General features: G+C 58.6%; 58 protein-coding genes and 4 pseudogenes (1 of these 62 only partly in view). 28 read left to right on the forward strand and 34 right to left on the reverse strand.

Features of this window, described 5'->3' with window-relative positions; all coding sequences use genetic code 11:
- Positions 1 to 313: 313 nt before the first annotated feature.
- From BSU04_RS27795 to BSU04_RS27845, 11 genes and pseudogenes are all read left to right on the forward strand, one after another.
- Positions 314 to 805: pseudogene (locus tag BSU04_RS27795) on the forward strand (NAD(P)/FAD-dependent oxidoreductase); the annotation flags it as partial.
- Positions 806 to 883: 78 nt separating this feature from the next.
- Positions 884 to 1,702, forward strand: a complete 819-nt coding sequence (locus tag BSU04_RS27800) for an ABC transporter substrate-binding protein (RefSeq protein ID WP_089163586.1) — start codon at positions 884 to 886, stop codon at positions 1,700 to 1,702.
- Positions 1,703 to 1,732: 30 nt separating this feature from the next.
- Positions 1,733 to 2,521 carry an amino acid ABC transporter permease gene (locus BSU04_RS27805; RefSeq protein ID WP_089163587.1) on the forward strand — a complete coding sequence of 263 codons (789 nt, stop codon included), beginning with the start codon at positions 1,733 to 1,735 and terminating at the stop codon, positions 2,519 to 2,521.
- Positions 2,522 to 2,542: 21 nt separating this feature from the next.
- A complete protein-coding gene (locus BSU04_RS27810) occupies positions 2,543 to 3,883 on the forward strand; it encodes an NAD(P)/FAD-dependent oxidoreductase (RefSeq protein ID WP_089163588.1) in 1,341 nt (446 codons plus the stop codon).
- A gap of 15 nt (positions 3,884 to 3,898) precedes the next feature.
- Positions 3,899 to 4,582 carry an SDR family NAD(P)-dependent oxidoreductase gene (locus BSU04_RS27815; RefSeq protein WP_089163589.1) on the forward strand — a complete coding sequence of 228 codons (684 nt, stop codon included), beginning with the start codon at positions 3,899 to 3,901 and terminating at the stop codon, positions 4,580 to 4,582.
- Between the two features lie 119 nt (positions 4,583 to 4,701).
- On the forward strand, positions 4,702 to 5,505 hold the full coding sequence (locus BSU04_RS27820; RefSeq protein WP_089163590.1) for a lipid II flippase Amj family protein: 804 nt from the start codon (positions 4,702 to 4,704) through the stop codon (positions 5,503 to 5,505).
- A gap of 13 nt (positions 5,506 to 5,518) precedes the next feature.
- Positions 5,519 to 6,574, forward strand: coding sequence for a serine hydrolase domain-containing protein (locus BSU04_RS27825; protein ID WP_089163591.1), 1,056 nt, complete (start codon positions 5,519 to 5,521; stop codon positions 6,572 to 6,574).
- A 405-nt stretch (positions 6,575 to 6,979) separates the two neighbouring features.
- Positions 6,980 to 7,384, forward strand: a complete 405-nt coding sequence (locus BSU04_RS27830; RefSeq protein WP_089163592.1) for a GntR family transcriptional regulator — start codon at positions 6,980 to 6,982, stop codon at positions 7,382 to 7,384.
- Positions 7,381 to 8,277, forward strand: coding sequence for an ABC transporter ATP-binding protein (locus BSU04_RS27835; RefSeq protein ID WP_089163593.1), 897 nt, complete (start codon positions 7,381 to 7,383; stop codon positions 8,275 to 8,277). Before BSU04_RS27830 ends, BSU04_RS27835 begins: the two co-directional genes overlap by 4 nt.
- 61 nt (positions 8,278 to 8,338) lie before the next feature.
- Entirely contained in the window at positions 8,339 to 8,692 is a 354-nt protein-coding gene (locus BSU04_RS27840) for a hypothetical protein (protein ID WP_144021373.1), read from the forward strand.
- Positions 8,693 to 8,805: 113 nt separating this feature from the next.
- Entirely contained in the window at positions 8,806 to 9,795 is a 990-nt protein-coding gene (locus BSU04_RS27845; protein ID WP_089163595.1) for a hypothetical protein, read from the forward strand.
- A 482-nt stretch (positions 9,796 to 10,277) separates the two neighbouring features.
- Here BSU04_RS27845 and BSU04_RS27850 read toward each other — a convergent pair whose 3' ends face one another.
- Positions 10,278 to 10,649: a YciI family protein gene (locus BSU04_RS27850; RefSeq protein ID WP_089163596.1), complete on the reverse strand. Its 372-nt coding sequence runs from the start codon at positions 10,647 to 10,649 to the stop codon at positions 10,278 to 10,280.
- 245 nt (positions 10,650 to 10,894) lie between these two features.
- Between BSU04_RS27850 and BSU04_RS27855 the strand changes: the two genes are divergently transcribed.
- Positions 10,895 to 11,332: a GNAT family N-acetyltransferase gene (locus BSU04_RS27855; RefSeq protein WP_089163597.1), complete on the forward strand. Its 438-nt coding sequence runs from the start codon at positions 10,895 to 10,897 to the stop codon at positions 11,330 to 11,332.
- 91 nt (positions 11,333 to 11,423) lie between these two features.
- Positions 11,424 to 11,849: a YunG family protein gene (locus tag BSU04_RS27860; protein WP_089163598.1), complete on the forward strand. Its 426-nt coding sequence runs from the start codon at positions 11,424 to 11,426 to the stop codon at positions 11,847 to 11,849.
- A gap of 204 nt (positions 11,850 to 12,053) precedes the next feature.
- Here the strand turns inward: BSU04_RS27860 and BSU04_RS27865 are convergent.
- Positions 12,054 to 12,978, reverse strand: a pseudogene (locus tag BSU04_RS27865) (sterol desaturase family protein).
- A gap of 744 nt (positions 12,979 to 13,722) precedes the next feature.
- On the opposite strand from BSU04_RS27865, the gene BSU04_RS27870 reads away from it, so the two are divergent.
- On the forward strand, positions 13,723 to 14,283 hold the full coding sequence (locus BSU04_RS27870) for a hypothetical protein (RefSeq protein ID WP_089163599.1): 561 nt from the start codon (positions 13,723 to 13,725) through the stop codon (positions 14,281 to 14,283).
- Positions 14,284 to 14,497: 214 nt separating this feature from the next.
- Here the strand turns inward: BSU04_RS27870 and BSU04_RS27875 are convergent, their stop codons facing one another.
- The 7 genes from BSU04_RS27875 to andAc all read right to left on the reverse strand — a co-directional run bounded on the left by BSU04_RS27875 (position 14,498) and on the right by andAc (position 20,639).
- Complete coding sequence (locus tag BSU04_RS27875) at positions 14,498 to 14,842, reverse strand: hypothetical protein (protein ID WP_144021374.1); 345 nt, start codon at positions 14,840 to 14,842, stop codon at positions 14,498 to 14,500.
- A gap of 315 nt (positions 14,843 to 15,157) precedes the next feature.
- Positions 15,158 to 15,736: a histidine phosphatase family protein gene (locus BSU04_RS27880; protein WP_089163663.1), complete on the reverse strand. Its 579-nt coding sequence runs from the start codon at positions 15,734 to 15,736 to the stop codon at positions 15,158 to 15,160.
- 200 nt (positions 15,737 to 15,936) lie between these two features.
- Positions 15,937 to 17,181 (reverse strand): NAD(P)/FAD-dependent oxidoreductase, encoded by a 1,245-nt coding sequence (locus BSU04_RS27885; RefSeq protein ID WP_089163601.1) that lies wholly within the window; start codon positions 17,179 to 17,181, stop codon positions 15,937 to 15,939.
- A 179-nt stretch (positions 17,182 to 17,360) separates the two neighbouring features.
- On the reverse strand, positions 17,361 to 18,581 hold the full coding sequence (andAa, locus tag BSU04_RS27890) for an anthranilate 1,2-dioxygenase system ferredoxin--NAD(+) reductase (protein WP_089163602.1): 1,221 nt from the start codon (positions 18,579 to 18,581) through the stop codon (positions 17,361 to 17,363).
- Positions 18,571 to 18,894, reverse strand: coding sequence for an anthranilate 1,2-dioxygenase ferredoxin subunit AndAb (gene andAb, locus BSU04_RS27895; RefSeq protein ID WP_089163603.1), 324 nt, complete (start codon positions 18,892 to 18,894; stop codon positions 18,571 to 18,573). Before andAb ends, andAa begins: the two co-directional genes overlap by 11 nt.
- 11 nt (positions 18,895 to 18,905) lie before the next feature.
- Positions 18,906 to 19,379: an anthranilate 1,2-dioxygenase small subunit AndAd gene (gene andAd, locus BSU04_RS27900; RefSeq protein WP_089163604.1), complete on the reverse strand. Its 474-nt coding sequence runs from the start codon at positions 19,377 to 19,379 to the stop codon at positions 18,906 to 18,908.
- Between the two features lie 18 nt (positions 19,380 to 19,397).
- Complete coding sequence (gene andAc / locus BSU04_RS27905) at positions 19,398 to 20,639, reverse strand: anthranilate 1,2-dioxygenase large subunit AndAc (RefSeq protein ID WP_089163664.1); 1,242 nt, start codon at positions 20,637 to 20,639, stop codon at positions 19,398 to 19,400.
- A gap of 265 nt (positions 20,640 to 20,904) precedes the next feature.
- On the opposite strand from andAc, the gene andR reads away from it, so the two are divergent.
- Positions 20,905 to 21,873, forward strand: coding sequence for an anthranilate 1,2-dioxygenase regulatory protein AndR (andR, locus tag BSU04_RS27910; RefSeq protein ID WP_089163605.1), 969 nt, complete (start codon positions 20,905 to 20,907; stop codon positions 21,871 to 21,873).
- 72 nt (positions 21,874 to 21,945) lie between these two features.
- On the opposite strand, the gene BSU04_RS27915 is transcribed toward andR, so the two are convergent.
- Positions 21,946 to 22,722: an SDR family NAD(P)-dependent oxidoreductase gene (locus BSU04_RS27915; RefSeq protein ID WP_089163606.1), complete on the reverse strand. Its 777-nt coding sequence runs from the start codon at positions 22,720 to 22,722 to the stop codon at positions 21,946 to 21,948.
- A gap of 143 nt (positions 22,723 to 22,865) precedes the next feature.
- On the opposite strand from BSU04_RS27915, the gene BSU04_RS27920 reads away from it, so the two are divergent.
- Positions 22,866 to 23,486: a TetR/AcrR family transcriptional regulator gene (locus tag BSU04_RS27920; RefSeq protein WP_089163665.1), complete on the forward strand. Its 621-nt coding sequence runs from the start codon at positions 22,866 to 22,868 to the stop codon at positions 23,484 to 23,486.
- Between the two features lie 35 nt (positions 23,487 to 23,521).
- On the opposite strand, the gene BSU04_RS27925 is transcribed toward BSU04_RS27920, so the two are convergent.
- Complete coding sequence (locus tag BSU04_RS27925; RefSeq protein WP_089163607.1) at positions 23,522 to 23,743, reverse strand: hypothetical protein; 222 nt, start codon at positions 23,741 to 23,743, stop codon at positions 23,522 to 23,524.
- Positions 23,744 to 24,009: 266 nt separating this feature from the next.
- Positions 24,010 to 25,347 carry an MFS transporter gene (locus tag BSU04_RS27930; RefSeq protein ID WP_089163608.1) on the reverse strand — a complete coding sequence of 446 codons (1,338 nt, stop codon included), beginning with the start codon at positions 25,345 to 25,347 and terminating at the stop codon, positions 24,010 to 24,012.
- Between the two features lie 357 nt (positions 25,348 to 25,704).
- Here BSU04_RS27930 and BSU04_RS27935 point away from each other — a divergent pair, with 357 nt between their 5' ends.
- Both BSU04_RS27935 and BSU04_RS27940 read left to right on the forward strand, forming a co-directional pair.
- Positions 25,705 to 26,457 carry a class II aldolase/adducin family protein gene (locus BSU04_RS27935; RefSeq protein WP_089163666.1) on the forward strand — a complete coding sequence of 251 codons (753 nt, stop codon included), beginning with the start codon at positions 25,705 to 25,707 and terminating at the stop codon, positions 26,455 to 26,457.
- A 76-nt stretch (positions 26,458 to 26,533) separates the two neighbouring features.
- Positions 26,534 to 27,460, forward strand: a complete 927-nt coding sequence (locus BSU04_RS27940) for a 2-hydroxyacid dehydrogenase (RefSeq protein WP_179258469.1) — start codon at positions 26,534 to 26,536, stop codon at positions 27,458 to 27,460.
- A gap of 30 nt (positions 27,461 to 27,490) precedes the next feature.
- On the opposite strand, the gene BSU04_RS27945 is transcribed toward BSU04_RS27940, so the two are convergent.
- Positions 27,491 to 28,444: a LysR family transcriptional regulator gene (locus tag BSU04_RS27945; protein WP_089163609.1), complete on the reverse strand. Its 954-nt coding sequence runs from the start codon at positions 28,442 to 28,444 to the stop codon at positions 27,491 to 27,493.
- Between the two features lie 209 nt (positions 28,445 to 28,653).
- On the opposite strand from BSU04_RS27945, the gene BSU04_RS27950 reads away from it, so the two are divergent.
- Positions 28,654 to 29,463: a transporter substrate-binding domain-containing protein gene (locus BSU04_RS27950; protein WP_089163610.1), complete on the forward strand. Its 810-nt coding sequence runs from the start codon at positions 28,654 to 28,656 to the stop codon at positions 29,461 to 29,463.
- Positions 29,464 to 29,530: 67 nt separating this feature from the next.
- The gene (locus BSU04_RS27955) at positions 29,531 to 30,415 is read left to right on the forward strand and encodes an HpcH/HpaI aldolase/citrate lyase family protein (protein WP_089163611.1); all 885 of its coding nucleotides are present in this window, start codon (positions 29,531 to 29,533) and stop codon (positions 30,413 to 30,415) included.
- Between the two features lie 24 nt (positions 30,416 to 30,439).
- On the opposite strand, the gene BSU04_RS27960 is transcribed toward BSU04_RS27955, so the two are convergent.
- Positions 30,440 to 31,099, reverse strand: coding sequence for a methyltransferase family protein (locus BSU04_RS27960; RefSeq protein WP_089163612.1), 660 nt, complete (start codon positions 31,097 to 31,099; stop codon positions 30,440 to 30,442).
- Between the two features lie 129 nt (positions 31,100 to 31,228).
- Positions 31,229 to 32,038: a PhzF family phenazine biosynthesis protein gene (locus BSU04_RS27965; protein ID WP_089163613.1), complete on the reverse strand. Its 810-nt coding sequence runs from the start codon at positions 32,036 to 32,038 to the stop codon at positions 31,229 to 31,231.
- Between the two features lie 217 nt (positions 32,039 to 32,255).
- Between BSU04_RS27965 and BSU04_RS27970 the strand changes: the two genes are divergently transcribed.
- Entirely contained in the window at positions 32,256 to 33,842 is a 1,587-nt protein-coding gene (locus BSU04_RS27970; protein WP_089163614.1) for a Na+/H+ antiporter, read from the forward strand.
- A gap of 132 nt (positions 33,843 to 33,974) precedes the next feature.
- Positions 33,975 to 34,541: a histidine phosphatase family protein gene (locus tag BSU04_RS27975; protein ID WP_179258470.1), complete on the forward strand. Its 567-nt coding sequence runs from the start codon at positions 33,975 to 33,977 to the stop codon at positions 34,539 to 34,541.
- A gap of 48 nt (positions 34,542 to 34,589) precedes the next feature.
- Here BSU04_RS27975 and BSU04_RS27980 read toward each other — a convergent pair whose 3' ends face one another.
- The 6 genes from BSU04_RS27980 to BSU04_RS47190 all read right to left on the reverse strand — a co-directional run bounded on the left by BSU04_RS27980 (position 34,590) and on the right by BSU04_RS47190 (position 39,131).
- Positions 34,590 to 35,411, reverse strand: coding sequence for a MipA/OmpV family protein (locus BSU04_RS27980; RefSeq protein ID WP_256983352.1), 822 nt, complete (start codon positions 35,409 to 35,411; stop codon positions 34,590 to 34,592).
- 45 nt (positions 35,412 to 35,456) lie between these two features.
- Positions 35,457 to 36,566, reverse strand: a complete 1,110-nt coding sequence (locus BSU04_RS27985; protein WP_256983353.1) for a BamA/TamA family outer membrane protein — start codon at positions 36,564 to 36,566, stop codon at positions 35,457 to 35,459.
- Between the two features lie 399 nt (positions 36,567 to 36,965).
- Positions 36,966 to 37,295 (reverse strand): hypothetical protein, encoded by a 330-nt coding sequence (locus BSU04_RS27990; RefSeq protein WP_089163616.1) that lies wholly within the window; start codon positions 37,293 to 37,295, stop codon positions 36,966 to 36,968.
- A gap of 328 nt (positions 37,296 to 37,623) precedes the next feature.
- On the reverse strand, positions 37,624 to 38,382 hold the full coding sequence (locus BSU04_RS28000) for an SDR family oxidoreductase (protein ID WP_373452881.1): 759 nt from the start codon (positions 38,380 to 38,382) through the stop codon (positions 37,624 to 37,626).
- A 237-nt stretch (positions 38,383 to 38,619) separates the two neighbouring features.
- Positions 38,620 to 38,862, reverse strand: a complete 243-nt coding sequence (locus tag BSU04_RS28005) for a hypothetical protein (protein WP_144021375.1) — start codon at positions 38,860 to 38,862, stop codon at positions 38,620 to 38,622.
- A 35-nt stretch (positions 38,863 to 38,897) separates the two neighbouring features.
- On the reverse strand, positions 38,898 to 39,131 hold the full coding sequence (locus BSU04_RS47190; protein WP_256983354.1) for an MFS transporter: 234 nt from the start codon (positions 39,129 to 39,131) through the stop codon (positions 38,898 to 38,900).
- Positions 39,132 to 39,134: 3 nt separating this feature from the next.
- Here BSU04_RS47190 and BSU04_RS28010 point away from each other — a divergent pair, with 3 nt between their 5' ends.
- Positions 39,135 to 39,416: a dihydroxy-acid dehydratase domain-containing protein gene (locus tag BSU04_RS28010; RefSeq protein ID WP_256983355.1), complete on the forward strand. Its 282-nt coding sequence runs from the start codon at positions 39,135 to 39,137 to the stop codon at positions 39,414 to 39,416.
- Between the two features lie 24 nt (positions 39,417 to 39,440).
- On the opposite strand, the gene BSU04_RS28015 is transcribed toward BSU04_RS28010, so the two are convergent.
- Positions 39,441 to 40,499 (reverse strand): LacI family DNA-binding transcriptional regulator, encoded by a 1,059-nt coding sequence (locus BSU04_RS28015; protein WP_089163670.1) that lies wholly within the window; start codon positions 40,497 to 40,499, stop codon positions 39,441 to 39,443.
- 373 nt (positions 40,500 to 40,872) lie between these two features.
- On the opposite strand from BSU04_RS28015, the gene BSU04_RS28020 reads away from it, so the two are divergent.
- A complete protein-coding gene (locus BSU04_RS28020; RefSeq protein WP_089163621.1) occupies positions 40,873 to 41,121 on the forward strand; it encodes a hypothetical protein in 249 nt (82 codons plus the stop codon).
- A gap of 131 nt (positions 41,122 to 41,252) precedes the next feature.
- Here BSU04_RS28020 and BSU04_RS28025 read toward each other — a convergent pair whose 3' ends face one another.
- The gene (locus BSU04_RS28025) at positions 41,253 to 41,729 is read right to left on the reverse strand and encodes an HU family DNA-binding protein (protein ID WP_089163622.1); all 477 of its coding nucleotides are present in this window, start codon (positions 41,727 to 41,729) and stop codon (positions 41,253 to 41,255) included.
- A 495-nt stretch (positions 41,730 to 42,224) separates the two neighbouring features.
- On the opposite strand from BSU04_RS28025, the gene BSU04_RS28030 reads away from it, so the two are divergent.
- Both BSU04_RS28030 and BSU04_RS28035 read left to right on the forward strand, forming a co-directional pair.
- Entirely contained in the window at positions 42,225 to 42,953 is a 729-nt protein-coding gene (locus BSU04_RS28030) for an H-NS family nucleoid-associated regulatory protein (protein ID WP_089163623.1), read from the forward strand.
- Between the two features lie 133 nt (positions 42,954 to 43,086).
- A pseudogene (locus BSU04_RS28035) lies at positions 43,087 to 43,489 on the forward strand (M81 family metallopeptidase); the annotation flags it as partial.
- 196 nt (positions 43,490 to 43,685) lie between these two features.
- Here BSU04_RS28035 and BSU04_RS28040 read toward each other — a convergent pair.
- Together BSU04_RS28040 and glmS are read right to left on the reverse strand one after the other, a co-directional pair.
- Positions 43,686 to 43,832, reverse strand: a pseudogene (locus BSU04_RS28040) (IS6 family transposase); the annotation flags it as partial.
- 74 nt (positions 43,833 to 43,906) lie between these two features.
- Positions 43,907 to 45,736, reverse strand: coding sequence for a glutamine--fructose-6-phosphate transaminase (isomerizing) (gene glmS / locus BSU04_RS28045; protein ID WP_089163624.1), 1,830 nt, complete (start codon positions 45,734 to 45,736; stop codon positions 43,907 to 43,909).
- Positions 45,737 to 45,922: 186 nt separating this feature from the next.
- On the opposite strand from glmS, the gene BSU04_RS28050 reads away from it, so the two are divergent.
- A complete protein-coding gene (locus tag BSU04_RS28050) occupies positions 45,923 to 46,414 on the forward strand; it encodes an Lrp/AsnC family transcriptional regulator (protein ID WP_089163625.1) in 492 nt (163 codons plus the stop codon).
- Between the two features lie 32 nt (positions 46,415 to 46,446).
- On the opposite strand, the gene BSU04_RS28055 is transcribed toward BSU04_RS28050, so the two are convergent.
- From BSU04_RS28055 to BSU04_RS28075, 5 genes are all read right to left on the reverse strand, one after another.
- Entirely contained in the window at positions 46,447 to 46,986 is a 540-nt protein-coding gene (locus BSU04_RS28055) for a cysteine hydrolase family protein (protein WP_306427233.1), read from the reverse strand.
- 242 nt (positions 46,987 to 47,228) lie between these two features.
- Positions 47,229 to 48,782, reverse strand: a complete 1,554-nt coding sequence (locus tag BSU04_RS28060) for a methyl-accepting chemotaxis protein (RefSeq protein ID WP_089163627.1) — start codon at positions 48,780 to 48,782, stop codon at positions 47,229 to 47,231.
- A gap of 190 nt (positions 48,783 to 48,972) precedes the next feature.
- Positions 48,973 to 49,491: a GNAT family N-acetyltransferase gene (locus BSU04_RS28065; RefSeq protein WP_089163628.1), complete on the reverse strand. Its 519-nt coding sequence runs from the start codon at positions 49,489 to 49,491 to the stop codon at positions 48,973 to 48,975.
- Entirely contained in the window at positions 49,488 to 50,678 is a 1,191-nt protein-coding gene (locus BSU04_RS28070; protein WP_089163629.1) for an amidohydrolase family protein, read from the reverse strand. The genes BSU04_RS28065 and BSU04_RS28070 overlap by 4 nt, the downstream gene beginning before the upstream one ends.
- 26 nt (positions 50,679 to 50,704) lie before the next feature.
- Complete coding sequence (locus tag BSU04_RS28075) at positions 50,705 to 51,196, reverse strand: RidA family protein (protein ID WP_089163630.1); 492 nt, start codon at positions 51,194 to 51,196, stop codon at positions 50,705 to 50,707.
- Between the two features lie 338 nt (positions 51,197 to 51,534).
- Between BSU04_RS28075 and BSU04_RS28080 the strand changes: the two genes are divergently transcribed.
- Positions 51,535 to 53,028: an MDR family MFS transporter gene (locus BSU04_RS28080; protein WP_089163631.1), complete on the forward strand. Its 1,494-nt coding sequence runs from the start codon at positions 51,535 to 51,537 to the stop codon at positions 53,026 to 53,028.
- Between the two features lie 232 nt (positions 53,029 to 53,260).
- Here BSU04_RS28080 and BSU04_RS28085 read toward each other — a convergent pair whose 3' ends face one another.
- From BSU04_RS28085 to BSU04_RS28100, 4 genes are all read right to left on the reverse strand, one after another.
- Complete coding sequence (locus tag BSU04_RS28085; protein ID WP_089163632.1) at positions 53,261 to 53,578, reverse strand: AzlD domain-containing protein; 318 nt, start codon at positions 53,576 to 53,578, stop codon at positions 53,261 to 53,263.
- Positions 53,575 to 54,288 carry an AzlC family ABC transporter permease gene (locus BSU04_RS28090; protein WP_089163671.1) on the reverse strand — a complete coding sequence of 238 codons (714 nt, stop codon included), beginning with the start codon at positions 54,286 to 54,288 and terminating at the stop codon, positions 53,575 to 53,577. Before BSU04_RS28090 ends, BSU04_RS28085 begins: the two co-directional genes overlap by 4 nt.
- A gap of 196 nt (positions 54,289 to 54,484) precedes the next feature.
- Positions 54,485 to 55,306 carry a helix-turn-helix transcriptional regulator gene (locus BSU04_RS28095; protein ID WP_089163633.1) on the reverse strand — a complete coding sequence of 274 codons (822 nt, stop codon included), beginning with the start codon at positions 55,304 to 55,306 and terminating at the stop codon, positions 54,485 to 54,487.
- A gap of 104 nt (positions 55,307 to 55,410) precedes the next feature.
- Positions 55,411 to 55,983, reverse strand: partial view of an acyltransferase family protein gene (locus BSU04_RS28100; RefSeq protein WP_089163634.1) — the 3' portion only. Its footprint extends 501 nt past the window's final position; only the last 573 of its 1,074 coding nucleotides appear in the window; its start codon lies off the right edge, out of view; its stop codon occupies positions 55,411 to 55,413.

Below are 55,983 nucleotides of genomic sequence, written 5' to 3' on the forward strand. Positions count from 1 at the left end.
TTCAACGGCAACACTCACAGACGATTCCTCGATTCAGATAAGGGCGACTACTGCCTACCATCACTTCTTCGCAACGCGTCGACATGGCCGTGGGCACACCATGCCCTGCCGACGGCCATGTCCGAGCGTATTGGCCCTGCACAGCGTTCAAGGTTTCGCTTCGCCGGCCTGCGCTGCGCGCAGCCCCCCTTGACCCTGTTCCGGGCCTCAATGCATCGGCTCGACGTCGGCCATCGGCTTACGAAGAATCTGATCGGAAACAGCGGAGGCCACTATGGTACTGGATGTCAAGTTCCACTCAAAACGTCATTGGGCCCTGAATCCAGGCCGCCGTATGATCAGCGACTCCAAGCGCAACCTGTTTTATACACGTCCTTCGCCCGACGGAACGCGCATGTTGTTCGGCTCGCGGCCATCGTTTCGTGAAGTCGGCGAACGCGAGGCGGCGCGAATCCTGCACAAGAAAATGGTGCAGCTCTGGCCCGCTTTACGCGACGTGCGTATCACGCATGCATGGAAGGGATACGTTGCGATGACCGGCGACAAGCTCGCGCATATAGGCGAGCGCGACGGCGTGTTTTACGCGCTCGGCTGCAACGGCAACGGCGTCGCTTTGATGAGTTACCTCGGGCAGCGCATTGCAAGAACACTATTAAGCCTCGATGCCGCGCCCGGCGCATTCGGCGAAGGTCCGTTCCCGCTCAGTCCGGGCGGCATGGCGCGCAGCCTGAGCGTGCCGATAGGCACCGCGCTGTATCAGCTGGACGATTGCTGGAACGGACGCGTGCGCGGCGCGTTGTCCTGACGCCTGGTGGTCGCAGTAGTGACGCTGTATCGACCCGTCGTATTTTCAATTCATCGCTGGTTTTCCTGGAGCAACATCATGCGGTTTCGACACTTTCTCAGCCTCGTTTCTATCGTCGCTTCCTTCTCGTTGATGGCCGCCACCAGCGCCCATGCCGACGACCTCGGCACGCTTGCGCCGGGCAAGCTGATGGCAGGCGTGGACGCCAACAACAAGCCCTATTCCTACATCGATAACGGCAAGATGACCGGCTTCGACGTGGAGTTGCTACGCGCGGTTGGCGCGAAGCTGGGATTGAGCGTCGACTTCCGCGCGCAGGACTTCAGCGGCTTGCTGCCAAGCGTGTCGAACCAGCAAATCGATCTTGCCGCCGGATCGATCTCGATCACGACCGACCGTCTCAAGATGGTCGATTTCTCCGAGGGTTATCTAACTGGGCTGCTTAGCGTGGCGACCCTTCCCAATAGCCCGATCACAAGCGACAAGGCGTCGGTCAAGGACAAGCGGATTGGCGTGGTGCAAGGTACGATTGAAGACACGTATTCCGCCAGCTACTTGCCGGGCGCTCAGATCGTGCGTTTCCCTAACGTGAACGCAGGCTTTCTCTCCCTGAGCTCAAAATATATCGATGGTTTATTCATCGATAAATCGCTCGTCGACGGTCTGCAAAGCAAGTATCCGCAATTGAACATTGCCGACCGGCTGGATATTTCGGCGATCAACCTGCCGGCCGGTTTTCCGATACGCAAAGGCAACGCCAAGCTTGAGGCTGCCGTCAACAAGACGCTTAACGAGCTTGTCGCCGACGGCACCTGGATGAAGCTCTACACGCAGTTCCATCCCGGTTATCCCAAGCCCGCCAGCCTGCCGCCGTACGAGATGAAAACCGGTAGCTGAACTTGTCACCGACATGATCCGGAGAGCGCCATGAACGCATTCCTGCAGAACTTCCTCGACTGGCAGTTGCTCACGGGATCGCTGCCTTCGCTGCTCGAAACCGGCTTGGTCAACACGCTCGTGCTGTCGCTGTTTTCGACCCTGCTCGGGATTATCGCGGGCATGGTGCTGGCGTTGATGGCGGTGTCGCATATGCGCTGGCTCGAAGTGCCGGCGCGTGTATTCGTGGAGGTCTTCCGCGGTCTGCCGGCCGCGCTCGTGATCCTGCTCGTGGGGCAAGGACTTGCGCCTGTCGGGCTGGCGATCTTCGGCCCGAATCCGTATCCGCTTGCCATCGTGGCGCTCGGGCTGATTTCATCGGCGTATATAGCGGAGATTTTTCGCTCGGGCATTCAAAGCGTAGGCAAGGGGCAGCTCTCCGCGTGTCAGGCGCTCGGCATGACATACTGGAGCGCCATGCGTCATGTGATCGTGCCGCAAGGCATTCGGCGCATTCTGCCCGCGCTGGCAAACCAGTTCATTTCGATCGTGAAGGACTCAAGCCTCGTTTATTTTCTCGGCCTGCTGACTTCGCAACGCGACCTGTTCACCATTGGACAGAACACGTCGGTGAACGTAGCAAACCTTTCGCCGCTGGTCGCCGCCGGGCTCGTGTACTTGCTGATTACCGTGCCGCTCACGCACGCGATCAATCATATCGACCGCTGGACCAACCGGCATTCAAATCCGCGTTACGGCGGCGCAAGCACGGCTACCACGCGCAAGCAGCTCAAGCGTCAGGCTGCCGCGCGTGCGGGCATGGCCGAACAACACAACTAAAGGCAGGGGAATAACAACGTTATGGGACCACCAGTCGAGACCGTCACCGACGACACCACCTTGCCGGACGAAGTGGATGTCGTGGTGGTCGGTGGCGGGATTATTGGCGTGAGTACCGCGCTGTATCTAAGCGATAAAGGCCTGCGCGTGGCGGTATGCGAGAAAGGCTATATAGCGGGCGAACAATCCAGCCGCAACTGGGGTTGGGTACGTGTCACGCATCGCGACATGCGCGAGTTCGAACTGAGTATGGAAAGCCTGAAGCTGTGGCGCACGCTCGACCAGAGGCTTGGCATCGATACCGGTTTCAAGCAATGCGGCATCCTGTACATGGCCAACGATGACGCGAAAATGGAGGGGCATCGCGTATGGCTTGAAAAGGCGCGCGCATTAGCGGGGAAAGATGCATTCGATACCCGTGAAGTCGATCCCAAGACCGTCGCCGGTTTGCTGCCGGGTGCGACGAAGGCGTTCAAGGGCGGCCTGTACACGCCCGGCGACGGCCGCGCCGAACCGCAGAAAGCCGCACCGGCCATTGCAAATGCGCTGCGCAAACGCGGCGTGAAAATACTCACGCCCTGCGCGGTGCGCGGTGTGGAGACAAGTGCGGGACGCGTCAGCGCGGTGGTGACCGAGCTAGGAACAATCCGCTGCAAGAGCGTCGTGGTCGCGGGCGGCGCGTGGTCGCGGCTCTTCTGCGGGAATCTGGATATCAACGTGCCGCAGTTGATGGTGAAGGCTTCAGTGTTGCGGACATCGCCTATGGAAGGCGGTCCCTCGGTGAGCGCCAGCAACAAGGAGTTCTCGTTCCGCAAGCGCATGGACGGCGGTTATACGATCGCATTCGGCTTTCGTACCTACTCGGATATCACGCCTGACAGCTTCCGCTTGTTTCCTCAATATATCCCCGCGCTCAAGAGTCAGATGGGCGCGTTACGGATTGGATTGGGCGCGCGTTTCTTCGATGAACTGCGTCGGCCGCGTCATTGGGCGCTCGATCAGCGGACCGCCTTCGAGGAAACTCGCACGCTCGACCCCGAGCCTATATCTGCCTATACCGATGCCGGCCTGCGTGAATTCATAAAGGTCTTTCCGCATCTGAGCGGTGCGCGCATCGCGCAGCGCTGGGCCGGTCTCATGGACGTGACGCCTGATGCCATTCCCGTGATATCGGGCGTTGAAAGCGTGCCGGGGCTTTTCATTAGCACGGGGTTTTCGGGGCATGGGTTTGGCATCGGTCCGGCCGCTGGGAAGCTGATGGCGGACCTGGTCACCAACGACACACCGCTCGTCGATCCGCACATGTTCCGGCTCAGCCGTTTCAGTGACGGCACGAAGATCGTTATCGATGCAGGCTTTTGAGCAAGGATTCGGACCATGGACAAGGTAGCGATGATTTCCGGCGCGAATCGCGGCATCGGCCTGGCGGTGGCGACGGAATTGCACCGGCGGGGTTATCGGCTGTCGCTAGGGATGCGTGACCCTTCGTCGGCGAACCTCCCTTTCGATGCATTCACGTTTTCCTATGAAGCACGCGATCCGCTCAGCGGGAAACGCTGGGTCGACGCGACCGTCGAGCATTTTGGCCGCATTGATGTGCTGATCAACAACGCGGGAATCTGCACGCACATCACGCTTGAGGACGGCACCGACGAGCTTCTGGAGGAAACGCTCGATATCAACGTGAAGGCGCCCTTCCGCCTGATCCAGGCCGCGTTGCCGCATCTGCGCAAACCCGGCGACGCACGCGTCGTGCAGATTGCTTCGCTATCGGGAAAGCGCGTGAAGAACCTGAACGCGGGTTACCAGATGTCGAAGCATGCAGTGATCGCGTTGAATCATGCCGTGCGGCGAGCCGGATGGGACGACGGCATTCGCGCGACCGCGATTTGCCCCGGCTTCGTGAATACCGACATGGCGGCGGCCATAGCCGACCTCGAACCGCAGGCGATGACCCAGCCCGAGGATCTGGCCTTGCTCATAGCGAACACCATCGCGATGCCGAATACCGCGAGCGTCGCGGAGATCCTGGTGAATTGCCGGCACGAGGACTTGTTCTAGCCTCTGAAGACGGCAGCCGGCCAGTCGCGCTCACTCGATTGGCTAACAAGGATCGTCGACCATCGGCTCGGTACTTGGCTCGGGTACACTCATATCCCAGCCACACGCGCCGCACTAGCATGGACAGCCAGCTTCTGGTCATCTGCGGGCTTACATTTGTAATCCACGTGATTGCAACATTGGCCTATGCCGTGCGAATCGCAGGTGTTCGCACGGGCCGCATCGCTGTGTCGTTTTCCCTTTTTGGGATTATTGCGCTGGTTTCCCGGACAGCTAATTCCTTTCAAGGGCCGTTCATCGCGAAACGGGTCGAACTAGATATTGCGCATCATTTGGGCAGCGGATTGCTCAACGATTTTCGGTTGCTCCTGCTGACTGCCACAGTGGCAAGCATTGCGGGATCGTTCCTGATTCCCACGTTCCAGCGTTACTTCAGTCGCGCGGTCGATCACTTCCAGGCAAACCGCTCTATTCCTCGTCTGCTCCTGCACGTCTTTAGTCGTGCCGGTCTTAGTTACATTCGCACGGGCGCGCGGCTTCCTTCTCGACACAACGTTACGCAACTGGCCGCAAGCGCCGGCGTATCCTGGACAGTGATCGGACTGAACATTGTCGCAATGGCGATCTGGACGGTTGGGGTGTTCGCATCGCTGTATGCGGGATACTTGAAGCCCGAGTTGCGAGTGACATGCGCGAATCTGTCGTCGGTCATCAACGGCTTTGCGACCGTCGTACTGGCGGTCATCATCGACCCGCAAGTTTCAGTGATGACTGACGACGTCATCGAAGGCAGGATTTCGGAAAACAGCTTTCGACGGGCGATCACGACGCTCGCGGGCGCGCGCGTTCTCGGTACGCTGTGCGCGCAGGCAGTGCTCGTTCCGGCGGCAATCGTCATTGTGCACGTAGCTGAACTCATTTAGCACGGCGAAAGAGATGCGCGACGCCAATTGGATTGAACTGGACCGTCTTGTCGAAGATGCAATGAAGTGCTGGGCCATTCCCGGCCTTGCCATCGCCGGTTACATCGTCGCGGGCATGGTCGCTGAGCGACTAAGCGGGCAGAGTTGGGAACAGTTCACCACGCAGCGCCTTTTGTCGCCTCTGGGCTTCAGGAAATTCGGATTCTCGACTGACACATTGGTATCGGCGGCCAATTTCGCGCGTCCGCATGTTCGGGAAGGGCGGCATGCCCGTCGAACGAGAGTGTGGCCGATGCACGCGACACCTGCCGGCGGCATCCACACCTGCGCGGCGGATATGGCCCGTTGGCTGCGGTTGCTGATATTGCGAGGACGCGTCGACGGTGCGCAAATCATTTCGCAAACGGCAGTGACCGCGATGATGACGCCGCACATCGACGCGGATGACTCGGGATTTCCGGAGATCGGTAGAAACCGATATGGATATGGACTGACGTGCCAGCTTTATCGTGGCGAGCGCACTGTGTCACACACCGGTTCGCTGCCCGGTTGGGGTTCGCTGCTCAGCGTGATGCCGGACCGTGAGATTGGTGTTGTCGTGCTGACGAACCGCGATCCCTGTCCCGTTCGCGAATTGATCACGTACGCGGTGTTCGATCGATTGTGCTCGCTCTCGCCGATCGACTGGTTCGAGATATTTCACGCGAGACGGCAGAGCACTTTAGAAAAAGAAGAGGCTGACGCACGGCGTTTTGGCATCAACGGGATTGTGGTTCCGTATCCAGACGAGCTTCTCAAGCACTTCACCGGCGTATATAGCAATTCAGCTTATGGCACGATTTCGATCACTCACCATACATCCGGCATGCGTTGGAGTTGGCGGGGCCTGAAAGGACGGCTGGTATATCGTGGTGAAAGCTCGTTGCAGTTGAAAGAGGATGACGAGGCTCGCTTGTCCGACCTGGTTTTCACGTTCGGCCAAAATGCAGACGGTGTCGTTACCAAACTGAGATCGCCATTGGAACCGGCGGTTTCGGATATCGTCTTCCGACTTCAATTGGACGCTTGATGAGCGTCTTAGGTTGTGCACGACGACCGTAGCGAGTCGGGTACGGCTGATCGTCCGTAGGGCCGAGGTCGGCCCAACAGCGGACCTTCGACGCCGCGATGAAGATCGTGAACAATTTGATCTATCCCCACCGTCTGCTGGCATGGCCCAACCGAACATCAGTCCGGTGACAGAACTGCAACTTCAAACCGACCGGTTTCTACTTTAGAAAAACCTCTCCTGTCTGATGCGCGTGCGATCTTCGATGCTTATGCGCAGGATGACCAAGCATCCTTCTGATCGTTCTGAAGCGTTGATCGTGGACGCCAGCAGGCCCGACCGCTTCGCCCTCTGTGAGCCGACCAAAACGACATCCATGACAAAGACGAATGTCCATTGACGCCTCGGTGTACCGTGTGTCACATTATGAATATGACACCATTCGATTACAAACCGCAATCGGGTCAGTCGATATTCGACGCCGTGGTCTTTGCCGCCAAGCGCGCTTTCATCAGCGGTGACTACCTGCCTGGGCAGGAGTTTCCGTCGGTCAGGGCGCTGGCGGCGGACCTGAAAATTCACCCAAACACAGCCCACAAAATCATCCAGCGCCTGATCCACGAGGGTTGGCTGGAGGCGCGGCCGGGGATTGGAACAATCGTTTGTGAGCCGCCCCAGGCGCGCCCGGGCGAAAAAGCGCAGTTGCTAGGGCACGAAGTCGAGGCACTGGTGGTTGGCGCGCGTCGCGTCGGCCTGACGCAGGCGGAGTTGCTCAGCGCCATCATTGAGCGTTGGAACCAGATCGACAAAGCGAGGGGGAATACAAAATGATCATTGAGGCCCGGAATATCGAGAAGCGCTTCGGCGGGTATAAGGCGCTCAGCGGCCTGAGTTTTTCGGTCGCGCAGGGGAACGTCTATGCGCTGATTGGCGCCAATGGCGCCGGTAAAACGACCACGATCAAGATGATGATGAACATCATGACGCCGACGCGGGGCGATCTCACCTTGATGGGAGCGCCATCACGTAAGCTCACAAGCCACCACCTTAGCCAGATCGGCTACGTCTCGGAGAGCCAGGTGCTTCCTGGGCAAATGGCCGTGGGTGCCTATCTCGATTACCTGAGACCGTTCTATTCGAATTGGGACGAAGCGCTCGAAAAGACCATGTTGAGGCGGTTCAAGCTGCCGATGGAGCGTAAAATCCGCGCCCTTTCACAGGGTATGCGTATCAAGGTCGCGCTTGTTGCCGCCCTGGCCTTCAAACCAAAGTTGCTGGTGCTCGATGAGCCATTCAGCGGCCTGGACCCGCTGGTACGCGACGACCTGATCGAAAGCGTGCTGAGCCATGCTGAAGACCTCACTATCTTCATCTCATCGCATGAACTGAACGAAATCCAGGGTTTCGTTAGCAACGTCGGTTTTCTCAACCAGGGTCGCCTGCTGTTCGAAAATTCGATAGAGGTCCTGAACGCGCGCGTCCGCAAGATTCGCGTCACGTTGCAATCGACGGCCCGTCCTCCCGATACTTGGCCCGGAGCGTGGATCGATCCCGGCACCTCGGGCAATGTTCTAAGTTTTGTGCATACGGCGTTCGCTGAAGACCGGCTGGCATCTGAGATCGCCGCCGTATTCGGCGGCGTCAAATTCGTTCAGGCCGAGCCGATGGACTTAAGGTCGATATTTACTACGTTCGCGCGGGTCCAACAAATGAACGGGGGATGATATGTGGCTGCATATTTTGAAAAAAGATCTGAAATTGCACTGGCCGTACGTAGCAGCCGTGTTGGCGCTGAAAGTCGCGGCGGTCTGGATGATCCAGAAAATGGGCATCTTCGCCGAGCCACCGCAATGGCTGTTGTTACACGCGTTCATCGATCTGGCGTTCGCTGTTGTGGCAGGCTTTGCCATCATTGTGGTCGTACAGAGCGACCCCGTTGTGTCGAACAATGACGACTGGCTGATCCGGCCGATCCGTCGAAGCGACCTCGCGCTAGATAAAATTGCTTTCGCCGCCCTCGTGACCTTATTGCCGACGTTTGTGTTCGACCTTGGCGTCGGCCTGATGCATGGCCTGGATGCGCTGCCGGCGATCGGTGCGTCGGCCTATACGGCGCTGGTCATATTCATTGGTGTGTAGGTCTGCCCGCATTAGCCGTCGGCACGATCACCGCTAGCTGGCCGCAGGCCGCAGGCATCGTTTTCGCGGTCGTTCTAGCATGGATTGGCGGTTTCATTGTGACCAATGGCGAGATGGCTGACCTCGGTAACTGGCCTGTCCAACTGGCGCTCCTGGCTATCCTTGTCATTGCGGGCGCACTCATCCTTGGCCTGCAATACGGCCGCCGGAACACGGCGACTTCGCGTGGCGTCTTCGCCGTGGCAACAATTTGTGCGATGGCGGTGCTCTTCACGCCGAGAATAGCCGGCTACCTGATCCAACGCGTCAATGGCAACGTGGCGACGACCAGCCCGATCCGCCTGTCGTTCGATGACCAGTCCAAGGCCGATGTGATCGGCAAGGCCCAGCAGTTCATGGGCTCTGTCATCTACGTTCCGCTTAAGGTGGCGGTCGACCCGAACCGTATAGTCACCATCAATAACGTCATCCTTAGTATTGCCAGTGACGACGGCAAACCGTTATTTCTCGACACCATATCGCTCGCGTCGGGCCATCCGCTTCGTCAGGTCAGCAACGTCCTTGGTGGCATCTTCGACGGCGCAAGCAATGGCCACAAGTCGAACTATCAAGCGGTCAATCTGCCGAGTGACGTATTCGCGAAATTCAAGAACACGCCGGGACGGTTGTCTCTGATCTATCTACTGAGCTCCTATGCGCCAGCCGCAACCATTAAAGCCACGCTGCCCTTCGGCGTCCCGCAAAAGGTTGCCGGTTTCGGCGTATGCGAAACACGGCTCAATCCCGTCAATGACCAGGTCGTCGACCTCTATTGTTTTCCAGCCACGAATAGCTCAAAGTGCATCGCAGCAACGGTGCTCGATCCCGCCGGCGCTTCGATCGGCGCGCCGCAAACAAGATGTTCGACGACATCTACGCAGTGGGGCCTCAATACGGCGGCTCTGACCGGCCCTGGCCAGTTGGTGGTGGAACTCCCCGCGGCGAACGGCGCCGGTATTCGGCCGCTTGCCCTTACGACCTATAAGGTAGCGAGTCATTTCACCCAGACAGTTGTCCTTCCCCGGGTGAGGCTTACGGATTTGACGGGCTCTGCCGGGTCGTGATGACACATGTGCGGATCATACCGCCGGAAAAACGAACGGTTTTTTGTGGAAGGTCCAGAACCTGTTCAGCTTCGCGGGAACGCCAGAAGGCCTTTGCGACACACAGCATCAGGCAGCATTCTCTGCCGCAAGTTTTTCTGGCGGAGTAGTCCGATGATCTGTTCGGTTATGTCAGACTGTCGAAACCGGACCGGTCGCAAAGCGTGATGTCGCAGAGAGACGCGTTGCTCGCCACCCGCGTCGCACTGGAGCGCATCAATATGCCAGAGGTTTTTGGCGAGTGAATGGCTGCTTTCAAGCAACGCGATGGACCGCTCAGGGTCGCGTGGTGCCGAGCGCAGCCGTGCAGGGCTCAAGCAAGTGTGCCAATCGCATGAGGCAGTACCCGGCCAGGAGCGTCCATCGCCGCGATGACTCCCGACGCAGTGAAGGTGTCCGCGGTAAAGGAACGCCAACGCCTTCTCAGACAGGCGTCCAAATCCTCATCGCGTTAGATAGAAGTCCAAGGGGATAAGCTCGACGGCCCATCCGCCTTCTTCGCCCAGTGTGGCAGCCGGGTGCATGGACGCGATGCGTAACGCCTCGTCAAGGCTGTCCGCCTCGATGATGAATAGACCGCCCACGACTTCCTTCGACTCGGTGTAAGGCCCATCGGTGATGCGCGTCTGTCCAGTGCGCGGGCGAAGCGTCCTCCACTTGTCCAGATCGCCAAGGGAGGCGGAAATCAGAACCTTGCCGGTAGCGCGCATCTTCTCGTCCAATGCCGGGCACTGGCCCACCAATTCCTTGATTTCGTCTGGCGCCATCGCGGCGAATTTTTCGGGGGAGAAGTAGGCCAGGCCGAGGTATTTCATGGTAAATCCTTTGAATGGGGTTCACTAACGACGAATGTGATGATCGGAAATCGACAATGATCTGGCTAGTTTGTAGCGGGTCTCACCAGCCTGTCGGCTTCGGGTCCCCTCCTGCCCTACGTAGACGGACGGATGGGGAAAGACTTCAAGATTCGAGAGGACGGGGTTTGGCCACTTTCGGTCACTCGACTCCTACGCGTACATTGTTAACAATCGACATAACATAAGAGTTCGGGAGCCTACAAATGTCCAACATCGATTTACGTCGTGCTATCGAGCAGGACTGGGACTTCGTAGCACTTGTCACCGAAGCGTGCATGCGTAACTACGTCGAACAAGCGTGGGGGCAATGGCGACCGGATAGTCCCGACGATTTCAACGCGGGCATCCATCAGATCATCCGGTGTAACGGCGACGATATCGGATGCGTCGCGTTAGTCGATGAGACTGCTGTCGTGGTCTTGAAGACGCTTTACATTTTGCCTGCTCATCAGAATCGCGGCATTGGCACGGCGTTGATGCAGCGGATTATCGAACGCGCAGATGCCGGCAAAAAGTCAATTCAACTGCGCGTTCTCCGCGTCAATCCTGCTCGACGCTTCTACGAGCGACATGGCTTCGTGGTTACTCATTCCACCGCCGAGCGACATTTGATGACCCGTTCGCCCCTTGAGTCAGCGTAGCTGTGACTACGCGATTGTTGGAGCAGGAAAACGCCCAAGCGAACCTCAGCGTTCGGCCACGTGCAGACGATCTACAACCAGCAACCACTGAATGATGACGCGCAACCCGGATTTCATGCTCCGCCTTCGTGAAGCACTAGCCGCCTCATGGGACAAGCGGACCGCATATTTAGAGGTTGAGCATGCGGGGAATCCTGCATTGGGCCAGTGCTATCCAACGTCCAGAGTGGTACAGCACTATTACCCCGGAACCGAAATCATTAAAGGAGATGTCTGGACAGGGGAGACGACAGAGGTTCACTTCTGGAATGGGCTTCGTATCGGCAACGACTTGTACCACATTGATCTAAGCTGGCAGCAGTTCCCAGCAGGTTCAATTATTCAGGGATTCGTAATCGTCGATCGTCAAGAACTGAATGATAGTGAAACGACGATCCGACGCTGCGCGTTGTTGCTGAACCGGGTTGTTGAGTATCTAACGGCCTGCCGCTTCCGTCCCATATCTCCATCAGCCTGATTGGATAGCCAATGTCAGAGGCGTCAGACCGTAGCGCACCATCGCGAATGACCGGTATCTGAGCCGCCAAGTGTCCCTTGCGGGTCGATCACCGGCAGTCGCGAACGGCCGAGTCCTCGCAGAAAAGCGGTGGCCACGCAGCTTATCGTGGTGGGATACGCGCAATACCGCAGGTACGAACTCGAGCCGTACCGGGGAATTCCGTCACCGTCCCTGCGTACCCACTTGAACCGTGCGACGCGCGTCCAGATTTTGCTGACGCAGCGCCTCGGTTGTTTCGCCGGAACCGTCCGCGCGCCAGCCCGGCGGCAGCATCACGTAACGGATCGCAGTCCACACTGCTGCCCGCCGACACGACATCACGGGCGAGGCTGACCCAGTGTTCGAATTCGACGACCAGCGGATTGCGCGAGCGCGTGGGTGTAGTGAGACCATAGCGGCACGGCTCATCAGCGCGTTCTTCGACATACGTACCGAACATGCGGTCGAATATGACGAGTACGCCGCCAAAGTTCGCATCAAGATAGTCGGCATTCGATGCATGGTGCACGCGATGCGCGGATGGCGTATTGAACACATATTCAAGCCAGCCGAGTCTCGGGGTCCACGTGTTATGCAACCAAAATTGATAAAGCAGATTGAAACTCAGCGTCGCCAGCACGATTTCCGGACGCACACCAAGCCACACGAGGGGTGCGAAAAACATCGCCGAGCCAGTCAGCTTGCCGGTTAGGCCAAGCCGGTAAGCAGACGAAAGCGTCAGTTGATTCGGCGAGTGGTGAACCGCATGCGTTGCCCAGAAAAAGCGAATACGGTGCGACGCGCGGTGGTACCAGTAGTAGCAGAACTCCTGGCCGATAAAGAGCAGGAACACCATCAGCGCGCTGTTGAGCGTGACGGTGAAGATCCGATGATCCCAGGCAAGCGCGAAAATCGGGGTGGCGAGCGAAAGCGGCAGCAACGCGAGCAGCTTGCGACCGGCCACATCGGCCAGCGAAATCCACACTTCATGCCAGTCGAAAGGCATCGCGCTATTGCGCTGTTTGCGGGTGAGCACACATGCCTCGATCAGCGAGACGGCGATGACGAACAACGTAGCGCAAAGAGCGATTTTTCCAGTGGTAACCATGATGGACAGATAACCGGTTGAGATTGGACGCGTCGTTTTGCGGGAAAAGGCTGCTATCGCGTCGGATGAAGCTAATGTAGTGTTCGGTCCGGTTAAAAACCATGCGTAAACTATGTCGCCAGATGTCGCGGAATTCCGCCTCTGACGGGCAAGCCGCGGTGCAGGGTCGGCGCTGGCGGCTCGCCGCGGCGATGGGCTGCGAGAGGCCAACGGTCAGGCGGCGGTTTCCAATTGCGTGCTCCACTGACAGGCAAGGTCCGGCCAACTACAGCCATTCGCTTTCGCGCTCGGACGGCCATTCAAGAGGCAGCTTCGCTCAGAGAACGGACCTTCGTACTTGGATTATGCCGGTCGGGTCGTCGGCTGAAGCCGTCACAGGGGTTGGTTTAGCCGCCTCCACGCTGCAAAAAGTCCGCCAACGGTGGCGTTAAAGTGGGGCCAGAGGTTTTTAGCTTACTACTAGGCAGTTGACCTGCAAGCAAGTCGGTCTCTGTCACTTCGACATTTCCCGTTGACCGGAAAGCCTTGCCCAGCAAGGAATGTTCAATATCTGTTCAGAATTTTTTCAAAATACCGCCCGCTCGGGCGTCTTTGTTAGATAGGCCCTTTCAGGTTTGCCGGTGCTTCCTCTGCGTCGCGCCGTCCACGTTGTGGGTGGGCGCGTTGGCGATCGCGACGCCGTATGAGCTAGTGTTGCTTGCATACTCAGATGCCCACTCCAGGGAAGAATCTACGGAGCTGAAAATGGCTATTCCACTCGATCCAGGCGCTGGCGGCATGAGTATCGACTTTTCGGCTCTGCAAAACGCGGACTTTATTGTCTCGACACAGGGCGGCGCAACTTCCGCAGTGATCCGCCTCGGTACGCTTTCACACGTGAGCCATGTGGCGTTGTACGTGGGCTACGGCCAAATCGTAGAAGCTATTGGAAAGGGCGTTTCACTAAATCAATTGTCCGACGCACTGATGGATGATCGCCTGGCTGTCGCGTATCGCTATCCGGACCTTGACGCCACCGACGCCCTGAAAATCCGTGATTTTGTCGGCTTACAGCTTGATAAGGGCTATAACTATGCCGCTATCGCATCGCAGGCTTGCTTGATAACCGGACTCATCGTTTGTATAGGAGCCGATCTCGTGGCACGAAAGCAGGACAGATTCATCTGTTCTCAACTTGTGCTAGCCGCATACGAAAGCGTTGGCATAAAGCTGACCAAGACTAGGTTGACCAAGTCTCGGCCTGGGGATATACCACATCTTCAATTGGAAGGGACTCTGAACTACGTTGGGCACTTAAAAGCGTAGTGGTAGTACCTTCGCCCATCAGCTTTGCAGCGGGCGGCTAACCCGCTGTGTCGAAATCATCCGTTGCTAACGATGGCGCCTTCGCCCGGCACGCTACCTCGATTTCGCCGTGCGAACCTGACTCCTCGGATTCATGCAGTTGATATTCTCACTTTCATCGGCTCTAGTCCGCGCGAATTGGCGTACAAGTCGGCGATCGCATCGGTCATATGGCCTATGAGTGCCTTCGCGTCGACGGTCCCCTGTTCCATGTAGGCCGCTTGCTCAAGTTGCGGATTTCGTGGAAGGTCGGAGCTGCGTCGTTAGTGATGTCCGCCAGTTCTCGAGCGACCTTGACCTTCTCGGTGATCGTTTTCAACTTGATCGCCCCACCTTTCGGAGCATTGACGTTGGGCCGGATGTGATGAATCAGGTATTTGCTGACGATTCCCGTCGACCGGCATTTGGCAATCACATCGGCAAGGGACGTGCCGAGCACATCCATTCGTAGCTCGAGGGGAATGGCGATTTTCACACCTGCCTTCCGCGTCAGTACCGCGTAGCCGTCCTTTTGGAACATGCGTTTCCAGGGCGCGATTGTCGACCGGTCCTGACCTGAAATGAGCGCAAGCAACGTGGCGTTCTGGAGCCAGAGTGCCGCCTCCGGAGCCTTCTCGTAGATCGACTGGAACTGACCGTTGCACCTTGGGGGCTGCCGTTGAGCTTGAGTTGGGTCAACCGTCCGCAATGGGTCGTCTACAGAAGTTCGTCATGGTACGAGTCTGACCAACCGGTCGTTCGAACCTGACATCGTGGCTGCTCTGCCGCGGACAAAGCGTGCCAATTCTCCAGGACTGCGGGCGGGTCGAGACAAGCCGATCGTCGTCGAATTCCCCTACGATTGCGGACGCGCGTTCCATTGCTTGAGCGCCCTGGTTTCGCGATCGAAACCCAGCACGCTGACCGACGCGGTATCGAGCAGCAGATGTGCCCCAAGCGCCGCTGAATCGGCCATCCAGCAAGCACCAAGCACCCGCAGGAAATGCGCGTGAGAAAACAGCGCGATGCGCCCATTCGTGGCAAGCAGCCGCTGGATCAGAGACTCTGCCCGCGCCTGGATGTCTTCGACGTTTTCGCCCTCCGGCATCGGCGAAGTCCACACGGCCCAGTCAGGATCTTCAGCGCGGATATCGTGCGTCGTACGGCCTTCGTAGATACCGTAGTTCCACTCGCTCAGGCGCGGTTCTTCTTCCGCCTGAGCACCAAGACCGGCCTCGGCGCAGGTGTCGCGCGCGCGAGACATCGGGCTGCACAGCACGAGGTCAAAGGGCTGTGCAGCGAGCACCGGCCGTAGCGTTCGCGCCTGTTCGCGCCCGTGGTCCGTCAGCGGAATATCGGTGCGGCCCGTGTGCTGGCCGGACAGGCTCCATGCGGTTTCACCATGACGGATCAGCCAGATCTCGGGTTGGTTCACGTGGTTTTCGGTAGCGGTAGCGTTCATTGGCGTTGGCAGAATATGGGTCAGGATTCGGTGTCCGGCTTAGGGCCGAAACGAGCGTGGCATGTTTGGCGTTTGACCGATTCTACTGGGCTATCGATAAATTTTCAGAGCAGGCCCCGCGTGCCAAGTGACCAATCGCTTGCGGGTTCGGCTAAACGCGACCGCCTTCAAATCTAGTCGAAGCGGTCAGCCCTGAACGGCGTGACATCGACGAACGGTTCCTCCCCCGTCATCATGGACGCGATCAGCCGGCCGGTCACCGCGCCGAGCGTCAATCCGTGATGCGCGTGTCCGAACGCAAACCACATGGTCTTGTGACGCGGTGCCGGGCCAATGATCGGCATCATGTCGGGCGTACACGGACGGCGGCCCATCCATGGTTCGTCATCTACCCGCTCGCCGAGCGGGAACAGCTTACGCGCCACGGGCTCGGCACGCATCAGTTGCACGGGTGTCTTCGGCGCATCACGATCCGCCAGTTCAACACCCGTTGTCAGCCGAATGCCGCGTGCCATTGGCGCAAGCAGGAAACCGTTATCCACGTCCAGCACGGGATGATTCAGGACCGTGCCAGGTTGTGGCGCGTAATGCATGTGGTAACCACGCTTGACCGCGAGCGGCAGCTTGTAGCCCAGCGCCGACGTCACGTCTTTAGCCCACGGACCCAACGCGATCACCGCCGTCGACGCACCGAGCGGACCGTCTTGCGTCGTCACACGCCAACCGTCGCCTTCGGCCTCCAGCGAGGTTGCATCGCCAGTCAGGAAGCGGCCGCCCAGACGCTCGAAGTAAGCCGCATAACCCGCGACCAACGCGCCAGGATCGGTGACCGAGACAGCATCCGTGTAATGCAAACCACCCACTAGGGAACGGTCGAGATGCGGTTCGGCTAGTTGCAACGTGGCCGGATCGAGGAGCTTGTATTGCACGCCAAACTCTCGATGCCACCGCTCGGCGTCGCGCAACTCGTCATCTTGGGAGGCGGCACTGTGGAATACCTTGATCCACCCCGTTGGCCGCAACAGCGACTCCACATCGGCTTCCTTCGCGAGGATCTCGTGCTCGGTCACGCAATGTTCGATCAAGGTGGCGTACTGGCGCGCGATGGCGGCATGCCGCGCGGGTTCGGAATTGCGCCAATACGCCCAGAGAAATGGCGCGAGCGCGGGCAATGCGTCACGATGGTAATGAACATCGATGGACGCATTGCGAGCGTAGTGCATCAGCGTGCCGATGTCGCGGGGAAGCGCGTAGGGATACACACCCTCGCGCTGCAGCAGCCCCGCGTTGCCAAACGAGGTTTCGAGTCCGGGATGCTTGCGATCCACTAGCGCTACCGAGCGGCCACGCTTTTGCAAATGAATGGCGATCGATACACCCACGATGCCCGCGCCCAGCACGACTGTGTCGAACTTCATGCGTTGAGTCTCTCCTCTACGTCCAGTATGTTCGCGGCGGTGATGGGTGGACGCGATCCACCACTCACCCTTCACCGCCCCAGAAACTGCAAGACGTAGATCATACGCGCGCGCTCCCCAAGCTTTCCGAATTAGCTTGCGCTTCCGCTTAGCCCAATGCCAAGGATCAAAAAGAGCCCCTATTTGAGCAAGGCTTTTAGCGGCGTATCCGGATCGGCAAGACGGGCATGGTCAAGCACTTTTCCTGCAGCCATCAACCGGCGGCACACCGCCACTTCACGACCGCAATTCACCGTCACTACAGCCTCGACTCTGTCGTCCGCGCCAAGCGCAAGCATGCAGAACGAATCGCCTTCCGGGTCACCTCGTTTAAAGACCGATTGATGCGCCGCAAAAATGCCCAGCGTCTGCAGATTGCAGTCATATTGATCAGACCAAAGCCACGGCATCTCGGCGTAACGTTCCTCGCCGCCAAGCATGTTCGAGGCTGCCACAGCAGGCTGGTTCTCCGCCACTTGCCACGACTCCACGCGTACATGCCGTCCCAGCAGCGCGTTGAAGTGACTCGTCACTTCGCCTGCCGCGAAGATCAGCGGATCGGCGGTGCGGCAGTGTTGATCCACGACAATTCCGTTATCGACCACCAATCCTGCCGATGCAGCCAGCTCCGAGTTAGGCACGACGCCTATGCCGATCACCACGACGTCCGCAGGCAGGTCGCCACGATCGGTCTTCACCATCGCGCAGGTAGGCGTCTTGTTGATGGCTAGCGGCGTTGTGTCGAGCTGCATATCCACGCCATGACGCCGATGCAACGCGAGCATGAACGCGCCAACTTCGGCTGGCGTTGATCGCTGCAACAAGCGGCTTGCGGGCTCGATCACCGTCACTGCACAACCACGCGATACCGCCGACGCCGCCACCTCCAGCCCGATAAAACCACCGCCCAGCACGGCCACCCGAGCGCCCGGCGCGAGCGCTTCGCGCAGCGCACGCGCATCGGCGATGGTACGAACGTAGTGCAGCTTCACGCCTTCATCGACCGGGCCGCCAAAGCGCCGCACGCGTGATCCGGTCGCAATCAGCAAACGGTGATAGCCGACCTGCTCGCCGTCGCTGAGAAACACGCACCGCTGTTCGCGATCGATCGCGCTCGCTCGCACGCCCAGCCGCATTTCGATACGCTGCTGAGCGTACCAGTCAGCATCGCGGATAAAGGCGCGTTGCTCGCCTTCGATCCCAAGCAACGCATCCTTCGATAACACCGGCCGGTCATAAGGCAGTTCCGCTTCCTCGCCGATCATCAGGATGCGGCTCTCCGGCGCCTTCAGCCGCAGCGTTTCGGCGGCACGCCGCGCAGCGTGCCCCGCGCCGACAATCACATACGCTTCATTCGACATGGATCTCGACGCTGCCCTCGTTGATGCGAACCGGATACGTGCGGACCGCTTCCACAATAGGCGCACATTGCGGCGCACCCGTACGAATATCCACGAGCCCTTGATGCAGGGGACATTCGACACAACCGTTCTCCACGAACCCCTCCGAGAGGCGCGCGTGGCCATGCGTACAAAGATCGTGCAGCGCGAAAATTTCTTCACCTATACGGAACACCGCGATGGGTTTGTTACCCGCAACAACAGCGACCGGCTCACCTTCCTCGAAGTCATTGAGTGCGCCGACTGGAAACCAGGTTTGAGCCAACTGGTTCATTCTTATCCCCTTCAGATCGGTGTGGCGAGCAATGTCTGTACACGGGATGTGTCATAGATCACGCGCTTTGACTGGTAACGCAAACCGGCGTCGGTACGCACCACCTTGTCGTAGTACTTGCCTGCCTGGTACACATTCGATTCGCCGTTCGTGCGCGTCTGGATCACCACGTAGTTGCTTTCCGTCTCGATCACGCCATCCGTCTCGGCCACGACGCAGAGCCCCGACGTCATGTGCCGGTAGCTGTGTTCCTCGAAGATATTGGCATTGCGCAGCGACACCACCCGGTCGCGCAGCATCTTCTGGTTGTTGCAATAGATGATGCCAATTGGAAGACCCATGTCGGCGTTTTCCTTCGGTATGATCTCGTAGAGACAGTCTTCGGTGAACAGCGTCGGCCACGCTTCGAGACGGTCGTTGTCGAGGTTGTTGATGTACTGGTCCTGCAACATGTGCAGTTCGAACCACAGCGTCATTGCTTCCATGATCTCTTTCCTCGACGTTCAATAGCCCATCAGCTTCTGGTAGCCGACCCAGAACTTGCGGATCAGGCTCTCGGTGATGACCGTGTCCTGCTGGTCCGGATTGCCGCGCGACATTTCGATCACCGACGTCGCGCCGGCATCGCGGATGGTGCCGCGCTGAACCAGTTCGGTGGCTTCCGTGTCTTCCATCGAGATATAGCCGGCAGGCCCCACCAGATTCGCCTGCTTGATGCGCAGCTCGCGCATCTCCGGCGTGTCGTCGGTATAACCGAAGAAGTGAAAAATCAGCTCGAAGCTATTGGGCCCTTTAGGCAGCAACTGCCGTGCGACCAGCGTGTTGTGAATCTGCTGGATCACGAGTTGCGGGAAGATCGGCTGAATATGATTGGTCGTGTCTTCTTCGTATTCGGAAATCAGGCCGAGGATGGAATCGTCTTCAAGCGCGAAGCCTTCGTCGAAGGAGCGAATGTTTTGCTGCTTGTAGGCGGCGGACGTGTCCTCGCCGGTCTTCGTCACCGTGATGATGCTGTGCAGTCCGTGGGTTGCATCGGGTATGGAACGCGCCTTCATGCCGACGCGGAAAATGTTGAACGTCGTATGGAACAGGTGCAGCATGCTCGCGTGATACGGGTCCTTCACGTTTTCGAAATAGAGCTTCCAGTTCGACTTTGAAAACTGCCGCGTGCAGCCGAGATATTCAATCGGCTTATGAAAGATCCGATCGATCCAGGGCCGCATTTGCGCCCCAAGATACTCAGGCAAAGGACCCACCGTTTCGCTGAAAGTCGCGAACACCAGGCCGCGATAGCTCTCCACCCGAAGCTTTCTCAAGCTGTGATTTTTCGGATCGAAATCGGCGGGCATTCCGGTCATGCCTTTCTGGCCGCGCCGAAACGGCACGCCCAACAAGTTGCCGCTCTTATCGAAACTCCACTGGTGGTACACGCACGTGTGCGAGCTCGCGTTGCCACGGGACTTCCTGCACACGGACGCGCCTCGATGCGCGCAGCGGTTCACCCACGCCGCCAGCGAGCCGTCGTCGTTGCGGGTGACGACCACGGGTGTATCGCCAACGAAGGTGCTTTTGAAATCGCCCGGATTCGGGATTTCCGCTTCCAGCGCCACGAAATTCCAGGTCGGTCCGCGATAGATCCGCTCCTGCTCGCGCTCATACACCGCCTGCGAGCTGAATACCTTATAGGGCACACGCGAGCCGTCGTCATGGGGAAAAGTTACCGCATCGAAGTCGAGCGGGTTCATCGGGCGAAGGGGGAATTCGGCCCTTTCGTCCGGTGCGTCCAGGGCGTTCATCGCATTAGTTTCCACGGCGATTTCTCCTTTTGTGGGGGGGTGTGCTGCGATTTTTGGAGCGCCAAAATAGCGGGTCTATCCGATAACGGCTGCGCGCAGGCTTCGCTATCCACTTCCGGCACGTTTTTGCTGGGCGATGGGTGGCGCGGCCCCGGGCAGAACGGCGAAGTGACCTACCATTCGTCGTGACTGTTTTCACCGACCGGAACCGTCCATGTCCCAAGCCGCCTTTCGTGCTGACGCGTTGCGGGGCTATCGATTATTCGAATCGACTGACCTCGATGAAACCCGCGAACTGATCTCGCGCGTGATGCAACCGCACGCGCTCGTGCCCTCGGGCACGGGCCGCGGCCGCTCGCACATGGATTTCGTCAAGCTCGGGGGGCTAGGCCTCGGCACGATCGCTTTCGGCGATGCCATGCGCGTGGACGTCAAGGCGGTGGACGGGTATTACCTGCTGATGTTTTGCGTGAGCGGCACCGCCGAAGTCCGCACGATGGGACGCTCCATGCAGGTGAACCGTGACCAGGGCGTTTTATGTGCGCCGGGACAGGCTTTCGATGCTCTGCTTTCGCCAGGCTGCGAGCAGTTTGTGCTGCGTATCGATCCAGTGGCGCTGAACGCGCAGGCGGGGTTGGCCGCACAGGACTTTGCCTCATTGGTGCCGGTGGGTAGCTCGCCTCTACGCGGCTGGATGCAGCAATTGCAACTGGTCGCGAGTTCGCCCGAATTGCTCGCGAGTGCGCGCAGCAATCCGCGTGTGGCAACGCACCTGGAAGGCTTACTGATCGATCTGTTCGCCACAGGTCACGTGGGCAATGAAATAAATACGGGCTTCGCTTCCAGGCGTTCGGCCGTGTCGCCCGGCTTTGTGAAGCGTGCCGAGGCGTTCATTGAAGCAAATTGCAGGGATCCGCTGGAATTGCTCGATATTGCCAACGCCGTCGGCGTCTCGGCTCGCACGTTGCGCGACGGCTTTCAGCAGTTTCGCGGCGTGAGCCCCATGCAGTATGTGCGGCAATTGCGGCTGGAACGCGCGCGCGACGCGTTGCGCGCAGCACCTTTGGATGTAAGGGTCGCTGAGATTGCCCTCGATTGCGGTTTCGCGCATCTCGGGCGCTTCGCGATGGTCTATAAGGCGATGTTCGGGGAGTCGCCATCGGAAACACTGCGGGGACGCTAAGCGTGCCCGCAGTGTGCGTTCATACACCCCGTCCACGGCTCTGCGCGAGTTGCGCCAAGGGTCTAGCCGAGCTTAGCCTTGGCGAAGCGCTGGAGAGCCCCATGGCGCGCCGATCGTGCCGCCGTCGACCACAATCTCGGCCGCCGTGATCCCGGACGCACCATTCGACGCAAGGAACGCGACCGCCTCCGCGACTTCTTCAACTGTGGCGAAGCGTCCCATCGGGATAGCCGGCGACAACGCTTCTTCCGTGCCGTCGAGCGACGCGCCCGCCCTTGCGCCGCGTGTCCAGATCGGCGTGCGGGTGCCACCGGGGATCACCGTGTTCACGCGAATGCCGCGTTGCACGAGCTCGCCGGCGAACACCTTCGCCATGCCGGTAATGCCCGCCTTCGACGCCGCATAAGCCGCCGTTCCCGCCCGGCCAAGCTCACGCATGACCGAACCATTGAGCACGATCGATCCTCCCGCCGACATCAGCGGCAACGCGGACTGAACCGTCAGAAAGACTGCAGTCAGGTTGGTGCGCAGGATTGCTTCGAATGCCGCAGCAGTCGTGCTCCCCAATGGCGTTGGTCCTGAAACTCCCGCGTTCGCAAACACGATATCAAGCGAACCGTAAGCATCGCCGACTTGCTTGATCACCAAGTCGATTGCAGCCGGATCATCGAGATCCGCCTGAATGGCGAGCGCGTTCGCACCAAGCTCAGATGCCGCCTCATCCAGCTTCGCGCGGTCGCGCCCCGTGATCGCCACCCGCGCACCTTCCGCAATCAACAACTTCGCTACCGCAAAACCTATCCCGCTGTTTCCGCCCGTGATCAGGGCAGTTTTATCAGTGAAACGCATGAGTCCTTCTCCTCTGTTGGCCGCCGCCCGGTTACGGCTGAAGAATGCATCGGCTGTATCGACGCGCCATCAATCTGAATGTTGAACATAATCCACAAATTCAGTATTATCGTCATCATGCAGATTGTCAAGCGAGGATTGAGATGGGTTACTCACAGGCGCAGAAAGCGGAGAGCAGGCAACGCGTGCTGGATACAGCTGCGAGGCAGATCCGCGAGCACGGTCTGGAAGCGTTGGGGGTCGCCGATTGCATGCGCAGTGCGGGGCTGACGCACGGCGCGTTCTACGGACATTTTTCGTCGCGCGATGCGTTGATCATCGCCGCGCTGGAACAGGCAATGACGCGGGGCCAGAAACGCGTGATATCGCGCGCGGCCGATGCGGCGGAACATTCAAAGACACCGTTCGAGGCGATCGTCGATGCGTACCTGCACCCCGCTCACGCGGACAATCCCGGCACCGGATGCGCACTGTGTGCACTGGCGGGCGATGCGGTGCATGCAACAGCGGACGTGAAAGCGCTCTACACCACGCACTTGCGGCGGCTTGCAGATCAGTTGACGCAAGCAGCGGGAGGTGGAAACGAAAGCGGGAGCGAAAGCGGAGACGAAAGCGGGAGCGAAGCGCTGGGACTAGGCGTGGCGGCCACGATTGTGGGCGCGATCACGCTGGCGCGCGCAGTGGACGATCACGAACTGGCGCTGTCGATTCTCACCGCCGCGCATGCGCTCGTCATGAAGCAGGACGGCACTGCCCAGCAATGAACCCGGGGTAAACGGCGGCGGGTGTTAATGCAGGTTCAGTGGTTCCCGGCAAACTCACGGGTGCAGAATCGATGCAGTTGCTGCAATAGCTCCGAGCCTTGTGAAGTCAGGCGCGGCGTAGCCCGACCATTCGTGCTCGCGTCAATGCTGACGAGGTGTTCGTGCTCGAGACTCGCCACGTCGGAACATTGAGGTTCCACCTGCGATGGCGAGTGTTGGATCAGGAGCAGAGTCGACAACTCGTGAGGGCTGAGCATGGGAATCTCCTTGCATGAGTGAATCGCGACGGTTTGCGTTCATGCATCCTAGAGAGTCAAATCGACATTCGCGCTACAGCCATTTTTCACGGCATTACACGGTTACATTCTCGCAACGAGCGAGCGCCCGTGTGGGGCGTGACGGTTGCCGGCAGAAACTTCCCGTTGCAATTGCCCGGTCAACCAAACGGGGCTCAAGTCTTTCAGCGGGTAAGGAACGCATGCTGGCCGTAACATACGGTGACTTGGCCTGAGCCGCGCCAACGTCAATTCACGCCTTGCCGCCCCAGCGCCCCCACCGGTTCCACCGGGTTTGACTCGTTCGAATCACGTCCATTCTGAAAACGCGCCAGGCCGCGAATGCCGATCAGCGAGACCGCCGACAGTACCGTAAAAAAGAGCGCAAGCGGCACCCATTGACCCTGAAATCGCTGCGCGATCATAGTCCCGATGATCGGTGTCGTGCCGCCGGCAATCGTCGCACAAAGCTGATAGGCGATGGAGATGCCGGAATAGCGCAGATGCCGGGGAAACGCATAGGTCATGAAACCTGCGATAACCGCATAGACCGCCGACAACACGACTACCGAGAACGCGATACCCGCAATGATCGCCACCGGGTTGCCTGTATTGACCAGCATGAACATGGGGTACGGCGTCAGCATCGAAAGCAACGCGGCGGCGGTGAGGAAGCGGGCATTGCCAAACCGTTCGGCGAGCATGGCCGAAATTGGCTGCGAGAGAAGCTGAATGACTGTGACGGCAAACAGGCAGTCGAGGATCAGCGACTTCGACATATGCAAATAGACCGTCACGTACGAAATCATGAAGGTGTTGGTGAAGAAGAATCCGGCAGAGCCTATGGTCGTTGCCGCCGCCGCGAAAAGGATCGGCACCCAATGTGACTTCAGCACTTCCTTCACGGGCGACTGCACCATTTCGTCCGACTCCTTCATCGCTTCGAACTCAGGGGATTCATTGACACCCGAGCGAATCACCAGACCGGCCGCAAGCAACACGAAGCTTGCGAGAAAAGGCAAGCGCCAGCCCCAGGCGATGAAGTCGTCATGACTGAGCGACGTCACCAGACGGAAGGAAATGAGCGAAAGGATCAGGCCCGCAGGGCTTCCCATTTGCGGGAACGACGCGAAGAAGGTCTTGCGTCCTTCCGGCGCATGTTCGCTCGACATCAGCACAGCACCGCCCCATTCGCCGCCCACCGCAATGCCCTGCACTATGCGGAGCACGATCAGCATCATCGGCGCCCAGATACCGGCTGTAGCGTAAGACGGCAACAAGCCGATGCCGGTTGTCGCCACGCCCATCAGGAACATGGTCAGCAGCAGCATTTTCTTGCGTCCGAGCTTGTCTCCCAAGTGCCCGAATACAGCACCGCTCAGAGGCCGTGCAATGAAGCCGACCGCGAACGTGCCAAATGACGCGAGCGTGCTGATGAAGTGATTGCTGCTCGGAAAGAAGACGTCGCCCAGCACGAGCGCGGCGGCCGTAGCGTAGGTGTAGAAGTCGTAGAACTCGACAGTCGTGCCGATAAAAGCCGCAAACGCTGCGCGCACGGGTTGCTTGCCGGAGACCGCTGCCTTCATGATTTTCGTGTTCCTTGAAAGTGGCGCGCGTTGCTCACAACGCGATGTACAAGAGGGGATACCGACTTATCAAGCGTCAAAAATCGTTCGTACAATCGCGTTTGTGCATTGTCAGTATCAACGTGGCTAATACTTCCGTGCTCGCGTTGCGGCATGGGCGATGCCGCATTTAAATGGCAAGAGTCGGGTCAAGCATTAGCAGGATTGATGATGAGGATAAGGACAGGGAATTTGACGAATGCTTTCTGTTCAACGAACACTACGTCCCGTCACCGCGCACGAACTTGAGAGATCCCCAGCATGCAAGCAACGCAAAATCCGCCTTCTGATACGGACAAGGCCACATTCGACGCCGACATGTTCGACGCCGACGAATGGCAAGTCCGTTCGGACTTGGCGGCGCTGTACCGGCTCACGGCCCATTTCCGCATGACGGACATGATCGATACGCACATTACCGCGCGCTTGCCCGGCGCGACGCCGGCCTTCCTGATCAACCGATACGGGGTTTTGTTCCATGAGATGCGGGCGTCTGATCTGGTCAAGATTGATCACCTGGGCAATGTCATCGATAAACGCGCTGCCACCGAACCCGCGCGCTTTCGCGTGAATGCCGCCGGATTCACGATACATTCCGCAATTCACATGGCGCGCGAGGATCTCGGTTTTGTCGTTCACACGCATACGGCCGCTGGAACGGCGGTGTCCGCGCAAGAGCACGGGCTGTTGCCGATCAGTCAGCATGCGCTCAAGTTCTACGGCAAGCTCGGGTATCACGACTACGAGGGCATTGCGTTGAATCTTGACGAACGTGAACGGCTGGTGCGCGACCTCGGCCTTAACAAGGCAATGATCCTGCGCAATCACGGCCTGCTCGCAGCAGGTGCGACCGTTGCCGAAGCGTTCCATGAGATCTATTTCCTCGAACGCGCCTGCCAGGCGCAGATTCAGGCGTTGGCTGGCGGGACCGCGCTGCGCATTCCGTCCGTAGAAGTTTGCGAATTGACCGCAAGCCAGTTCAACCGCGAGGAATCGGCGGAAATCATGGACATAGCTTGGAACGCGGCATTGCGGCTGATTGCCGATCCTGCATCGGATTACCGGTGCTGAATGTTGCCATCTTGTTGCCACTACTTAGCCTTAGGCATGGCCGCCGCCTATGCGCGGCCTGCCATCGACGCAAGCAATGACTAAACTTGTCCTCATTAGCCGCGACTTCGATATGTCGCACCTCATACCCTCCATTCATCGCGCGGCGCCCGAACTCGAAGTCACGTTGCATGGCCACGAGAACGCCAGCGACGCCGAGGTGGCCGTGTGCTGGAATCCACCGACTGGCGCCATTGCGGCGTTACCACGGCTGCGACTCGTGCACAGCATTGCGGCCGGGGTCGACAACATCCTGACAGACCCGAGCCTGCCGCGCGTACCTGTATGCCGGGTAGTCGACCCGCAGCATGCACGCGGCATGAGCGAGTTCGTGACGTGGGCTGTACTGCACTTTCATCGACAACTTGATCGCGTGATATCGAACCAGCGTGAAGAACGCTGGTTTCGCCCGCCTCAACAAGATCCATCAACCTGTTCAGTGGGCGTGATGGGGCTTGGTGAGATCGGCAGTCGCGTGGCGACAGACCTGCATCGGCTGGGATTCAGCGTTCGCGGCTGGGCGCGCCGGGCGAGAGACCTGCAAGGGGTTGAAACATTCGAAGGTTCGCAAGGGCTGGAACCTTTCCTCCAAGGCACCGATATCCTTGTTTGCCTCTTACCGCTGACGGACGAAACACGCGGCATCCTGAATGCTCGTACGTTCAATGCATTGCGTCCCGGCGCGAAACTGATTCATGTGGGACGAGGGGAACATCTGGTGCCGGAGGATCTGCTGCGCGCGTTGAATACGGAGCGGATTGGCGGGGCCATTGTCGATGTCTTTCCAAACGAGCCACTGCCACGAGGAGATGCGTTCTGGCAGGCGAAGAACATGATCGTGACCCCGCACATGGCCTCGGTCGCCAGTGCAGATACGATCGGGCTACAGGTAGCGGAAAACGTCCGGCGGCTGGTGAATGGCGAGGCTTTGCATAACGCGGTTGATGTGACGCGAGGTTATTAGCGCAGCGGGCTCGCTTGGCGCCGAGATGCACTAGACCGGCGTCACACCTGCCTCGGTATCGATAAACCTGTGCATCGCATCCAGGAAGGCCGTCTCGGCAGCACTGAACTTCCGGTCACTCGACCAGAGCAGGTGCACGTCGAGGTCGGCCACGCCCTCGTCCGGCGGCAGGCGCTGAAAACGCCCCTGTGCAATGTCCTCCCGAACAACATGTTCCGGGAGACAACCAATGCCGAACCCGGCGAATATGAAACGCTTCACTTCCCACATGCTCGACGATGATCCGATCACACGCTCGGTGAAACCCATCTCATCGCGAAAGAACGTCAGCGGCGACATGTGGTCACCCACCTTGTCACCTGTAAAGGACACAAACTTCTCGCTCACGAGATCGGACGTGCGCAAATCCGTACGCCCGAACAACGGGTGGTGGCGCCCGCAAAAAAGCGCATAACGCTGCCTCAGGAACACGCGGCTCTCGACCCTCTTGGGCAAGGTGCGGCGCGGCGTAAGCCCAAGCGTTGCGGACTTCTGCTGCAAACTGCTGACTACATCGGCGCTGCGCATCTCCTGGCTCTCAAGTTCGATGCGCGGATAGTCGCGATGGAACTCGGCAAGGAAGGCGTCATAGGCAGGGAAATCAATGCCGCTCACCGTGCTCAGGCGCACCACGCCCGAGATATCGTGATCGCCGTCGACCTTGGCAAGCGACAGCCGCGAGATTGTGCCGTACACATCCTCCGCGATCTGCTGCACTTCGATGCCGGCCTGCGTCACTTCTATGCGCGGCCCATGACGATCCACCAGCCGCATGCCAAGTTGGTCCTCCAGACGCCGAAGAGCCTGACTCACAGCGGGTTGCGTCAAATGAAGCCGCGTAGCCGCACGACTCACGCTGCGCTCTCGCGCGATAGCGAGAAATGTTCGCAGCAGATTCCAGTCGAGCCGATCATTCAAGTACGTATCGGATCGTTCGTTGCTCATTGCTAACCTCGGTTGTTCCATCATCCAAGAAAATTATACTTAAAATAAATATTAGAAATTGGACTAATCATTTTGTATTCCCGATAAAGGAGTCATGCGCCGCCGCGCAACATGAATTAGCAAGTGCCAGAAGCTAAGCGGATTGCGGCATCGATAGCTTGAGACCTGCCCCCCCTTAACCACGCTCCGAGATCAACAAGGACTTCATCATGAAAGCGTTTGGCCTGCCCCCTCCGGTTGCACCTTGCATGGCATTGGCGCTGGCTCTCTCTTGCGCGGTAGTGGGTGCCGTGCCCTGCGCGTACGCCGATTCGCTCGACAACATCAAGCAAAGCAAGGTGGTGAAGATCGGCGTATTCCAGGACTATCCGCCCTTCGGCTCGATCGGCGCAGATATGAAACCGCGTGGCATCGACGTAGACCTTGCTGCGGTCCTGGCGAAGAAACTCGGTGCGCACGCAGAACTCGTACCCGTCACGGGCACGAACCGGCTGGCGTATCTCGCCGATCATAAAGTCGACCTGCTGATGTCGGTCGGGCAAACACCGGCGCGAGAAAAGGTTCTGGACTTCACGCAAGCCTACGCGCCCTACTACATCGCGGTGTTCGGTCCGAAGGCCATCGAGGTCAAGCAAGCGGCCGACCTTGGTGGCAAGTCGGTTGCGACCGCGGGCGGGACGAACGAAGACGTCAGCCTCACGAAGGTTGCACCGGGCACGGCAACGATCAAGCGCTTCGACGATCAAAGCGGCGCGATTGCCGCGTATCTCGCGGGCCAGACCCAACTCATCTCGTTGGGCGCAGACGTGGCGGCACGCGTTCGCGCGATGCATCCGCAAACATCGATCGATGAAAAGATTCGTCTGCTCGACTCGCCCATGCACATAGCCGTGAACAAGGGCGAAGGACCGTTGAGAGACGAATTGAATACCGCCTTGGACGGTGCGCGCAAGGACGGCTCTATTGACCAGATCGAGAAGAAGTGGCTGGGCGCCTCCGTACCCGCATCCTCATTTTAATTTCTGATTTGTGATTTCTGATTCGCGCGGAACGACAGCCGCGCACACAGGTCACGAGAAAACAAACATGAAACCGGCATATCCCATTCGAGCACCCGCGTTGCGGCGCGCATGGCTTTTCGTTCCCGGCGCCGATATCAGGAGCCATGCAGCAGCACTCGCAAGCGGCGCGGACGCTATTGTTGCCGACCTGGAGGAAATGACCACGCCAGAGGATCGACCCATGGCGCGAGAGCGGATCGTCGCAATGCTGCGTGAAGCCGCGAGTCTGGGATTGATCGGCGCCGCACGCATCAACAAGCTGGAGAATGATGGCTATGCCGATCTTGAAGGCATCATGCCTGGAGCCCCACATGCTGTCTTTTTGCCCCACACCGAGACCTCGGATCAACTCGTCGTGCTGGACGCGGCGCTCAGCGAATTTGAACGTATTCACGACATCGTGCAAGGGACGACGGAGATTGTTCCGACTATCGAATCCGCAAAGGGTCTGGTCGCTCTCGGAACTTTATTGACAGTCAATCCACGCATTCGATGCTGCATGCTCGCGGTCGAGGACCTGGCTGCGAATCTGGGTGCACGTCGCACGCCTGAAGGCCGGGAACTGCTCTATGCACGCAGCCGGTTTCTCATGGAATGCATTGCGGCGGATTGCGTGCCGATCGACCTGCCATGTACCTACCAATCCCCAGCAACGCTTGCCGCGGATATGGATCTTTCTACTCAGCTTGGATTTACATCGAAGTGCGTGGTGTTCGCCGGCCACGTTGATGCGGTCAATCGTGTGTTGACGCCGTCAACGGACGCTGCGGACGCCGCGCGGGCAACACTCGCTGCTTATGAAGCGCAAGGGGCCTATGCCGCCGATGCAAACAATTGGGTGGACGCACCCAAACGCAATAACGCCAAACGTCTGCTCGCTCGCTACAAGGCTTTTCAGCGAGATAAGTAAGCTTGGCGCGAAGAGTTGTCCGTCTTAGTAAAGTCCCGGAATCAGTCGCGATGTCTGTGCCCGGTAAGCATCGTATTCGGCGCCGAACTGCGTATGCAGCAGCGTTTCTTCAGAACGGATGCGCGCGACGAGCGGCACGATAGTGATCGCTGTGAGCAATACCCCGACCCCGGAGCGAAAGGTGAAGGCCCACCCCAGCGCATTGACGAGCAGGCCCAGATAGCTGGGATGCCGGATGACACCATACATGCCGGTGGTGACCAGCGTATGGCCGGGCTGAATAGCAACCAGACCGCTGAACCGGTGGCCAAGTACAAAAACTGGCCATATCCGCAGCACGCCTCCGGCGATGAACAAGACCACGCCAAGCCAACGAAGGCGGTCGCCATCGAGTGTCCAGAATTCCTTGCGGTCCGTGTAGGCCGGCAGATACGCTTGCAGCAGTCCAATTACTATCAAGGCTGCGATAACCCAGCGGTTGTCGCGATCCTCACGCTCACCCGCGCTCAGATTGACGCGGCTGAAGATTGCCACGACCGACAACACCAGCGTTGCGATAGCCACGACGCTCAATGCCGGATGCGAAAAGAAAGCGGCGAAGCCACCCCATCCAAGGACCGCGAGTCCGAGATAAATCATCATCCCCGTCACGGTTGCAAAGGCGAGCTTGGGTGTGGACATCATGATGGCTGTCTCGTTTGGTTGGACGCTCCTTCTAGTTTAGGACGTTACTCAAGAACCGACGCGGTTGAACATCGTTGGTTGGATGCTGCTCCGCCCAGGCTTGCGGCGTCATGCCAGGCCCAAACGAACTCAGCCGCCCATTGCAACGCGGCCACCCACCCTTATCTTTCCCGCGGCGCGAGAGGCATGAATAACGCAAGGGTTATCCAGATTGCGCCCTTGATACAGCGTTATATCCGCATTCAGCCTGATACTCAGTGCCCCAGCGGCGACCCCGGTCGCAGCGTCTTCCAGCGTCGCGTCGAGATGATTGAAGTTGCGGCCGACGTACTGGCTCGGGCTTACGCCCATCCGCGTGTAGACGAAGCAACCATTGACGCCATTCGTTCGCCCCCATTCTGTGATGCCGTCCAGATCCGGGTGCAGGGAATACAAGACATCTTCGCTCGCCACTTCCACGAGAAGCTTGGGGCTGCCTACGGAGGCCACCTCGGGCGACGACATGAGCACGCCCACATCGCAGCGCAATAACTTTGCTGCGTCAGCAATGGATACATCAGGAAAATCCGCTTGCTGTATATCGACCGACACGAAGATATCGTCGCCTGCTCTATCGAACGCCAGCGGTTGCTTTTTCATGCTCGACGTCAGCAATAACGTGCCGCCGTGCCGACCGGTCCTCCAGACATGGTCAGCAGCCGCGAGTGACGCATGCAGACACAGCGGGCTTCGTGCATGCGGGTAGTAAAAATCCAGTGCGAGCCGGTCGCTTGCCGGACCATCCGCATCTACGAAAACACACGCATGAGCATGTTGCTCGATCGTGAATTGTTGTCGATCCTCGAGCGACCAGTCTGAGAGCTCTGGACCCGAGATGACCAGAGCATCGTTTCCATTCAGCGAAGTTGCTCCGAAGCATCTATATCGTTCAATGTTCATTGAATCACCTTGAGTTACCGATTGTCGACATAGTACGGTCTTGGTCTGGCTAAAGCCAAGGGCTGCTCTTAGCTTGCTTACAACAGACAGACGCGCCCTTAGGCGAGCCGGTTACTAGCTCAATCGAATACCGCGCGCGATAACCGCACCCCCTGAATTCCGAAGAAATGCCGCGGTCGGGTAAGCTTCGCTTAATCGACGCTCCGCAGGCAAATCCATGTCCTCCGTCTCCGCATTCAAGCTCGTCCTGCTCTCACTAATCGTGATGATCGGCTTGCAGTTGCTAGCCAAGCGTCTTAAATTGCCACCCGCCGCCGCCCTGCTGATTGGGGGCATTGCGATGGCATTCGTGCCAGGTCTTCCTCCCATTCACCTGGACCCGGACCTGGTGATTGTCGTATTCCTGCCGCCGCTCCTCATGGACGGTGCCTACTTCACTGTCTGGGAAGAGCTCAAGCGCAATCTCGGCGCCATCCTGCTTCTCGCTATCGGTGCCGTTGCGTTCACCACACTTTCGGTCGGCATGGTCGCCCATCTGGTTGTCCCCGGTCTGCCTTGGGCAGTCTGCTTCGCGCTCGGCGCTATTGTGTCGCCGCCAGATGCCGTCGCGGCCAAGGCCGTGCTCGAACGCCTCGCACTGCCACGCCAGCTGATGGCTATCCTCGAGGGAGAAAGCTTGCTCAACGACGCGGCTGGCCTCGTCCTGGTTCGCTTCGCCGTGGCGGCAGCGCTTACCGGCACTTTCAGCATGGAACATGCCGCGGTGAGCTTCGCCTTCCTCGGCCTGGGCGGCGTGGTGGTCGGTGGCATCGTGGGCTATTTGATCGTGCAAACCGTCCGCTGCCTTGACGACGACTATCTCATCATCACCATCAGCGTATTGACGGCATGGATAAGCTACGTTATTGGCGAAATGCTCGGCGTCTCCGGCGTAATTGCCACCGTAACGGCCGGCCTGACATTGGGTTGGTATCAACACGAAGTCTTGAGCGCTACCGTTCGCATGCGCGGGACGGCATTCTGGCAGGTCATTGTCTTCCTTCTCGAAGCGCTCGTATTCATCCTGATCGGGCTGTCTCTTCGAGGTGTCATCGCGCGGTCTGGCAGTGCCGACAATGCACTCTTTACGCTCGCGCCAGCCGTGGCGGCGGTGATTGGCGCGGTGGTCCTGTCGCGCTTCGTATGGGTCTTCGCTACCGAGCTTTTCAACATGGCATGGCAGCGTTTAACCGGCCGCGGGGACGTGGCGCTGGATTGGAGAACCGCGACCATAACGAGTTGGGCGGGCATGCGCGGCGTGGTCACCCTCGCGGTTGCGCTGTCGCTTCCAGAAACCTTGCCTGGGCGGGATTTGATCCTTGTCGCTTCGTTTGCCGTCATCCTTGTGACCGTATTGCTGCAAGGAACTACCATTGGCGTTCTCATCGAATGGATCAATCCTGATCGCAGCTCGGATGCCGGCGCTCAGCACCTGACCGAACCGCAAGCGTGGGCAAGACTGGAGGCGGCGCAGCTCGCCGCTATCGAGCCGCTTGTACACGACAGCGAGGGGAAGGTGATTCATCCTCGGCTGCTTGAGCAGTACACCTATCGCGCAACACTCACAAAAGCGTACGGCGACCGGACAGACTTTCCGCATGAGGAACGTACCACTCATTACGATGTCGTTCTGGCGGCCATCGCCGCCGGGCGCAAGGAGTTGCTCCGGATGCATCGTTGCGGCGCCATTCACGATGAGATGCTGCACGTCCTCGAGCGTGACCTGGACTTGCAAGAGGTGTCCGCGCGGCATGGACGCGGTTGATATCGTGGAATAAAACAGGCAGCGCCTGCAAATCCGCTGGTTGTCAGGACCGGCAAACTGCCGGGGAGCTTGCGTTGGTACAATCGGGGCAAGCTCCTTGTCCCTCTTCCCATCATGTCCGAAACGAACTGGTTGTCCGAACCCAGCACCGCGTCTAAACGCATCATCTTCGCGCGCCACGGCGAATATCCGTGCAACGTCCGCGGCGTTTGCAACAGTAATCCCCGCACCGGCTTTTATCTGACCGAGAAGGGCGAAACGCAGGCAAAGGCCTTGGGCGAGCGCCTGAAGGACGAGAAAATCGAGCTTATCGTGACCTCCGAATTTCTGCGGGCGCGGCAAACAGCATGGTTGGCAAACAAGATATTGAATGTTCCGCAAGTCGTTAACCGGCTAGCCAACGAAAACCGGGTTGGTGCAGAATTTGAAGGAAGGTCTGGCGAAGATTTCCAGCGTTTCATTGCCCACGCACCGGCGACTACCGCCGCGCCGGACGGTGAACCCTTCACGGGAATGCTTGCGCGTGTTCAATCACTTATCGCCGACCTGAAGCTGAGTAGCCCGCAAACCGTGCTGGTCGTCACACACGGCTGGACGCTTCAGGCTGTGCGGGTCATCCTGAACGAAATCAGTCCAGATGACGCCGCCCGATGTGTGGACATGCCGTCCAATTGCGAAATTGTTGAAGGAAGGTTTTAGCCTCCGTGGCTTCCGGCGTGGTGCTCCGGCATGCAAGTAGCCGGCAAGTCACTTAAACGCGTAAGCGACTCCAACGCCGTAAGTGATTTGATTCCGGTTTCCGCGCTGCGTGACGATCGGACTGTCAGCCGCTGAGCCGGAAATCCGCTGGTAGTAAATCATTGCGCCGCCAAACCAGTGTTTGTCGATCTGGTAGATCGCGGCAAGCCACCCGGTCATCTGTTCAAGTCCACCGGAAGGACTGAAAGCTGGCAGGCCGCTGCGTGTGGCGTCCTCCTCCGTTACACCGTAGTACACCTGGTTAAATCCCTGGCTTACCCAGCTTGCGCCTACCCCAGTGCCTACGAAAATGCGCCGCTGCACGGGCAACCAAAGGCTGCCGTTCACCGACACCCGTGCTCCCGAATACACGATGCCCGCGTTGGTCACCACGGTCACAGAGCCCCGAAGGCGATACGGGAAAGCGCCCTGGTTATCGTATTCGTAGCCCACAAAGCCTCCCGCTTCCGCAGTCGTATGCACGTCGTGCACCTGGGAAACCACCGGATCGTCAACATGACTTCTTCCCAGGCGAAGCGCCACGGCCGGACCGTATTGCAGTCCTGTCACCCCACCAAAATCGAACTGGGCATAAGGCCCGTATAGCTCGAACAGCCGCCCGCCATCCGTCACATAACGTATTCCCGGCACAGCGCCGACAAAGCGGTCCCGAGCCCCGGCATAGTCCGTCGTAGACCCAAGGCCGCCGCCGACCATGCTGGGAAGCGTGCCGGGGAGGTCGAAGGACGCTGCCCGGCTTTCCCGGGTGATCAGGCAGCACATTGCCAGCAAAATGACACGCAGGCATGCTTGAATCGAGTGGTTTTTCATTGGCCGGCCATTGGAACGGAGGTGGCGTGAATCCAGGTTCAAGTCTTAGCGCCAGGCGCTGCCGACTTGAACGTAGAACGCGTTTTGGCCGGGGCCACGTGCAACATCGATACCCATCGTCAAACCGAGCTTGCGGGCGATCAGGTAGCGAAAACCCGTTCCGAAACCATAGGCGGTGGGCGCATCTGAGATTGAATGAAGGTTTCCATATGCTTTGCCGGCGCCTCCAAAACCAAGCACGTACCAGCGCGGCGCCACATTCCACCTGAGTTCGACTTCGCTCGTCAGTTGATTGCGGTCTTGATACTTCGCGTCAGACACGCCGCGTAGCGAGACGTAAGGCTGTGCAAAAAATGGGATATTGCCCTGCGAAAATCCCGTGTCGGCGCGCATCCCGAGAACCCATGACGGAGCGAGCGGAATCCAGTGGTAGCCCTTCGCGGTTTCCATCTGGAAATTTGAAGAGCTGCCTAATCCACCTCTCGCGATTTCCGCTTCAAACTCGGCATAGGTTCCTTTGCCGGGGAAAAAGAAATTGTCGCGAGTGTCGTAGTCGACGACCACGCCGCCCTTCGCGACGCGTTGCTCGTTCTTGAAATCAAGCAATCCGTTTGGAAGAATGGGGCCGAAGCGCGTGTTCGAGTCCAGGAACGTGTAGCGAGGGCCGACGTACCACGGACTATCGTCCAATCGGAACAAAACTTGCTGAACGACACCAACACCACTTAGCTGATACGCGTGCGATCCGCCTTGCGCCCCGTAGTAATTCAAATGCAGGTTGATCTTTCCCACAATGCCAAGATAGCGAATCCGGTCGTCGTCCCAAGTGTGGAAGTGCATCAGCCCGACACCCCAGCTATGCGTGCCCGTCGCGAAGCCGCCCAAGCCCGTGATGTTGGGAGGCGCTGAACTCTTGACCTCGCTCTGAGGGGCATCCGGATCGTGCTTGGGCATGGTGAAGTAAAGGAGGCCAAGGCCGAGCCCATACCCAACCGCAGGTTCCGTGACAATAGTGGGTACCGGCAGGACTCCACGATGAGAGAGCAACATATCGCTCAAGTCGAACATACCGTCTTCAGCGTCCGTGAATTTTCCTTCGGCAGACGCCACGCCGGTGAATGAAGCAGTCAGCACAAGGCAGCCCAGTAACGGCATTATCCTTTGTCGTAGCCCAAGGACAGCGCTCGAATCTCGCTTGCATAATTTCATCGACACAAATCCCATCATGCAAGGTTTAGTTCATCGCTCGCAAGCGAATGCAATCTATCGACGCCGTGGCTTAAAAGCTTCGGTGTGCGTGCAAGTTTTCAGAGGCGGCGTCAGCGCTCGTTAATAATCTGGCAACTCGAGCCGATCGGGTCTTGCGGTTTGAATAGGGATTCTGCAAAAGTGGAAACAAGGTCGACCGATATCAGAAACTCAAACAGAACGCAATCTCGGTTCGAGGAGCGACTAATCCCCCCCCAAGCGAACACATTTGATAACCGCGAATCAGGGAAAGACGGAGCAGTCGAGCATCGATTGGACTTAACGTTCTCCGCCTGCATTCAGTCTCTAGCTCGGCTTGGATGTTCGCTTGTGCCAGATGCCCAGTTGGCTTGCCGGCGAAAGCGCCCGCGGATCCAGGAGATTTGCATTGAAGTCGCAGCATTTTTGCGCCAGTTGCGCGACCTGATTGCTCAGCGAATAGGCATGCTCTGCTCTGTGGAGTGCCACGTAGTGGACAGGCGGGAGAGCGGGCTTCGTTTTGATAATCTTCAGGATACCTGCCGTGACCATGTAGTTAAGACATGTCTTCGGCAGGTAACTCACGCCCATTCCTGAGACGGTCAGCCCAATTTGAGCGACCAGATTGTTTGCTACAAGAATCTTCGCCGTGCTCACCCCGTTCTCGGACAAAAACTGCGAGTAAGTCAGCCCGGCCCAGAGAGATTTCCCTGCAGAAGCAACGGGAGCTGGGCAATGTCTGCGATTGGTATCGTCGCTTTGCCGGAATCAAGCGAGGGCTAACACATCCATGCGTTTTCCACGGTGCCGGCCGGGATGCTGGTAAACCGCTCGCTCGCTGCAGCCTGAGGAACAATGATCAGGTCTACGGTATCGGTTGCGAGCCGGTCCCTCAGCGTGGCGCTCAACTCGACCTCGGCCTCGATAATGACCTTTGGACAGGTTCCCTTAATACATAAACAACGCCCCACCCCAGATGCTGCCTTCAGCCTCGGCCCACGAAAGGCATATGACTAGCCATGACCGTCATGAACAGGACGTTTGCGTCCAGTGACAAGCTATCCATGTACAGGATTGCCTTGACCACATTATCCATCGACATGCGTGGCTCTACCTTGATCGAACCATCGGCCTGGAGCGTCCCTTTTGCCATCAGCTCGCTCATGTCAGTCACGACATTGCCGATATCTATCTGGCCACAGGCAATGTTGTAAGGACGGCCGTCCAAAGAGGTCGCCTTGGTCAAGCCGGTGATTGCGTGTTTGGTGGCGGTGTAGGGTGCAGCCTTTGGCCGCGGTGCATGCGCTGAGATTGAGCCGTTATTGATGATTCGGCCGCCCCGTGGCTGCTGTTTCTTCATCATCCGGAAGGCGCCTTGCGTGCACAGAAAGGCACCGGTCAGATTAACGTTGACGGCCTGAACCCACTGTTCATAGGTGATGTCTTCCAGCGAATTTTGCGGCGTGAACGTACCGGCGTTATTGAACAACAGATCCAGACGGTCGAACTTTTCTTCAAGCTGAGTGAACAGGCGATTGACCGACTCGAGGTTGGCAATATCGCAGGGTATCGCATGGGCATTAACCGCATGTGAGCCAGCCATACTCGCGGTTTCAGTCAACGCACGCTCGTTTCGTCCCGCCAGCACAACGGTGTAGCCTTCACCTAGTAAGCCTAACGCCACGCCACGCCCGATTCCTGATCCTGCGCCCGTGATCAAGGCAATTTTCCCTTCCATTGTCACCCCTCGCTATTCATGGTTACCGGTAACTAATCAACTGACTTTAGCATGAAGAGACAAGCATGCACAAGGCGGTCCGATTGATAGTAACCCGATATACAGCGGAATAAAAACGTCTTCGTCGAGGCCAGCGCCTGGCTGATTTTTAACGTACAGCATCGTTCAGTTCAGTCAAATCGCGCTGCCGCGTTTCGGTCGACAGGGACACGCCGATCAACGTGACATATAAATTCCCATGACCTAAAACGCGCCGCCTGACAGTCCGACCAGGTACTTCCCCAGCAACGGCGCGATGCCACCCGACAGCACCGCACCCAACTCACGCGTGAATCGACGCCAGAGTACCGGTAGCGATTGCCGAAGAGTTCCGAGAAGTGTGAGCACAGCGCGCCCAGCATGTTGTTTGCCCCCAGCGCCAAGCGCAGCCGGATCCAGACCGCCGCGCCAATGAGTACGACGCTCGAAAGAAAAGGGATACGCCATGCCCATGCAAGGATGGCCTGCTCTCCCAGCACATGCTACATGACGCTGAAGGTGGCCGCGGCGAGGCCGAGGCCCGCAAAGATGCCCACGAACGGCAATGCTGCGAAGAAACCGCGTTGCCGCACAGGGGCGACTTCCAATATCAGCGTCGATGCCCCCGCTTGCTCCGCGCCCGCACCGAATCCTTGCAGCAGTCGCAGCAGCACGAGCGCTACTGCGCCGACGGTTCCGCTGGGCAAAAAGCCGACCAACGTCGTGGAGGTGCCCAAGATGTGTCGCCGGAAGCGGCCGTGGGTGGCGGACTTGCGTTGCTCGTATCGGGCGGCAAGATCCGCATCGACCTGAAGTCGCGCAAGGTCGACCTCATGATCCCCGATGCCGAACTCGCGCAACGTCGCGCGCTCTGGAGGCCACCTGTGCTGAAGAACATGAAACCGTGGGAAGAGATCTACCGGATCATGGTCGGGCAGCAAGGCAGTGGCGCGTGCCTGGAACCGGCAACGCTGTATCTCAACATTATCGAAACGAAGGGTGAGTCACGCCACAGCCATTAATGTGAGCGGGCACCGCGCGAGTCGCTATGTGCTCTCGCGCGGCACCACTTCGTAGTGAATCTTGATGACCGTCGGTAGCGGCTTTCGCTTCGTTGCCACGACGGTTTTCGTCCCTCGGGTCTTGTCCGGTTTGCCCTCGCCTTCGGCCTCATGAAGCGCTGCGAGAAGCGATTCGCCGGTGGCGCGGCCAATGCCATAGGCATCGACGGAAACAGTCGTGATCGTCGGATAACAGTGCCTGGACACTTCGAAGTCGCCGAACCCCGCCACCGCGATATCGCCCGGCACCGACAAGCCGAGCCGATGGCACGCCATGACCGCGCCGAACGCGTGGATGTCGCTGGCGCACATTACGGCGTCGGTGTCGGGCCAGCGATCGAGCAACTGCTGCAGCGCGGCCGCCCCATGAGCCATGGCGACGCCGTGCGCCATGGTCGTCGTCCAGGCGCTTTTCGTGATGTCGCGCGGTTCGCAGCCTGCCGCCCGGACTTCCTTGAGATATCCGCGCCGGCGGTCGATACCGCGCCGGTCGAGCTTCGATGCACTGCTCACGAAAGCAATACGCTCATAACCACGCTCGTAAAGATGGCGGACCATGGCACGGGACGCTTCCGCATTCGAGAAGCCGACAACACGGTCGATAGGATTTGCCGGCATATCCCATGTCTCGATGACGGGAACGCGCGCGCGCGCCAGCAACGAATGCGTCTCGGCCGTGTGGTGACTTCCGGTTAATACGATGCAACGCGGTTGATATCGAAGCAGCGCCCTGACAAGTTCTTCCTCGCGCGGCAGGTCATAGTCCGTATTCGCCAGCAGCATTTGCATGCCCGCGGGTTCGATTACGTCGTTAATGCCGCGAACGGTATCGGAGAAATTCGAGCTTGACAGCGACGGCACAAGGACCGCGACGAACGATGAACGTCCTGACGACAGGGCGCCGGCAGCCGCGTCCGCGACATAGCCCATTTCATTGACCACGCTCAGTACGCGTTCACGGGTGGCCAAGCTCACGGGCCTGCCGGCGAGCACGCGCGACACTGTCATTTTGGAAACTCCGGCGATACGCGCCACGTCGGCCATGCGGGGGGGCGCGGAAGTCGAAAGCTTGTCGTCGGACATCGTCTTCTTCATTAACTTGGTGCGCCAATGATACTGGATGACGATTCCAGGCTAGAAGTCCATCACGTAAAAACTGACCTCAACGAACCTGTTTCCATCGAGCCATCCAGGCTTAATTTCAATTTACTCAGAAATTTCAAACTCCGCACTCAGTGGCAGGCGGTTGCGCAATCGTGACGTCTTGTGGCCGGCTGCGGACCGTAACTGCGTGTTACCAATTTCGCAAGCCGCTTTCACTTGTGAGCACGACTCGCACATAGACTCCAGCGACTGGACGGCATCTGAGTCCGATGCATCTTGGCATGGTCACCGCCTCATCACATTGGAGAGACCAATGCTACGAATCCGTAGCCTTCGAGTGACCGCGCAGTTGGCAGACACCGAGATGTGCGCCGAGTACTGCGCTCAGACCGGCCGTCTTCGCATCCTTAAAGACGGCGTCCCACTGCGCGAATGGTTTCCGCCCAACTCGTGGATTGCCATTGCGTCGGTCGCTGGCGCGCGCAATTGGGGAACGCGGCCCGATTCGAATGAGCTTCGCGCGTTGCTGCAAAGCCAGATGTCGCTGCTGCATATCGGCTAGTCGTCGCGGGCGTCTGGGTATGGCATTTTGCCATCCCATTGCTGCGCCGACGTTGTCGACAACGACGATGAATGGAAAACGCCCCTCGGATTTTCATCGCGAGGGGCGTTATCACCTGAGAACGGTTTCGCTTACAGCGCTGCGTCCTTCAGTTTCTTCAGCGGGCGAACCTTGAGGCGCACCGAAGCTGGCTTCGCAGCAAACCATTTGTCTTCACCCGAGAACGGGTCCTTGCCGAAGCGCTTCTTCTTGGCCGGTACGTCCTGTGCGACAACTTTCAGCAGACCCGGTAGCGTAAACTCCTTCGCGCCCTTCTTGTGAACCGATGCCAGCACGGTTTCTTCCAGCGCCGCCATCAACGCCTTCGCCGCCTTGAGCTCCACGCCTGAGCGCTCGGCCAGGTAAACGGTCAACGATGCCTTCGTGAATGAATCCTTGATAGGTTTCAAGGGAGCGGCCGCAACGGACTTCTTCACCGCAGGTGCAACCGCTTTCTTCACGACTGGCGCAGCAGCTTTCTTGCTGGCAGGTGCTGCTTTCTTCGTAGCGGGTGCTACTGCTTTCTTCGCAACGGGAGTCGCAGCTTTCTTCGTAGTAGTTGTTGCCATATATTCCTCGCTTCTAGTCAAAGGTTGCCCAAGACCTTTGCCTTTGCGCCGTCACCGACTAACGCAAAGGTACAAATCCTCGGGTTGGGCGCCAGCGTACCAATACCGACATGAAGAAGCAACGTCTGAGGCCATGAATTAAGGGGTTTTCGCACGAAAATCACGAAAATGGCGACACGTACCTCGCTTCATGCCTGCCGTTCCAATAAAACCTTTGCGCAATGTGGCTTGGAATGCGCTCAGAGACGGCCGAATCAAATAACAGAGATACATCTCGGACGGTCACTGCTTGGCGAAAAGCAGCGCCTCTTCTCACACGAAATCGACGTTATCGAGTGCACATAAGTGTCCGCGCAGAGACTCAAATTGCGAGAGACGTTCACCGGTCCTGCCGTAATTGTTCGTTGCAGCTGTGTTACCCGAAGACCTTATCAGCGCTTTCACACTCTCAAAGCTCGTGGCATAGTGCGGCCATGTCCCTTTAAGGAGAGCGCAATGCCATCCCTCGAACAAATCCAGGCGAAGATGAAAAAGCTGCAGGTCCAAGCCGATGCTTTGATTGCAAAAAAGGCGCAAACGGCGGTCGACCAAATCCGAAAGATCATGTTGGCGCACGGTCTGACTACTGAAGACATCGAGGCCAAAGCAAAGGCAAATCGCGAAGCGAAAGCGGCGAACGGGAGTGCTTCCAAGGTCAAAGCCAAGGCTACCGGTAGTCCAAAGGGCGCAACCCTGCCGAAATTTCAACACCCCAAGACCGGCGCGACTTGGACGGGCCATGGTCGCGCGCCAGCCTGGATTGCTAACGTCAAGGACCGCAGCAAATTCCTGATTGAAACGGGTGCTGACGCTAGCCACGCAGCGACCGCCGGTACGGTGAGCAAGGCGAAGACCACCGTCAAGAAAGCCGCGGCAGTTGCCGGCGCTGTTGTTCACAAAGGGCAGCGTAAAGGGCCGCAGCCTGCGAAATACCTCGACCCGAAGACGGGCGCGACATGGAGTGGACGCGGCCCGGCGCCTACGTGGCTTGCAGCTGCAAAAGACCGTTCAAAGTTCTTGATTGCCGCTGCCGACACGGTCGTCACTACGGGCAGCGCTACAGGAAACATTAGCAAACCAAAGTCTTCGGCTGTCAACGGTACGGTTGCAAAGCAGGCTGCGACCAAGAAGGGAGTGGCAAAGAAGGCAGCAGCAGAAAAGGCCGCTACAGTCGCTGAGTCGTAAGCGTTGCATGGTCACCGTCTAGACCACCGGTGCCAGAATTGCAAAAGTAGTTCCCTACCCACTTTATCAAATCAAATGGTAGGGACTATTTTGTCAACAGTAGAAAAACGGGTAGCACACGCAGAGGCAAGCGCTGCTACCCGTGATCTGGGCGGGCGCCAGTGCGTCGGCGCACGTGAGCGCAGACGCGTTGGGGAGATCATTGCCGCCATCAATGCAGGCGGGTTCGACGCGATCTATCTCGACCTGCGCGGCGCGATGGTGACCGAACAGCACGACGACGCCGAAGGCGAATTCCCGAACGCGTGCGCCGGAGTGTCGGCAATCGCATACCGGTGGTCGTCTCACGGGATCTTCATGCGAACGTCACCCCGCACATGTTCAAGCATGCCAACGCCCTCGTGGCATACCGGACCCATCCTCACGTCGACATGGCGTGTACCAGCGAACGTGCTGCGCTGATTCTCGAAGAACGGGTGTCGCAAGGGCACCCGTTGCACTGTGCGGTTCGTCGCGTGCCGTTTTTAATTCCGGTGATTCGAACACAATGTGCATGGTGCGCGCGCTCTTGCGCATCGAACCTGAACGGATGAAGATCCTCGTGAACAAGGGCTCGGTTCCGCGGCCTATATCAACGCCTGTTCTGCCAGCGCTGTGCCATTGGGTAGGAAAAGATGATTCTGTCGCGGTGAGGAAAATCGGAAAAAGTCGATACGATACGGATAAAAATGCTTATTTTGCAAGATCCTGGAACCGTTCGGCGACTGAATGATGCCATCGGCATTCGCTCTTCATCTCCCCTTTCGCTACCATGTGCATGAGTTCGATACCGCCTAAAATGATGCGGGCGCAACGAAAGCGCTTAAATCCTAGCCTTGGCATTGCGCCAAGGTGCTGGGGCGCCGGGATGCGCTTTTGTTCGAACTTCATATCCAACAACAACTACTCCCCCCTCACTCCACCGTCACCGACTTGGCCAGATTCCGCGGCTTATCAATATCCGTTCCCCGTGCGAGCGCCGCATGAAATGCCAGCAGTTGCATGGGAATAGTATGCAAGATAGGTGATAGCAATCCGTAGTACTCCGTAAGCCGAATCACTTCAATACCAGGACTCGGCGAGATGCCACAATCGGCATCGGCGAATACGAATAGCTTGCCGCTGCGCGCACTCACCTCATGCATATTTGACTTGAGCTTTTCCAGCAACCGATCATTAGGCGCAACTGCTACCACCGGCATCTCGTCGCTAACCAGCGCAAGAGGACCGTGCTTCAACTCGCCGGCGGGGTACGCTTCGGCATGGATATACGAGATCTCCTTCATCTTGAGGGCACCCTCCAGAGCGACCGGATAGTGCATGCCGCGCCCAAGAAACAGGATGTTCTGCCTTCTCGTAAGTTGCTCTGCCCAATCTATGATCTGCGGCTCCAGCGCAAGCACTTTCGTGATCGCGTCCGGAAGATGGCGAAGCGCGCGAAGATGGGTTTGCTCATCCTGTTCTGACAACCGCTGACGCGCCTGAGCCAGCGTCAACGCCAGGAGGAACAACGCGACTAGTTGCGTGGTGAAGGCCTTCGTCGATGCCACGCCAATCTCTATCCCCGCCCGTGTAAAGAAGGTCAGCGCGCATTCACGAGCCAATGCACTAGTCGGCACGTTGCAGATCGCGAGCGTATTCAGCATGCCCTGCTGCCTGGCGACTTGCACCGCGCCCAGGACATCCGCCGTCTCTCCGCTTTGCGACACCGCGACAACCAGCGTCTTCGGATTCGGCACGCTTTCGCGATACCGGTATTCACTTGCGATCTCCACGCTCACCGGCAACTGTGCGAGGCTTTCTATCCAATACTTGGCGGTCAGTGCCGCGTGATAACTTCCGCCACACGCGAGCAGCAGCACGGAATCCGCGGATTTCAGCACGCGCCAGGCGTTATCGCCGAATAACTCCGGCATGATCGATGTAACGTCCTGAAGCGTGTCGGCGACCGCTTGCGGCTGTTCGAAAATTTCCTTCTGCATGTAGTAACGATAAAGCCCCAGGTCAGCCGCCCCGCTGTGCGCCGCGACGGTATGCACGCGGCGCTCGACGCGGCGGCCATCAGCGTCTTCTACCCGATGCCGGTGAAGTTGGATATCGACTACATCGCCGTTCTCCAGGTAGACAATCTGATCGGTGACGTTCGACAACGCAATGGCGTCCGACGCCAGGAAGTTCTCGCCGTCGCCGATGCCGACCACCAAGGGCATGCCATCGCGCGCGCCGACGAGCCGATGCGGCTCGTCGCGGCATAGCACGGCAATGGCATAGCTCCCACGCAGTTGAGTCACCGCTTCCTTGACGGCTTCGAACAAGTCGCCGTTGTACAAATGATCGATCAGATGCGCGATCACCTCGCTGTCGGTCTGACTGGCGAAAACATAGCCGCTTTTCTCAAGCTCCGCGCGCAACTCCTCGTGATTTTCAATGATCCCGTTGTGCGAAAGTGCTATTCGTGGTGCTTCTGCGTTCGGTGAAAAATGCGGATGCGCATTCGCCGTCACCGGCTTGCCGTGCGTCGCCCAACGCGTATGAGCAATCCCCGTATAACCGGACAAGGCTTCGCTGGAGATCACGTCCTGCAAGTGCGCAACGCGATCGACGCTACGAGCCCGCACCAGTTTTCCCGCCTGATATAACGCGACACCACACGAGTCGTAGCCGCGATATTCGAGGCGTTTAAGGCCATCGACCAGATTAGGCAGGATGTTGCGTTGCGCGACCGCGCCGACAATTCCACACATGAGCTTGTTCCTTAGGCGGCTCCCCTTTGGAACCGATGCAGGAATGTTAAGGTTGACCTGATGGAATTTAATTTCAAATTTTTTATGGATATGAAATTTACAATCGACCAAAACACTTGATGAAATTTTATTTCACGCTAAGCTAGGCCCTGGTCACCATACTTGGCGCAAAAAGCGGAGCCCAAAGTGCCCGGAATTTATCTGGACGAACTCGACCTTCGGATCCTCGCCATCCTGCAGAAAGATTCGTCGGTCTCTAACGTCGCGCTTGCCGCGCGCGCGCATGCATCACCGCCTACGTGCTTGCGTCGCGTGAGCAAACTTAAGGAAGCGGGGGTCATCCAGCGCGAAGTGGCCATTCTCGATTACGCCAAGATCGGTCCGACATTAACCGCGATTATTGAAGTGAGTCTTGACCGGCAAGCAGCCGAGGATCTGGACGCTTTCGAAACGTACATCTGCGCGCAAGCCGTAGTGACCCAGTGTTATCGCGTGTCGCCCGGGCCGGACTTTCTGGTCGTAGCTGAAGTCGTCGACATGCTGGAATACGACGAACTCGCGCGCCGCCTGTTCAAGACCTCGTCAAACATCCGCAATGTGCGCACATTCTTTTCGACGCATCGGGCCAAGTTCGAAGCCAATGCGCCGGTAAGGATCGTGGCTGATAGAGTCAGATAACAGGTCGTGGGTATTGGATACCCGCCGGTAAGCTACCGGGATGCGTTCAGCAACTCTTCAGTCGAAACTACCGTGCAATATTCGCCGTGCAGATTTGCTAGCGACATCGCATGGACCTCGTCCGCGCTTCGCGCTCGACCGTCCCAATCCAGGCGACCGAATGTGAAGCACCCGTCCTCTACCAAATAGGTATTGAAGCCGAGGTTACCGGCCATGCGAACGGTCGTCTCAACAGAATTGTTGGTGATAACGCCCGCCACAACAAGGCTCGTATGTCCGCCCGCGCGCAGGCGCTGTTCCAGTCCAGTACCAATGAACGCATTATTCGTGCGTTTCGCGATAACCGGCTCCCCAGGCAAAGGAGCGGCTTCAGGTTTGAAGTCGTTTCCCGGTTGACCCGGACGATAGTGAGAAGCAGGTTCTGACGAATCATGGCGCACATGCCAGACCGGCCAGTTCTCTGCGCGCCAGCGCGCGAGTAGACGGCGAATTTCGGTTTCGGCCGATGGGTTGTTGCGAACGCCCCAGTCCGGATGATCGATGGCTTTTTGCAGGTCGATCAACAGAAGCACTGACCCGCGAATAGACGACGCATGCATAGGCTGATCTTAAGTGGGTCAATTGCGCCAAAGTATAGCTGGGACAATTTCCCGGGCCTGAGTCAAGCGGCAAAAGAGCCGCAACTCAGCAATCTTTCGGCTTTCTCAGCCGCAAGCCGTCCAACTCCGCGAAGCCAGCAGAGACCACGGATACGTTACTCGCCGCCGAGCAAGCGAACATCTGATAATCGCAACATCGAAGCACGCCAATGCCTTCACACGGTCGCCAACTGGAACACGTTAACGGTATCGCGCAGCATCTGGGCCTGCTCCTGCATCGACTGAGCCGCGGCTGTCGCTTGTTCGACCATCGCGGCATTTTGCTGGGTCGTTTCATCCATTTGAGCAATGGCGATATTCACCTGCTCGATACCCCGGCTCTGCTCCTCGGACGCCACTGATATTTCGCCGATGATATCCGTGACGCGCTGCACGGCCTGAACCAGCGAGTGCATCGTCGTGCCTGCGCGCTCCACCAGCGCCTTGCCGTCATCGACCTTGCCGGTGGACTCTTCGATCAGACTCTTGATCTCCTTGGCCGCATCCGAGCTGCGGCGTGCCAGATTGCGCACTTCGCCTGCCACTACAGCAAAACCGCGCCCTTCCTCGCCCGCTCGCGCCGCCTCGACGGCCGCGTTGAGCGCGAGAATATTCGTCTGGAAAGCGATGCCTTCGATCACGGAAATGATGTCGACCACGCGCGTGGAGCTGGCTGCAATACTTTGCATCGTCAATACGACCTGCTGTACCGCGGTCCCGCCTTCGCTCGCGATCAGCGAGGCGTTCGCCGCCATCTTGTTCGCCTGATGCGCGTTCTCCGCGTTCTGCTTAACAGTCGCGGTGAGCTGCTCCATGCTCGCCGCGGTTTCGCTGATCGACGACGCCTGCTGCTCGGTGCGTGCCGAGAGATCGTGGTTGCCCGCCGCGATCTGCTGGGCGGCGACGGTAATGGTTTCCGTGCCTCCGCGAATCCGCCGGACTGTATCGGCGAGCCGTTGCTGCATGCGTTGCATGGCGGACAACATGCTGCTCTCGTCCAATGCGCTCAGCGCGACCTCGTGCGACAGGTCGCCGTTCGCAATGCTCTCGGCGACAATGGTGGCATACGCCGGTTCGCCGCCCAGACTGTGCTTTACATTACGGATGATCAACACCAGCGCCGCCGAGCTAACGCCCCCAATCAACAAGATCACGATCAGGTATTGCAGCAGGCTGACCTTGAACGCGTCGTTGATATCGTTCACGTAAACGCCCGAGATCAGGTACCAGTCCCACGGAGCGAACCGCTTGACGAAGCTGATCTTCGGCACGTGTTCCGATTTGCCCGGCAAGCGCGCCATGTATGGCACGAAACCCTGTCCGCTTGCCTGAGCGACCTTGACCATCTCGACGAACAAAAGCTTGCCGTCCGTATCCTTGTAGTCGCTCACGTCCTTCATGCGCAGATCCGCCAGCACCGGATGCATGATGACCACCGGATGCGCGGTCGTGATGATCATGTAACCGTTTTCGGAGAAACGCATGGCTGCGAGCTTCGCCTTGGCCTGCTCCTGAGCCTGCTCGAGTGTCAGTTGATGGCTGTCCACTTGCTTCGCGTAGTCTGATACCACGCCGTAAGCCGACTCAACCACGTTTTGCACGCCGGTCTGTCGCCCTTCGGTCATGGTTTCGCGAGACTGCCACGCGGCCCATCCACCGAGGAAGAGGAGGCCAAGCCATGTAATGAGCAGCGCCAGCGATAATTTGGTGTTCAAACTGAGACGGTCCAATCTACTCTCCGATACGAGACACAGTTCATGACCCGACGCATGAGGATGCGCGCGCTGTTGTGTGCATATCGGCCGTCTGGAGGAATTCTGAAGTCAGGAAAACACTGAGCGGTGTCAACGCGAATGCGGGAAGTTGGCAAGGCGCAGCGGCAAGCAACTCACATTGCCTATAGGGTTTGCCAAACAATAGTTAGCCGGTTTCCACTGAAAATACCAGCGTGTCTCGCCACTCGCCCCTGATCAGCACGTTCTTGCGATAAAGATCCACCTGCTGCATCCCGAGTTTCTCCAGCACATGGATGGACGCGACATTCTCCGGCCGGCTGGTCGCGAAGATTTCCCGCACGGTCCGCTCGTTCACGAGGTAGTCGACTAACCGCTTCGCCGCTTCGGTAGCGTAGCCCTTGTGCCAATAGCGGGGATTAAGTGAATAGCCGATCTCTGCCTCCGTACCGCATTCAGAGAGACTTGCCCGGTAGCTGCCTATCAAACTGCCATCGTTAAGTACCGCTGCCAGTTCCAAGGTTCTTCTGTCGGGCAACGAATTCCCCAGCACACAGGCTGCTATATATTCCCTCGTCTGCTCAATCGTGTTGGGTCCCCATTCCTGATGCAACACGACCTCGATCGAGCTTGCATATTCGTGCACTGCGTCGACATCGGACGCTTCCAAATCCCTGAGATAAAGACGCTCGGCAAGCAGTTTCATATCGATGCAACCCCATCGCGCGAAACAATCCTGCCGCGTGCAACCACGAGCTTGCGGACCGGTCGGGAAACAACCGCGTAGGCGACTATTTCAGCGTCTACCAGAACGAGATCGGCTTGCGCGCCTTCATGCAGTCCGTAGTCCTTGAACCCGCACGCCAACGCACCCAATTTACTGACACAGTCAAATGCAAGCGCGAGATCTTGATCGCGGCGGAGGTCGTAGCGCATGCCAACGAACATTGCCCGCTCAAGCATGTCGGGTTTGCCGAAAGGTGTCCACGTATCCCGTATTCCGTCATTACCCGCAAACAGCGTCACACCTGCCGCAATGCAAGCGCGCATCGCAGGGACGGGCACGGATGGAGGCGCCGTGGTCAACAGCGCGACGTCGAGATCCGCGATCCTCGCCAACAACACATCGCGCTCGCGATCCACGAGCTGGCCCAAGCAAAACGCGTGACTGACGACCACGCGCCCCTGCATGCCCAACGCCTTGACGCGGTCCAGCAGCAGGTTGAAGGTGAACGCGCCTATCTCGCCAGGTTCGTGAAGATGGATATCAATAGGCTTCTGATGGCGGTTTGCAATCTCGAACGTGGTGTCGAGCGAGGTGACCGGGTCCTGGTCGATGAGCGAAGGGTCCAGCGCACCGAGCACGTCGGCGCCCGCCTTCAGCGCGTCGCTTAGCAGCGCGTCGGTCCCTGGACGACGCAGCATGCCTGACTGGGGAAACGCCACGATCTGTATCTCCATGACATCGGCCAGCGTTTCGCGCGTTGCCAGCACGCCATGCAAGTGCCTGAGCCCGGCGTCCGTGTCTATATCTACATGCGTTCTAAGCCGCGTCGTTCCCGCTGCAAGAAAAGCCCGCGCAAGTGCAAGCGACTGCGCGCCCGCGTCGTGTCCCGTGCTCGCGCGCCACGATCGCTCGTTCTCGATCCGGTCGATGAGCCTCGGCCCCACTTCGTTGCGATACCACGGCATGCCCCAGTTCGTTTTGTCGAGATGCGTGTGGCCTTCGACAAACCCCGGCAAGACCAGCGCGCCCTGGCCGCTTTCGCGCACGACGTCAGCGCCGCGCTGCAGGTTCGTGCCGATTTCTTCTATCCGTGCGCCACTGACGGCGATATCCACAGGGGTACCGTCCGGCAGACGGACATTGGTGATCAACAAGCTGGTGTCCACTGGAACTCCTGGAAACAGAAAGGCAATCAGCGCACTTCAAAGATCGCGTCCACCTCCACAGACGCTCCCGCCGGAAGCGTGGCAACACCAACCGCGGTCCGGGCGTGCCGGCCTCGTTCGCCGAACACCGCGAACATGAGATCGGAGGCTCCGTTGATGACTTTCGGCACGTCAGGATAACCCGGTGTGCAATACACGAACCCGCCCATCCGATGGCAACTGACCACGCAATCAAGGTCGCCATCGAGTGCGAGATGAAGTGCTGCGAGAAGGTTGAGTCCGCAAATTTTCGCTGCCCTTTGCCCCGCTTCAAGGTCGTGCTGTGCGCCGACAGGACCGGCGTATCGAACCTCGCCTTCCCATTCGCAAATCTGTCCCGCGAGGAAGATCAGCGAGCCCGAGCGTGAGAAAGGCTTGAAAGCGCCGCGAGGCACAGGCACTTTCGGCAGCACGAGTCCAAGTGCCTCAAGACGCGCGGCGGGTGAATCCGGATTGGCTGGAACGGGCGCGGATGTCATTGACGGTCCTCGATTTAAAAGATATTGCCTTAAGCAAACGAACGGATGAAACGAAAGCGTTCTCGTCGGATATCCAAGTGTGTCACAACATCCCGAACGAACAAAAGCGCAGGGTGCAGAGGCTTTGCTTGGCGACTGAACAACGCTGCGAAGCTAATGGAGACACCTCAAACGCTTCCCGCGCAGCCAATCAAGCAGGTCTCAGCCCGACCGGGGTTCAGCGAACATTTCCAGCAAGGTGCATACTCTTCGATTGTCGCGCCGCCGCGACCGTATCACGCGTCGCAGTCCCGCTAGCTCCTGCGACTTTGTCCGCGCCCCTCATTACTCCAATCTCCATGTCCCGCAGCCCGCAATCGTCGCGTCCTCTTGTCATTGCAGCGGTCATGGCTTCAATGGCAATGGTCGCCATCGAAGCCACCATCGTTTCTACCGCCATGCCGCAGATCGTCTCGCAGCTTGGCGACCTGCATCTCTACAGTTGGGTCTTCTCGTCCTTCCTGCTGACACAGACCGCCATGACGGTCATCTTCGGCAAGCTCGCGGACCTGTATGGCCGCAAGCCCATTGTTCTTGCCGGTATCGCGATTTTCCTGGTCGGCTCAATACTCGCCGGTTTCGCCTGGTCAATGCCCGCCATGATCGCGTTCCGGCTGATCCAGGGAGTCGGCGCGGGCGCGATCCAGCCGGTCACGCTAACGATTGTCGCCGACCTCTACCCCGCGCGCGAACGCGGCAAGGTGCAGGGTTACCTGGCGAGTGTCTGGGCCATATCGGCGGTGGTCGGGCCAATGGTGGGCGGGCTCATCATCCGCGACTTTTCGTGGGCCTGGATCTTCTGGATGAATGTGCCGATCGGCCTCGCGTCGGCGGCCGGTTTCATCGCGTTCCTGAAGGAATCCGAGCGGCATGCGCGACCATCCATTGACTTCGCCGGGGCAGCGCTTTTCATGGTGTCAATTGCCGCGCTGATGATGTCGCTGACGTATGCAGGCAATGACGACGTCACGAAGGCATTGATCGCGGGCGGGTTCTTTATCGTGTGCCTGATGTTCTTCCTGATGCAGGAGAAACGGGCAATTGAACCGATGATCTCGTTCGCGCTCTGGAGCCGCCGGCCGATTGCCGCGTGTAATGGAGCGACCGTCCTGTCCGGCATGATCCTGATGGGCGCAACCACGTTCCTGCCAATGTATGTTCAAGGCGTCCTGCATCGCACGCCTGTGGTTGCCGGTCTTGCATTAACCATGATGATGGTCGGATGGCCCGTTGGCGCGACGCTCGCCGCAAAGTCGTTTCATCGAATCGGACTGCGGCGCATCCTGATTGGTGGCAGCGCGTTCGTCCCTTTGGGAGCGGTGTTCCTGATCGTGTTGTCGCCGGAAAGCTCGCCGCTCATCGCGGCGTTTGGTTCGCTCATCATGGGCTTCGGCATGGGAACGTCGAGCGTCAGTTCGCTCGTGCTGATCCAGGAAATCGTAGATATTGCGCAGCGCGGCAGCGCGACTGCATCGAATCTGTTCTCGCGCAATCTCGGCAGCACGATCGGCGCGACCTTGTTTGGCGCAGTGCTCAACTTCGGTCTCAGTCATTCGAACGGGGCGGCAGCGGTTACATCGGATCAGTTGAAGGCCTTGCTTCAGAATCAGGTGACAAACCTCGGCAGCAGCGATGCAATCCGTCAGGTGCTGCATCAGTCGCTTCATCTGACGTTCCTGTCGATTTTCGTGATCGCGATTTTCGTCGTCGGGTTTCTCCTCTTCGTCCCTACGATCACGTTGGGGCACGAGAAGAAGATGCCGCTCGAAGCGTTGTCGCCGATCGAAGACTGAACCCGCTGTGCCGGGCTGATTCACGCGTCAGCCCCGGTCCGGCCAAAGCCTCCGCCCGCCTTCATGCATAGCGGAGGCTTTGCCGCTGCGCCCCGCGCTATCCAAACGGCTCCTTCGCGTCGCCGCTCGGCGAGCGGATCGAAAGTGAGCGTGGGGCACGGCACGATTGCGCGAGCGGTGTGCGTTCAGGTCTGCCACGAAAGACGTTCACCTCCGTGGCACGAGCGACAAACTAAACGATCATTTGCCAGGCAAAGAACACCGCCAGCGAAACCGCAATGGTCAGCAACGGCTTACGCGTAACCGCGCACACAACAACGGCCACCACCGCCGCGACCAATTGCGAATTCCGCCAGGTAAGCTCGGCAGCACCGCCGTGCGGTGCAAACGTCATCGGAACGATGATCGCCGTCAGCACCGTCACCGGCACGAAATTAAGCGCCATCCGCACGATGGGTGGAAAGCTCAGCCGTTCGCCGAATACGAAAACCGCAGAGCGAATGCCATAGGTGATCACCGCCATGCCCAGGATGAGAAGCGCGTATTTCATTTGGCGCGCTCCATTTCCACGGGACGTTGCTTTGGACTTTGTGCGCGGCCTTGCGTGGAATCCGTGGAGTTTTTCGCACGCATCGACAGCAGCATGCCCACCGCCACCCCCACCACGACCGCCGCAAGCAAGCCGAGCTTGTACGGCCAGTCGTTCCACGCAAACGACAGCACTCCGGCTGCCAGCGCCGCCGCCACAAAACGCAACGCAACAAGCTGCGGCACGATGATCGCAATGAAGGTGGCGACCATCGCGAAGTCGAGTCCCTTCGACTGAAGACCCGGAAACGCCGAACCGAACAGCAGTCCGGCGACGGTCCATATCTGCCAGTTCACATACATGGATACGCCGGAGCCAAGGAAGTAATACGGCCCGGTTTCACCCGGTGCACGCCGCTGATAATGCGCGTACGAGACGGCAAAGACTTCATCGGTCATGAACGCGCCGAGCGTCCAGCGCCAGCGCGCAGGCAAGTGCGCGACGTAGGGCGCAAGCGTTGCGGAGTACAGGACATGACGCAGGTTGACAATGAACGTGGTTGCCCAGATCACGGCAAAACTCGCGTGGCCGGCAATCAGCCCGAGCGCGATAAATTGCGCCGAGCCGGCAAATACTGCAAGCGACATGAACTGCACCGACCACGCATGCAGCGGACCGGTGGCGGCGAGCGTGCCGAAGATCACGCCGAATGGCGCGGCGCCGACCATCATGGGAATGGTGTCGCGTGCGCCCGCGCCGAATTCGGCGAAGTTACCCGGTTGATGGACCTGACGGTCCTGACGGTCCTGATGCGTTGAGTTCAATGTCTCCTCCGTTGATAGCGAGGATAGGACGCGCCGCGTTCATGCGCTTGTACGTTCTTGCGGTCCGGTTACATCGACGATATACGGTGCGCTATTGCTAACTTTAACGCCAGCGTCCGGGCGACACGCCGAAGGTCTTTTTAAAGTGCCGCGTGAAATGGCTTTGGTCGGTGAAACCGCTTGCCGCCGCCACGTCCGTTACCGGAACGCCCGCACGCAAGGCATCGAGCGCGCGATTGACACGCATCTGGTTGCGCCACGCGTGAGGAGCGAGCCCGGTCTCGCGGGTGAACAGGCGCGCGGCGTGAAAAGTCGAGAGCCCCACCGTCTGCGCCAGTTCGGCAAGCGATAGCGGCTGAGTCAGGTCATCCGTCAGGCGGGCTTTCATCGTGTTCACACGCGTGATGTCCTGACGCATGCGCTGTACCGGCGGTCGTTGTCCGGCGTGACGTGCAAGCAGCGTGGATACCGCGTCGAGCAACGCATGTTCCGCCCCGAGCGGATCCAGGTTGGCTTCCATTGCCTGATGCGCAATCTGCACGCGTTGTGCGAGATCGGCGTCGCGAATGACGTCGGCGCAGAACCATGGCATTGGCTGGGCGCGGCCGGCCACTTCGTCGGCGACAGACTGCACGAAATCGACCGGCAGATAAAACACGCGATACCGCCAGCCCAAATCCACCGCCCGCGCGCCGGTATGCAGTTCGCCCGGATTGATGACCGGCACCGAACCCGCCTCGGCCACGAAGTTCGATCCGCGATAGTCGTACTGCTCCGCGCCCGCTTCGATGACGGGAACGGTGTAAGCATCGTGCCAGTGGGGCGTGAAGGAATGATCGTAATACTCGGCCGTGAGCATCTCCGCGCCAGGCACAAGCGGCGAGCGCCAATAGCGCGCGGAATTGCTGAAACGGGAGGCGGTCATGACTTTGCGATGCCGTGGGCGGAAACCGCAAGTTTAGCCCGGGTCGCGTTTTCAGCGAATTTTGAATAACCCGCCGGTTTTTCCTGTGGCAGAAAGCGTCTCGATCAGACAGCGGCGGGAGATGTCTTGGTCTTGATGAAACTCGTCAGCTTCCTCCTGAGTTCCTGATCCGCTCGCGCGAGCAGCAAAGCCAGCACGATCGAGATGCCCGCCACCACCAGCGTCTGGACGATCGGGTTGAGCACCCGGATATCGAACGACTCGAACACCAGCCGATAGATCGGGAAATGAATCACGTAGAGCGGATACGAGAGCTCGCCCAGCACCTTGCAAATCCCCTTGCCGATGCCCTCAATGGACACTGAGCACAGCAACGCGACCGACAACGGCACGAGCGTCAGCGAGTTGACGAATGCCACCTTGGGACTGCCGATGGCGAAGCACGCCAGCGCCGCGATCGTGACAGTTGCGGTAAAAACCGGGTGCGCCCTTTTATATTGGAGCCCCATCGAAAAGATGAAAACCCCGGCGAAGAATTCAGCAATAACGCGCGGAAATCCAAGCAGAAAACTCTCCGCCCGCCAGCCTGGATTGATTTGCCGAAAGATTACGGTGCAAGCAATAAACGCGATGAATGCGAGTATCGAATATTTGGCACTCGGGAGTTTGCGAAACTT

The organism is Caballeronia sordidicola, from assembly GCF_002220365.1.
In the GTDB taxonomy this organism is placed as follows: domain Bacteria; phylum Pseudomonadota; class Gammaproteobacteria; order Burkholderiales; family Burkholderiaceae; genus Caballeronia; species Caballeronia sordidicola_C.

Bases quoted from the DNA above. Each gene is read 5' to 3' on its own strand.
- BSU04_RS27800 (WP_089163586.1), top strand. From the start codon at position 884: ATGCGGTTTCGACACTTTCTCAGCCTCGTTTCTATCGTCGCTTCCTTC.
- BSU04_RS27805 (WP_089163587.1), top strand. From the start codon at position 1,733: ATGAACGCATTCCTGCAGAACTTCCTCGACTGGCAGTTGCTCACGGGA.
- BSU04_RS27810 (WP_089163588.1), top strand. From the start codon at position 2,543: ATGGGACCACCAGTCGAGACCGTCACCGACGACACCACCTTGCCGGAC.
- BSU04_RS27815 (WP_089163589.1), top strand. From the start codon at position 3,899: ATGGACAAGGTAGCGATGATTTCCGGCGCGAATCGCGGCATCGGCCTG.
- BSU04_RS27820 (WP_089163590.1), top strand. From the start codon at position 4,702: ATGGACAGCCAGCTTCTGGTCATCTGCGGGCTTACATTTGTAATCCAC.
- BSU04_RS27825 (WP_089163591.1), top strand. From the start codon at position 5,519: ATGCGCGACGCCAATTGGATTGAACTGGACCGTCTTGTCGAAGATGCA.
- BSU04_RS27830 (WP_089163592.1), top strand. From the start codon at position 6,980: ATGAATATGACACCATTCGATTACAAACCGCAATCGGGTCAGTCGATA.
- BSU04_RS27835 (WP_089163593.1), top strand. From the start codon at position 7,381: ATGATCATTGAGGCCCGGAATATCGAGAAGCGCTTCGGCGGGTATAAG.
- BSU04_RS27845 (WP_089163595.1), top strand. From the start codon at position 8,806: ATGGCTGACCTCGGTAACTGGCCTGTCCAACTGGCGCTCCTGGCTATC.
- BSU04_RS27850 (WP_089163596.1), bottom strand. From the start codon at position 10,649: ATGAAATACCTCGGCCTGGCCTACTTCTCCCCCGAAAAATTCGCCGCG.
- BSU04_RS27855 (WP_089163597.1), top strand. From the start codon at position 10,895: ATGTCCAACATCGATTTACGTCGTGCTATCGAGCAGGACTGGGACTTC.
- BSU04_RS27860 (WP_089163598.1), top strand. From the start codon at position 11,424: ATGATGACGCGCAACCCGGATTTCATGCTCCGCCTTCGTGAAGCACTA.
- BSU04_RS27870 (WP_089163599.1), top strand. From the start codon at position 13,723: ATGGCTATTCCACTCGATCCAGGCGCTGGCGGCATGAGTATCGACTTT.
- BSU04_RS27875 (WP_144021374.1), bottom strand. From the start codon at position 14,842: ATGTTCCAAAAGGACGGCTACGCGGTACTGACGCGGAAGGCAGGTGTG.
- BSU04_RS27885 (WP_089163601.1), bottom strand. From the start codon at position 17,181: ATGAAGTTCGACACAGTCGTGCTGGGCGCGGGCATCGTGGGTGTATCG.
- andAa (WP_089163602.1), bottom strand. From the start codon at position 18,581: ATGTCGAATGAAGCGTATGTGATTGTCGGCGCGGGGCACGCTGCGCGG.
- andAb (WP_089163603.1), bottom strand. From the start codon at position 18,894: ATGAACCAGTTGGCTCAAACCTGGTTTCCAGTCGGCGCACTCAATGAC.
- andAd (WP_089163604.1), bottom strand. From the start codon at position 19,379: ATGGAAGCAATGACGCTGTGGTTCGAACTGCACATGTTGCAGGACCAG.
- andAc (WP_089163664.1), bottom strand. From the start codon at position 20,639: ATGAACCCGCTCGACTTCGATGCGGTAACTTTTCCCCATGACGACGGC.
- andR (WP_089163605.1), top strand. From the start codon at position 20,905: ATGTCCCAAGCCGCCTTTCGTGCTGACGCGTTGCGGGGCTATCGATTA.
- BSU04_RS27915 (WP_089163606.1), bottom strand. From the start codon at position 22,722: ATGCGTTTCACTGATAAAACTGCCCTGATCACGGGCGGAAACAGCGGG.
- BSU04_RS27920 (WP_089163665.1), top strand. From the start codon at position 22,866: ATGGGTTACTCACAGGCGCAGAAAGCGGAGAGCAGGCAACGCGTGCTG.
- BSU04_RS27925 (WP_089163607.1), bottom strand. From the start codon at position 23,743: ATGCTCAGCCCTCACGAGTTGTCGACTCTGCTCCTGATCCAACACTCG.
- BSU04_RS27930 (WP_089163608.1), bottom strand. From the start codon at position 25,347: ATGAAGGCAGCGGTCTCCGGCAAGCAACCCGTGCGCGCAGCGTTTGCG.
- BSU04_RS27935 (WP_089163666.1), top strand. From the start codon at position 25,705: ATGTTCGACGCCGACGAATGGCAAGTCCGTTCGGACTTGGCGGCGCTG.
- BSU04_RS27940 (WP_179258469.1), top strand. From the start codon at position 26,534: ATGACTAAACTTGTCCTCATTAGCCGCGACTTCGATATGTCGCACCTC.
- BSU04_RS27945 (WP_089163609.1), bottom strand. From the start codon at position 28,444: ATGAGCAACGAACGATCCGATACGTACTTGAATGATCGGCTCGACTGG.
- BSU04_RS27950 (WP_089163610.1), top strand. From the start codon at position 28,654: ATGAAAGCGTTTGGCCTGCCCCCTCCGGTTGCACCTTGCATGGCATTG.
- BSU04_RS27955 (WP_089163611.1), top strand. From the start codon at position 29,531: ATGAAACCGGCATATCCCATTCGAGCACCCGCGTTGCGGCGCGCATGG.
- BSU04_RS27960 (WP_089163612.1), bottom strand. From the start codon at position 31,099: ATGATGTCCACACCCAAGCTCGCCTTTGCAACCGTGACGGGGATGATG.
- BSU04_RS27965 (WP_089163613.1), bottom strand. From the start codon at position 32,038: ATGAACATTGAACGATATAGATGCTTCGGAGCAACTTCGCTGAATGGA.
- BSU04_RS27970 (WP_089163614.1), top strand. From the start codon at position 32,256: ATGTCCTCCGTCTCCGCATTCAAGCTCGTCCTGCTCTCACTAATCGTG.
- BSU04_RS27980 (WP_256983352.1), bottom strand. From the start codon at position 35,411: ATGAAAAACCACTCGATTCAAGCATGCCTGCGTGTCATTTTGCTGGCA.
- BSU04_RS27985 (WP_256983353.1), bottom strand. From the start codon at position 36,566: ATGCCGTTACTGGGCTGCCTTGTGCTGACTGCTTCATTCACCGGCGTG.
- BSU04_RS28005 (WP_144021375.1), bottom strand. From the start codon at position 38,862: ATGGCGTATCCCTTTTCTTTCGAGCGTCGTACTCATTGGCGCGGCGGT.
- BSU04_RS28015 (WP_089163670.1), bottom strand. From the start codon at position 40,499: ATGGCCGACGTGGCGCGTATCGCCGGAGTTTCCAAAATGACAGTGTCG.
- BSU04_RS28020 (WP_089163621.1), top strand. From the start codon at position 40,873: ATGCTACGAATCCGTAGCCTTCGAGTGACCGCGCAGTTGGCAGACACC.
- BSU04_RS28025 (WP_089163622.1), bottom strand. From the start codon at position 41,729: ATGGCAACAACTACTACGAAGAAAGCTGCGACTCCCGTTGCGAAGAAA.
- BSU04_RS28030 (WP_089163623.1), top strand. From the start codon at position 42,225: ATGCCATCCCTCGAACAAATCCAGGCGAAGATGAAAAAGCTGCAGGTC.
- glmS (WP_089163624.1), bottom strand. From the start codon at position 45,736: ATGTGTGGAATTGTCGGCGCGGTCGCGCAACGCAACATCCTGCCTAAT.
- BSU04_RS28065 (WP_089163628.1), bottom strand. From the start codon at position 49,491: ATGAAACTGCTTGCCGAGCGTCTTTATCTCAGGGATTTGGAAGCGTCC.
- BSU04_RS28075 (WP_089163630.1), bottom strand. From the start codon at position 51,196: ATGACATCCGCGCCCGTTCCAGCCAATCCGGATTCACCCGCCGCGCGT.
- BSU04_RS28080 (WP_089163631.1), top strand. From the start codon at position 51,535: ATGTCCCGCAGCCCGCAATCGTCGCGTCCTCTTGTCATTGCAGCGGTC.
- BSU04_RS28085 (WP_089163632.1), bottom strand. From the start codon at position 53,578: ATGAAATACGCGCTTCTCATCCTGGGCATGGCGGTGATCACCTATGGC.
- BSU04_RS28090 (WP_089163671.1), bottom strand. From the start codon at position 54,288: ATGATGGTCGGCGCCGCGCCATTCGGCGTGATCTTCGGCACGCTCGCC.
- BSU04_RS28095 (WP_089163633.1), bottom strand. From the start codon at position 55,306: ATGACCGCCTCCCGTTTCAGCAATTCCGCGCGCTATTGGCGCTCGCCG.